Annotated in this window: 48 protein-coding genes; 19 read left to right on the forward strand and 29 right to left on the reverse strand. The window is 57.2% G+C overall.

Annotation, left to right across the window (positions count from 1 at the left end):
- Nucleotides 1–88: 88 nt before the first annotated feature.
- A complete protein-coding gene (locus tag J4E42_RS26615) occupies nucleotides 89–706 on the reverse strand; it encodes a TetR/AcrR family transcriptional regulator (protein WP_207286537.1) in 618 nt (205 codons plus the stop codon).
- 162 nt (nucleotides 707–868) lie between these two features.
- Between J4E42_RS26615 and J4E42_RS26620 the strand changes: the two genes are divergently transcribed.
- The gene (locus J4E42_RS26620; protein WP_008034574.1) at nucleotides 869–1,309 is read left to right on the forward strand and encodes a hotdog fold domain-containing protein; all 441 of its coding nucleotides are present in this window, start codon (nucleotides 869–871) and stop codon (nucleotides 1,307–1,309) included.
- 182 nt (nucleotides 1,310–1,491) lie between these two features.
- On the opposite strand, the gene J4E42_RS26625 is transcribed toward J4E42_RS26620, so the two are convergent.
- Nucleotides 1,492–2,184: a GNAT family N-acetyltransferase gene (locus J4E42_RS26625; protein ID WP_207286538.1), complete on the reverse strand. Its 693-nt coding sequence runs from the start codon at nucleotides 2,182–2,184 to the stop codon at nucleotides 1,492–1,494.
- Between the two features lie 350 nt (nucleotides 2,185–2,534).
- Between J4E42_RS26625 and J4E42_RS26630 the strand changes: the two genes are divergently transcribed.
- Nucleotides 2,535–5,918 carry an Ig-like domain-containing protein gene (locus J4E42_RS26630; protein ID WP_207286539.1) on the forward strand — a complete coding sequence of 1,128 codons (3,384 nt, stop codon included), beginning with the start codon at nucleotides 2,535–2,537 and terminating at the stop codon, nucleotides 5,916–5,918.
- Between the two features lie 473 nt (nucleotides 5,919–6,391).
- Here J4E42_RS26630 and J4E42_RS26635 read toward each other — a convergent pair whose 3' ends face one another.
- The 4 genes from J4E42_RS26635 to J4E42_RS26650 all read right to left on the reverse strand — a co-directional run bounded on the left by J4E42_RS26635 (nucleotide 6,392) and on the right by J4E42_RS26650 (nucleotide 11,625).
- Nucleotides 6,392–8,887, reverse strand: coding sequence for a TonB-dependent siderophore receptor (locus tag J4E42_RS26635; protein ID WP_207286540.1), 2,496 nt, complete (start codon nucleotides 8,885–8,887; stop codon nucleotides 6,392–6,394).
- Between the two features lie 546 nt (nucleotides 8,888–9,433).
- Nucleotides 9,434–10,363, reverse strand: a complete 930-nt coding sequence (locus J4E42_RS26640; RefSeq protein WP_207286564.1) for a FecR family protein — start codon at nucleotides 10,361–10,363, stop codon at nucleotides 9,434–9,436.
- Nucleotides 10,364–10,389: 26 nt separating this feature from the next.
- Nucleotides 10,390–10,935: a sigma-70 family RNA polymerase sigma factor gene (locus tag J4E42_RS26645; protein ID WP_207286541.1), complete on the reverse strand. Its 546-nt coding sequence runs from the start codon at nucleotides 10,933–10,935 to the stop codon at nucleotides 10,390–10,392.
- Nucleotides 10,936–11,055: 120 nt separating this feature from the next.
- The gene (locus J4E42_RS26650; protein ID WP_192417497.1) at nucleotides 11,056–11,625 is read right to left on the reverse strand and encodes a YceI family protein; all 570 of its coding nucleotides are present in this window, start codon (nucleotides 11,623–11,625) and stop codon (nucleotides 11,056–11,058) included.
- A 203-nt stretch (nucleotides 11,626–11,828) separates the two neighbouring features.
- On the opposite strand from J4E42_RS26650, the gene J4E42_RS26655 reads away from it, so the two are divergent.
- Nucleotides 11,829–12,587 carry an SDR family oxidoreductase gene (locus J4E42_RS26655; protein ID WP_207286542.1) on the forward strand — a complete coding sequence of 253 codons (759 nt, stop codon included), beginning with the start codon at nucleotides 11,829–11,831 and terminating at the stop codon, nucleotides 12,585–12,587.
- A 72-nt stretch (nucleotides 12,588–12,659) separates the two neighbouring features.
- Here the strand turns inward: J4E42_RS26655 and J4E42_RS26660 are convergent, their stop codons facing one another.
- The 6 genes from J4E42_RS26660 to J4E42_RS26685 form a co-directional block, all read right to left on the reverse strand.
- On the reverse strand, nucleotides 12,660–13,112 hold the full coding sequence (locus J4E42_RS26660) for an Ohr family peroxiredoxin (protein ID WP_008030852.1): 453 nt from the start codon (nucleotides 13,110–13,112) through the stop codon (nucleotides 12,660–12,662).
- A 69-nt stretch (nucleotides 13,113–13,181) separates the two neighbouring features.
- A complete protein-coding gene (locus J4E42_RS26665) occupies nucleotides 13,182–13,634 on the reverse strand; it encodes an Ohr family peroxiredoxin (protein ID WP_008030850.1) in 453 nt (150 codons plus the stop codon).
- Nucleotides 13,635–13,939: 305 nt separating this feature from the next.
- On the reverse strand, nucleotides 13,940–14,617 hold the full coding sequence (locus J4E42_RS26670) for a phosphoribosyltransferase (protein ID WP_207286543.1): 678 nt from the start codon (nucleotides 14,615–14,617) through the stop codon (nucleotides 13,940–13,942).
- A 214-nt stretch (nucleotides 14,618–14,831) separates the two neighbouring features.
- Nucleotides 14,832–15,479, reverse strand: a complete 648-nt coding sequence (locus J4E42_RS26675; protein ID WP_207286544.1) for a hypothetical protein — start codon at nucleotides 15,477–15,479, stop codon at nucleotides 14,832–14,834.
- A gap of 555 nt (nucleotides 15,480–16,034) precedes the next feature.
- Complete coding sequence (locus tag J4E42_RS26680; RefSeq protein WP_207286545.1) at nucleotides 16,035–17,393, reverse strand: MATE family efflux transporter; 1,359 nt, start codon at nucleotides 17,391–17,393, stop codon at nucleotides 16,035–16,037.
- Nucleotides 17,394–17,623: 230 nt separating this feature from the next.
- On the reverse strand, nucleotides 17,624–18,520 hold the full coding sequence (locus J4E42_RS26685; RefSeq protein ID WP_259331726.1) for a LysR family transcriptional regulator: 897 nt from the start codon (nucleotides 18,518–18,520) through the stop codon (nucleotides 17,624–17,626).
- Between the two features lie 110 nt (nucleotides 18,521–18,630).
- Here J4E42_RS26685 and J4E42_RS26690 point away from each other — a divergent pair, with 110 nt between their 5' ends.
- Both J4E42_RS26690 and J4E42_RS26695 read left to right on the forward strand, forming a co-directional pair.
- Nucleotides 18,631–19,740 carry an alkene reductase gene (locus J4E42_RS26690; RefSeq protein ID WP_207286546.1) on the forward strand — a complete coding sequence of 370 codons (1,110 nt, stop codon included), beginning with the start codon at nucleotides 18,631–18,633 and terminating at the stop codon, nucleotides 19,738–19,740.
- On the forward strand, nucleotides 19,737–20,747 hold the full coding sequence (locus J4E42_RS26695; RefSeq protein WP_207286547.1) for an NAD(P)-dependent alcohol dehydrogenase: 1,011 nt from the start codon (nucleotides 19,737–19,739) through the stop codon (nucleotides 20,745–20,747). The genes J4E42_RS26690 and J4E42_RS26695 overlap by 4 nt, the downstream gene beginning before the upstream one ends.
- A gap of 135 nt (nucleotides 20,748–20,882) precedes the next feature.
- On the opposite strand, the gene J4E42_RS26700 is transcribed toward J4E42_RS26695, so the two are convergent.
- Nucleotides 20,883–21,452, reverse strand: coding sequence for a DJ-1/PfpI family protein (locus J4E42_RS26700; protein WP_207286548.1), 570 nt, complete (start codon nucleotides 21,450–21,452; stop codon nucleotides 20,883–20,885).
- Nucleotides 21,453–21,875: 423 nt separating this feature from the next.
- Between J4E42_RS26700 and J4E42_RS26705 the strand changes: the two genes are divergently transcribed.
- The 3 genes from J4E42_RS26705 to J4E42_RS26715 all read left to right on the forward strand — a co-directional run bounded on the left by J4E42_RS26705 (nucleotide 21,876) and on the right by J4E42_RS26715 (nucleotide 24,599).
- Nucleotides 21,876–22,148 (forward strand): hypothetical protein, encoded by a 273-nt coding sequence (locus J4E42_RS26705; protein ID WP_192230206.1) that lies wholly within the window; start codon nucleotides 21,876–21,878, stop codon nucleotides 22,146–22,148.
- A 594-nt stretch (nucleotides 22,149–22,742) separates the two neighbouring features.
- Nucleotides 22,743–23,816 (forward strand): calcium/proton exchanger, encoded by a 1,074-nt coding sequence (cax, locus tag J4E42_RS26710; protein ID WP_207286549.1) that lies wholly within the window; start codon nucleotides 22,743–22,745, stop codon nucleotides 23,814–23,816.
- A 510-nt stretch (nucleotides 23,817–24,326) separates the two neighbouring features.
- Complete coding sequence (locus tag J4E42_RS26715) at nucleotides 24,327–24,599, forward strand: hypothetical protein (protein ID WP_008039577.1); 273 nt, start codon at nucleotides 24,327–24,329, stop codon at nucleotides 24,597–24,599.
- A gap of 71 nt (nucleotides 24,600–24,670) precedes the next feature.
- On the opposite strand, the gene J4E42_RS26720 is transcribed toward J4E42_RS26715, so the two are convergent.
- Nucleotides 24,671–24,946: a hypothetical protein gene (locus J4E42_RS26720; protein ID WP_008039575.1), complete on the reverse strand. Its 276-nt coding sequence runs from the start codon at nucleotides 24,944–24,946 to the stop codon at nucleotides 24,671–24,673.
- 914 nt (nucleotides 24,947–25,860) lie between these two features.
- Here J4E42_RS26720 and J4E42_RS26725 point away from each other — a divergent pair.
- Together J4E42_RS26725 and J4E42_RS26730 are read left to right on the forward strand one after the other, a co-directional pair.
- A complete protein-coding gene (locus tag J4E42_RS26725; protein ID WP_207286550.1) occupies nucleotides 25,861–27,054 on the forward strand; it encodes a Fic family protein in 1,194 nt (397 codons plus the stop codon).
- A gap of 182 nt (nucleotides 27,055–27,236) precedes the next feature.
- Complete coding sequence (locus J4E42_RS26730; RefSeq protein ID WP_207286551.1) at nucleotides 27,237–28,187, forward strand: helix-turn-helix transcriptional regulator; 951 nt, start codon at nucleotides 27,237–27,239, stop codon at nucleotides 28,185–28,187.
- 569 nt (nucleotides 28,188–28,756) lie between these two features.
- Here the strand turns inward: J4E42_RS26730 and J4E42_RS26735 are convergent.
- Nucleotides 28,757–29,251 carry a cupin domain-containing protein gene (locus tag J4E42_RS26735; RefSeq protein ID WP_207286552.1) on the reverse strand — a complete coding sequence of 165 codons (495 nt, stop codon included), beginning with the start codon at nucleotides 29,249–29,251 and terminating at the stop codon, nucleotides 28,757–28,759.
- A 340-nt stretch (nucleotides 29,252–29,591) separates the two neighbouring features.
- On the opposite strand from J4E42_RS26735, the gene J4E42_RS26740 reads away from it, so the two are divergent.
- The 3 genes from J4E42_RS26740 (at nucleotide 29,592) to J4E42_RS26750 (ending at nucleotide 32,688) form a co-directional block, all read left to right on the forward strand.
- Complete coding sequence (locus J4E42_RS26740; RefSeq protein ID WP_008039572.1) at nucleotides 29,592–30,032, forward strand: hypothetical protein; 441 nt, start codon at nucleotides 29,592–29,594, stop codon at nucleotides 30,030–30,032.
- 236 nt (nucleotides 30,033–30,268) lie between these two features.
- On the forward strand, nucleotides 30,269–31,774 hold the full coding sequence (locus tag J4E42_RS26745; protein ID WP_207286553.1) for a DUF3300 domain-containing protein: 1,506 nt from the start codon (nucleotides 30,269–30,271) through the stop codon (nucleotides 31,772–31,774).
- Nucleotides 31,775–31,800: 26 nt separating this feature from the next.
- Complete coding sequence (locus tag J4E42_RS26750; protein WP_207286554.1) at nucleotides 31,801–32,688, forward strand: DUF2950 domain-containing protein; 888 nt, start codon at nucleotides 31,801–31,803, stop codon at nucleotides 32,686–32,688.
- A gap of 125 nt (nucleotides 32,689–32,813) precedes the next feature.
- Here the strand turns inward: J4E42_RS26750 and J4E42_RS26755 are convergent, their stop codons facing one another.
- Nucleotides 32,814–33,026, reverse strand: coding sequence for a DUF1059 domain-containing protein (locus tag J4E42_RS26755; protein WP_008030813.1), 213 nt, complete (start codon nucleotides 33,024–33,026; stop codon nucleotides 32,814–32,816).
- 263 nt (nucleotides 33,027–33,289) lie between these two features.
- Between J4E42_RS26755 and J4E42_RS26760 the strand changes: the two genes are divergently transcribed.
- Nucleotides 33,290–34,267: a PDZ domain-containing protein gene (locus J4E42_RS26760; RefSeq protein ID WP_259331728.1), complete on the forward strand. Its 978-nt coding sequence runs from the start codon at nucleotides 33,290–33,292 to the stop codon at nucleotides 34,265–34,267.
- 31 nt (nucleotides 34,268–34,298) lie between these two features.
- Here the strand turns inward: J4E42_RS26760 and J4E42_RS26765 are convergent, their stop codons facing one another.
- Both J4E42_RS26765 and J4E42_RS26770 read right to left on the reverse strand, forming a co-directional pair.
- Complete coding sequence (locus tag J4E42_RS26765) at nucleotides 34,299–34,625, reverse strand: AzlD domain-containing protein (RefSeq protein ID WP_008030811.1); 327 nt, start codon at nucleotides 34,623–34,625, stop codon at nucleotides 34,299–34,301.
- Nucleotides 34,622–35,362, reverse strand: a complete 741-nt coding sequence (locus J4E42_RS26770; protein ID WP_207286556.1) for an AzlC family ABC transporter permease — start codon at nucleotides 35,360–35,362, stop codon at nucleotides 34,622–34,624. Before J4E42_RS26770 ends, J4E42_RS26765 begins: the two co-directional genes overlap by 4 nt.
- Nucleotides 35,363–35,560: 198 nt before the next feature.
- Here J4E42_RS26770 and J4E42_RS26775 point away from each other — a divergent pair, with 198 nt between their 5' ends.
- Nucleotides 35,561–36,514 (forward strand): LysR family transcriptional regulator, encoded by a 954-nt coding sequence (locus J4E42_RS26775; protein ID WP_008030806.1) that lies wholly within the window; start codon nucleotides 35,561–35,563, stop codon nucleotides 36,512–36,514.
- 72 nt (nucleotides 36,515–36,586) lie between these two features.
- Here J4E42_RS26775 and J4E42_RS26780 read toward each other — a convergent pair whose 3' ends face one another.
- The 3 genes from J4E42_RS26780 to J4E42_RS26790 all read right to left on the reverse strand — a co-directional run bounded on the left by J4E42_RS26780 (nucleotide 36,587) and on the right by J4E42_RS26790 (nucleotide 38,208).
- Nucleotides 36,587–37,060, reverse strand: a complete 474-nt coding sequence (locus tag J4E42_RS26780) for a DUF6130 family protein (RefSeq protein WP_207286557.1) — start codon at nucleotides 37,058–37,060, stop codon at nucleotides 36,587–36,589.
- 89 nt (nucleotides 37,061–37,149) lie between these two features.
- Nucleotides 37,150–37,476 (reverse strand): low molecular weight protein tyrosine phosphatase family protein, encoded by a 327-nt coding sequence (locus tag J4E42_RS26785; protein ID WP_008039559.1) that lies wholly within the window; start codon nucleotides 37,474–37,476, stop codon nucleotides 37,150–37,152.
- Nucleotides 37,477–37,518: 42 nt separating this feature from the next.
- Nucleotides 37,519–38,208 carry a helix-turn-helix domain-containing protein gene (locus J4E42_RS26790; protein ID WP_008030799.1) on the reverse strand — a complete coding sequence of 230 codons (690 nt, stop codon included), beginning with the start codon at nucleotides 38,206–38,208 and terminating at the stop codon, nucleotides 37,519–37,521.
- Between the two features lie 103 nt (nucleotides 38,209–38,311).
- On the opposite strand from J4E42_RS26790, the gene J4E42_RS26795 reads away from it, so the two are divergent.
- On the forward strand, nucleotides 38,312–39,253 hold the full coding sequence (locus J4E42_RS26795; protein WP_192496331.1) for a carbon-nitrogen hydrolase family protein: 942 nt from the start codon (nucleotides 38,312–38,314) through the stop codon (nucleotides 39,251–39,253).
- A 27-nt stretch (nucleotides 39,254–39,280) separates the two neighbouring features.
- Nucleotides 39,281–39,715 (forward strand): GFA family protein, encoded by a 435-nt coding sequence (locus J4E42_RS26800; RefSeq protein WP_207286558.1) that lies wholly within the window; start codon nucleotides 39,281–39,283, stop codon nucleotides 39,713–39,715.
- Between the two features lie 80 nt (nucleotides 39,716–39,795).
- Here J4E42_RS26800 and J4E42_RS26805 read toward each other — a convergent pair whose 3' ends face one another.
- Together J4E42_RS26805 and J4E42_RS26810 are read right to left on the reverse strand one after the other, a co-directional pair.
- Complete coding sequence (locus J4E42_RS26805) at nucleotides 39,796–40,311, reverse strand: hypothetical protein (RefSeq protein WP_008039555.1); 516 nt, start codon at nucleotides 40,309–40,311, stop codon at nucleotides 39,796–39,798.
- Nucleotides 40,312–40,444: 133 nt separating this feature from the next.
- Nucleotides 40,445–40,894: an anti-virulence regulator CigR family protein gene (locus tag J4E42_RS26810; RefSeq protein ID WP_008030792.1), complete on the reverse strand. Its 450-nt coding sequence runs from the start codon at nucleotides 40,892–40,894 to the stop codon at nucleotides 40,445–40,447.
- A gap of 223 nt (nucleotides 40,895–41,117) precedes the next feature.
- Between J4E42_RS26810 and J4E42_RS29580 the strand changes: the two genes are divergently transcribed.
- Entirely contained in the window at nucleotides 41,118–41,252 is a 135-nt protein-coding gene (locus J4E42_RS29580; protein WP_259331727.1) for a hypothetical protein, read from the forward strand.
- A 69-nt stretch (nucleotides 41,253–41,321) separates the two neighbouring features.
- Here J4E42_RS29580 and J4E42_RS26815 read toward each other — a convergent pair whose 3' ends face one another.
- Nucleotides 41,322–42,020 carry an ion channel gene (locus tag J4E42_RS26815; RefSeq protein ID WP_207286559.1) on the reverse strand — a complete coding sequence of 233 codons (699 nt, stop codon included), beginning with the start codon at nucleotides 42,018–42,020 and terminating at the stop codon, nucleotides 41,322–41,324.
- Nucleotides 42,021–42,384: 364 nt separating this feature from the next.
- Here J4E42_RS26815 and J4E42_RS26820 point away from each other — a divergent pair, with 364 nt between their 5' ends.
- A complete protein-coding gene (locus J4E42_RS26820) occupies nucleotides 42,385–43,443 on the forward strand; it encodes an alpha/beta fold hydrolase (RefSeq protein WP_207286565.1) in 1,059 nt (352 codons plus the stop codon).
- A 230-nt stretch (nucleotides 43,444–43,673) separates the two neighbouring features.
- Here the strand turns inward: J4E42_RS26820 and J4E42_RS26825 are convergent, their stop codons facing one another.
- From J4E42_RS26825 to J4E42_RS26845, 5 genes are all read right to left on the reverse strand, one after another.
- Complete coding sequence (locus J4E42_RS26825; protein WP_207286560.1) at nucleotides 43,674–44,144, reverse strand: NUDIX hydrolase; 471 nt, start codon at nucleotides 44,142–44,144, stop codon at nucleotides 43,674–43,676.
- A gap of 25 nt (nucleotides 44,145–44,169) precedes the next feature.
- A complete protein-coding gene (locus J4E42_RS26830; RefSeq protein ID WP_207286561.1) occupies nucleotides 44,170–44,820 on the reverse strand; it encodes a DUF7002 family protein in 651 nt (216 codons plus the stop codon).
- Complete coding sequence (locus tag J4E42_RS26835; RefSeq protein WP_207286562.1) at nucleotides 44,820–46,502, reverse strand: adenylosuccinate synthetase; 1,683 nt, start codon at nucleotides 46,500–46,502, stop codon at nucleotides 44,820–44,822. The genes J4E42_RS26830 and J4E42_RS26835 overlap by 1 nt, the downstream gene beginning before the upstream one ends.
- A 3-nt stretch (nucleotides 46,503–46,505) precedes the next feature.
- Nucleotides 46,506–47,045: an AAA family ATPase gene (locus J4E42_RS26840; protein ID WP_207286563.1), complete on the reverse strand. Its 540-nt coding sequence runs from the start codon at nucleotides 47,043–47,045 to the stop codon at nucleotides 46,506–46,508.
- 540 nt (nucleotides 47,046–47,585) lie between these two features.
- Nucleotides 47,586–47,951: a hypothetical protein gene (locus J4E42_RS26845; protein WP_207286566.1), complete on the reverse strand. Its 366-nt coding sequence runs from the start codon at nucleotides 47,949–47,951 to the stop codon at nucleotides 47,586–47,588.
- Nucleotides 47,952–48,035 lie beyond the last annotated feature (84 nt).

The following is a 48,035-nucleotide window of genomic DNA, read 5'->3' on the forward strand; positions in this document are numbered from 1 at the left end:
GCAGCAACGGATATGCCCCCATTCAAAACCTCCCGTTAGCGCATGCCCTCCGAACAGCATTGCGCAATCAGGCCAGGCTTTTGGCAGGTCAACCGCCGGAAATCGACCGCCACGCCGCCTGTGCAAGCTCGTCCCTGTACACCTTCGGACTGCCCTTCACCCGACCCGACAACCACGTCCTGCAATAGTTGTCTGCCTGACCAATAATCAGAGACAGCATCAATTCAGCCGGAAAACCTTTCAACTCATCGCCTCTGGCCGAATCCGACAGCCATTCCAGCAATCGCTTGTTGCGCATCTTGTTACGGGTAGCCAGTTCGTCCTTCAAAGGCCCCTTGGTGACAGCAAATCGCGCGTGGTACTGGAACCGCGCCCATTCGGGTTGGCTGTCGACCCAATCCACGTAACTGTGCACCAGCGCATGCACGCCCTCTTGCGTGGTTTTCGCCTCGCTCAAATAGCTGTCGCGCAGCCTGGCCTGATCATCCAGGGCAGTGAAAAACAACGCGGCCACCAACCCTTCCTTGTTCCCGAAGTGGTGATAAATCGCGCCCACGCTGGTGTCGCATTCGGCGCGGATCATTTCAATGGTCGTGGCCTCGATCCCCTGCTCGTTGAACAGGGCGAGGGCCTTTCGAAAAATATCGCGCTTGAGTTCGGCGCGTCTTCCGGGGTAGCAGCGCTCGAGTAAATCTGACGTTTCCATGCTCAACACAGTCCCAAAAAATCGATGGTGAAGGCAGATGACTGCCATCGGACACGTGGCGACAGGTTGACAGATTTCCCGCCGACAGAATACTGTTCCGTTACAGAACATTATTCTGTAACGGAACACCATTCTGTTTTAAACCCCTCAGCGAGGTTTCAAATGAGTCAGTTTCTCAGCATGTTCAACAGCGTGGGCCCGCAAGCATTCAGCAAAATGGCCTGTCAGGTTGCGCCCTACTTCAGCACCATCAACCCGCTGGTCACGGAGTTGCGCAAAGGCTGCGCGACGGTGCAGGTGCCGTTCGCCAAGGAAATCACCAACCACTTGGGCACCGTGCACGCGATCGCGATGTGCAATGCGGCTGAATTGGCGGCGGGAATGATGACCGACGTGTCGATTCCCGAAGGCGCACGCTGGATTCCAAAAGGCATGACGGTGGAGTACCTGGCGAAGGCAAAAACCGACGTGACGGCGGTGGCCGATGGGGGTTCCGTGGACTGGACCACGGAAGGCGACAAGCTCGTGCCGGTGGATATTCACGACGTCGAGGGGAAAAAGGTGTTCACGGCGCGGATCACCATGAACGTGAAGCTTTCTTAAACGCTGACCGATTTGCCTGAGTGGACGCAAAACAACTGTGGGAGCGGGCTTGCTCCGGGCGGCGTTCCGACGAAGAGGGAGTATCAGTCAACTTCATCTTTGCCTGATGCACCGCCTTCGTCGGAACGCCGCCCGGAGCAAGCCCGCTCCCACAATTGCTTGAGTTGTCTGGTGGGGCGCAGTCAGCGCGGCGACTCGCCCAACCGCTCGCGGACAAATTCATTGGCCTTGTGCGTCAATTGATCCAGATGCCGGTCACGCTGTTTTTCCGCATCGAGCATCGCCCGCTTGCCGTGCTTTTGCAGCAGGTACGTATGAATCTGCCGCACCTCCAGCGAGCTGTAGATCGACGCCACGTCGAGCAGCCCCATCAACCCGTCAGTGCGATGATCGCGGGTGTTCATCAACACCTGCGTACCGCGCGTGCCCAGCACCTGAAAGCCCATCGATTCAAACCACGGCACCTTGGCCACCGCGCAGGTCAGCTCGGCATGCGGGTAGCGGCCGACCATTTCCCGCAGCATCCGCCGCGCCACGCCCTGACGCCGATGGCCGGCCTGCACCGCCATGTATGCGACGCCGCACGCCTCGGGATCGTCCTTGATCGGCAGGTAAAGCAAGAAGCCGATGACCTGTTCCGGATCGTCCACATCGGTCGCGACCAGCAACTCCACCGCCACCCCTTTCGCCCCGTTCAGCGCCTCCAGATAGAGGTGAACCTCATAGCCGATCGCGTACTGGTAAACGTTGTACAACAGGTTGCTCGGCGGGATGGCGACCATGCTGATGTCGGTCAGGTTATCGACCACCATCTGCAGAATCTGGCTGGTGAGGTGCTCGGGGCACGGAGTTTTGAAATGGGTGATCTGGGGCATTGAGGCTCTGCTCTGACTCTGGCGGCGGACGCGCCTATCATAACGCGCCGACGAGACCGGGGTGGCGTGTCAGTTGGCAGTCATGCCGAGTGACTATGGAAATCAACTGTAGGAGCCGGCTTGCCGGCGATGAGGCCAACGACAACACCTCCTCACCGGACGGGGCAATGGGGAATAACACCCTCCCCAAGACTGAGGAATATCCCCCAACTGTTAACTCTCGTTAACACTTCCCACGCATATCACTGAACCTAACGCGATGATTTATCTGACAATCTCGTTAGTGGCTCAGCTTTTGCGTCGATTTTTGCGCATGTGCCGACACCACGACACGCCCCCAGAGAACCACCATGAAAAGCTCAGCTCCTGTGAACAAGTCGCCCGGCTTTTTCCGGACGCCGGGCATTACTCTGGTGATGCTGATGACTTTCAGCCTGTCTGCGGTGAATGCCGCTCCGCTCGATGATTTCGGGCCACCGCCTCCGACCGATCCGTCAGCCTTCCATAACCCGCCTGCCGACCCTAAGGCAGCCCTGGAAGCACTGAAAAACCTGCCCCCGGCCAATCAAGGTGCCCTGGCCTTGCCCAACGGCGTGTTCGGTGACCGAAACACGCCGCGTGCCGACAACGTACTGCCACCCGCCGCACAGACATCGTTCAACTACCCCACCAACGGCAAGCCCAGCCCCTTGTTCGGAGCCGAACCATTCACTCAACAACTGCTGCTGTTCGAAGAGTTCGGCTCGGAAACACTCGACCCGACTACCCCGCCGCAGACGCTGACATTCCCCGTGCCAACCCTCGGCCCGGCGCCCCAGCAGGATCCGAACAACGTCGCCCGCAGCGGCCCGTCGAGTGCAGCGCTCGAAGCCTTCCTGCGCCAGCCGGGGTTGTCCCCGTTTCCTTCGCAGTTTTCCAATGTACTGGACCGCAATCCGTGGAAAGCGCAGATCGAAGCCTTCCTCAACCGGCATCCGGTAGGCTCGCCGGCGGAGGGTCGGCCACCGGGAAAAGGCTGGTCGCATCAACGCTGGAACGAGTTCTTCCCGCAGGTTCAGTTCAAGACTGTTCAAGCCGGTGCCAGAACCAACCAGGGCCTGCGTGACGCCCAACAATTGCACCACTACAACAAGGGTGAATTCGCCCCCGGCGGGCTCTACTACCAAACCTCGGACATCCCGGCGACAGCGGGCACCACTCGCGGTATCGACGTGCGTTTTCATTCAAGAATGCCGGTGCAGAATCACAACTCGCTGTGGACATTCGACGGCACCGTGCCGGCCAAATTGCTGATGGTCCGTTACGGTCAAGCGTTGCTGATGCGCCATTACAACGCCCTGCCAATCGACCCCGCAGCCAACGCCGGTTTTGGCCTGCACACCATCAGTACCCACGAACACAATGGGCACTCGCCGGCTGAAAGCGATGGCTTTACCAATGCATTTTTCTTTCCGGGGCAGTTCTACGATTATCGCTGGCCGCTGCAACTGGCCGGCTACGACACGATCAACACCAAGGCGCAGGATCCGCGTGCAGCCTTCCCCTGCTCACCGGGCGAAAAACTCTTCGTCAACGATGTCAGTCCGGGCCTCAAGACCTGCGAAAACGGCAGCATAAAAATCCGTGGCGACTGGCGCGAGACCATGAGCACCCACTGGTTCCACGACCACATGCTCGATTTCACCGCGCAGAATGTCTACAAGGGCAATGCGGCAATGATGAATTACTACAGCGCTGTGGATCGCGGCAACGAAGCGATCGAGGACGGCGTAAACCTGCGTTTTCCCAGCGGTTCAGCAATGCCTTGGGGCAACCGCGACTACGACGTGAACCTGCTGATCTCCGATAAGGCCTGGGACGAGAACGGCCAGTTGTGGTTCAACCCATTCAACACCGACGGCTTTCTCGGGGATCAGATGCTGGTCAACTGGCAGTACCAGCCGAGCCTGAAAGTCCGCGCGCGCAGCTACCGTTTCCGCATTCTCAACGGCTCGGTGTCGCGCTATTTCAAGCTGGCGCTGGTACGAGAAATCAGCGGCAATGGCGGTGAATTTCCGGGGCCTGCCGGCTCTGGGGTTTCCTATAATCGGGTGCCGCTCCACCTGATTGCCAACGACGGCAATATCATGGAACACGCCGTGCCGTTCGACGGCAGCATGGACCTGGATGGTGACGGCGATAAGACGAATAACAATGCGATCCTGCCAACCATGGGCATCGCCGAACGTTTCGACATCATCGTCAACTTCTCGAAAAACGGGATCAAGGTTGGCGACAAACTGTACTTCGTCAACCTGCTGGTGCACGAAGACGGCAAGGGCCCGGAAGAACCCGCCCCCCTGGCTGACGTGCTGTCCGAGAAGTACAAGGCCGTCATCAAGCAAACCAGCAATGGCCCGAAATGGGACAGGGGCGACCCGCTGGTTGGCAAATTCCTGCAACTGTTGGTTCAGCCCTACAGTGGTCAGGACGTGGCCATGGACCCGGCAGCCTTTGTGCCTGGCGGCAAGACGATGATCCCGTTGCCCATCGATCGCGACAACCCGAATGACCAGGCCAGGCTCAACGTGGCGCGGCATCGGGAGTTCATTTTCGGTCGCTCCGATGGCACCGATGAAGCACCGTGGACGATCAAGACCGATGGCGGCCCCGGCTTTCCCATGGACCCGCGCCGCATCAGTGCCGCACCGCAACTGGCCAGCGGCCCCACGGACGCCGGGTTCTCCGGCGACGGCACCCTCGAAGTGTGGAAAATCAAGAACGGCGGCAATGGCTGGAACCACCCGGTGCATGTGCATTTCGAAGAAGGCGTCATTCTCAGTCGCGACGGCAAGGCACCGCCGGAATGGGAAAAATGGGCACGCAAGGACGTCTTTCGTATTGGCGAAGGCGTCGACAGTTCAGTGGATGTCGACGTGGCGCTTCACTTCCGCGAGTTCGCCGGCACCTACATGGAGCACTGCCACAACACTCAGCACGAGGACACGTCGATGCTGCTGCGCTGGGATTCCGAGCATCCGGGGCAGTTCCAGTTGATGCCAACGCCGATACCGGGTTGGGACGGCGTCACCTTCGTCAACTCCGTGGCACTGCCGACTTTCCGCACTGGCGTTGACGGCGATGATAATGAAGGCCCGAACAAAAAACCCGTGGCCAACAATGACAGCGCCACGAGCAGTAACGGCCTGCCAGTGACCATCAGCGTGCTCGCCAACGACACCGACCCGGACGGTAACCTGCCGCTCAAGGTTGTCGGCCTGACCCAGCCGGATTCGGGCCAGGGCTCCGTGAGCACCGACGGCATTCGAGTGTTCTATATGCCACCGACCATTGTTGCGGCGCCGTTCACTGCGGTGTTTACCTACGAAGCCAGTGACAACCTTGGCGCCGTCTCGGACAAACCGGCGACGGTGTCCGTGGCGGTCAGCGCTGCGGCGGCGGTGAATGAAACGTTGTTGGTCACCCGCGCTTCCGTCAACGTGCGCAGCAACAATCGCTATACCTGGGACGTGACCGGGACGACCTCGCGGGCGGCGGGCAACAGCATCACCGTCAGTGCGTCGACCACGGGCGGCCAGCTCAATCTGGGAACCGCGACGCTCACGCCGAACGGTACGGGGGCACGCTGGAGACTGTCCGTTACCACCACTGGCAACGGCCCGACACCGAGCCCGACCATCACCGTTCGCTCAGCGCTCGGGAAGACCGTTACAGCGCCAATTGCCGTGCATTAAAACGGCCACGCTTTGACGTCTGGTCAGCCACACCGCGTCGCCTGAATCGCCAGCAAGCCGGCTCCTACAGGTTCGGTGGTGTGTCAGGTGAATACAGATCCTTGTAGGAGCCAGCTTGCTGGCGATGGGGCTTGCGCGGTGAATCCGATACACCGCCATCGCTGGCAAGCCAGCTCCTACAGGTTCGGTGGTGTGTCAGGTGAATACAGATCCTTGTAGGAGCCGGCTTGCTGGCGATGGGGCTTGCGCGGTGTATCAGATACGCCGCCATCGCTGGCAAGCCAGCTCCTACAGGTTCGGTGGTGTGTCAGGTGAATACAGATCCTTGTAGGAGCCGGCTTGCTGGCGATGGGGCTTGCGCGGTGTATCAGATACACCGCCATCGCTGGCAAGCCAGCTCCTACAGGTTCGGTGGTGTGTAGGAGCCGGCTTGCTGGCGATTCAGGCGACGTGGTGTGTCAGCTCAGCGGGTGTTACCACTGATACGTCGCGCTCGCCTGAACGGTGCGCTGTGCGCCATACCAGCACCACGAATAGGAATAGCACGACGCCACGTACTCTTTGTTGGCCAGGTTGCTGGCGTTCACCGCCAGGCGCAGGTTGTCCTTGAGGCTGTTGATGTGCGGGATGTCGTAGTGCACTGCCGCATCCAGCAGCGTGTAACCCGGCACCTTCAGCGTGTTGGCAGTGTCGCCCCAGGAGGAACCGACGTAACGCGCCCCGCCGCCGACACCGAAGCCTTTGGCAACGCCGTCGTGGAAGGTGTAATCCGCCCAGACCGAGGCCGTATGACGCGGCACGCCATAGTTGGTGGTGCCTTTCGCCGGCACTGCCGGGCCGACGGCGATGTCGGTCAGCGGCGCGTAGCTCACGGTGCTGTTGGACTTGGTGATGCGGTTGTCCAGATAAGCGTACGCGGCGGTGATGTCCAGGTTGTCATTCAGGCTGGCCTTGCCTTCGAGTTCGAAACCACGGGAGCGCACTTCACCGCTCTGTTCCTGGCAACGCCCGGTGCCGCACAGGTGCGTCGGATCCGGATCAAGCGTCGGCACGTTGCTTTGGCGCAGGTCGAAGACCGACGCAGTGATAAAGCTGTTGCTGCCCGGTGGCTGGTACTTGATCCCCACTTCGTATTGCTGGCCCTCGGTCGGCTTGAACACCGAACCACCGTAGCCGGTGCCCGACTGCGGTTCGAAGGATTCGGCGTAGCTGATGTACGGCGACAGGCCGTTATCGAACAGATAGACCAGCCCCACGCGACCGGTGAACGCCTCGCTGTCCAGAGAGGTTTTGGTCTTGACGTTGTTGCGCAAGTTCATCGAGCTGTTGTTGTTGGTCGCCCAGTCGTAGCGCCCCCCCATCAGCAACACCCACTTGTCCCATTTGATCTGGTCTTGCAGGTACAAGCCCTTCTGCTGGTTACGCTGCGTCGCGTCGGTGGTGAACGCCGGTGTGACGACCGGAACACCATAGACCGGGTCAAAGATATCCAGCGTCGGCCCCGTGCCGAAACCGGACTTGGTATCCGTGCTGGTGTTCTGATAATCGCCACCCAACAGCACCGTGTGTTGCACCGGTCCGGTGTCGAATCTGGCCTGCACCTGGTTATCCAGGGTGTAGGCATCCAGGTCGACGTCTGTGGCAATGGTCGACCGGTTGGAAGTGCGGTAATCGGCGCGCAGGTTGCTGTTGTAGAGGCTGCGATAAACGCCTTCGCTGCGCAAGTAACGCGCGTTCTGACGCAAGGTCCAGACGTCGTTGAGGTGATGTTCGAACAAATAACCGATGGAGAAATACTCGCGGTCACTCTTCTCGAAATCCTTGTCGCCGTCATAGAAATCGACATCGATGTCACGCCCGGTCGGGCTGTGCAACACCGAGCCCCACGCCGGTGTCGAACCGTACGAAGCCGCCTTCGGGTCTTTCTGGAAATGCCCCAGCAGCGTCAGCGACGTGTCATCGCTCGGGCGCCAGGTGAATGCCGACGAAATGGACTGACGTTGGGTTTCGGTGTGTTCCAGTTGACCATCGGCCTCGTCGTACAGACCGGCCAGGCGATAGGAGTAAACGCCCTGGTCGTCGAGCGGGCCGCTCAAATCGAAGGTCGTGCGTTTCTTGTCGAAGGTGCCGTACTCGACGCCGATTTCATGGAACGGCGTATCCAGCGGCCGCTTGCTGACCATGTTCACCACACCGCTGGGGCTGGCCTGCCCGTACAGCACCGACGACGGCCCGCGCAAAACGTCCACGCGCTCGAGATCAAACGAGTCTTTTTGCGGCGAGGCATCGCGACTGCCCGGCATGCGCAAGCCGTCCAGATACACGGCCGGGGAAAAACCACGGATGGTCATCTGATCCAGTCGCGAGGCGGTAGAGCCACGGGTTTCGGGAATCACGCCGGCGGTGTAACGCAAGATCTGGTTGAGATTCTCCGCGCCCTGGGCCCGCATCTGGTCCTTGGTGACCACGGAAATCGACTGCGGTGTTTCGTTCAGCGCCGTATCGGTCTTGGTCGCCGACAGCGCGCGCGTCGCGACATAACCCGCCACCGGGCCGGTCGGACTTTCACTCGCATACGCGCCGTTGATGTTGGTGGCCTGCAACTCCAGAGAACCTTCGACCGCCTCGGGTGCAGGTTCGATGCGATAGCGCGAGGCCGATAGCGCGATGGCGTTGAGGCCGCTGCCCTGGAGCAATTGGGCAAGTGCGTCGCCGGTGCTGAATGGTCCGCTCAGGCCATTGCTGCGTTTACCGCGCGTCAAGGCCGGGTCGAAGGCCAACACCAGGTCCGCCTGCTCGGCCAGGCTGTTCAGCGCCTGACTCAAATCCCCGGCCGGGATCGAAAAACTGCGGACAGCACTGGTGTGTGAACCCGCGACCGGCGATTCGGCAGCCAGCAGCGGCGCCGCGACAAAAGCCATCGCCACTGAAAGCGCCAGTGGGTGCAACGGACGAGCAAAGCGAGACATGAGAAATCCTGCGAAATGGAAGGCGTTACTAACCATGACGGCCATGTCGGAAAAACAGACAATGAATGCGAGCGATTTGCATTAATATTTTTTGAAACCCCGAAACCCTGTAGGAGCGAGCCTGCTCGCGATGACGGTGGGTCAGACAAACCGTGTCGCCTGGATCGCCGGCAAGCCGGCTCCTACAGGTTGGGGTGAAACGGGATTGATGCCTTCCTCAACCTTGTAGGAGCTGGCTTGCCAGCGATGGCGGTGGGTCAGGCAGACCCTGTCGCCTGGATCGCCGGCAAGCCGGCTCCTACAGGTTGGGGTGAAACGGGATTGATGCCTTCCTCAACCTTGTAGGAGCTGGCTTGCCAGCGATGGCGGTGGGTCAGGCAGACCGTGTCGCCTGGATCGCCGGCAAGCCGACTCCTACAGGTTGGGGTGAAACGGTATTGATGCCTTCCTCAACCTTGTAGGAGCTGGCTTGCCAGCGATGGCGGTGGGTCAGACAGACCGTGTCGTCTGGATCGCCGGCAAGCCGGCTCCTACAGGGTTGGGGGGTTAGAGGGGTTTGATCACCACCAGCAGATCGGTGAAGTGCTCGACCTGGATCGGCAGGTTGTCCGCCAGTGTCGCGAGTGCAGCATCGGTGTCGTCGAGGCGGAACACGCCGGAGACGCGCAGCCCTTGCAGCGCCTGTTCATCGTAGCGCACCAGGCCCCGTCGGTAACCGGAGAGGGCCTGAAGCACTTCGCTCAAAGGGCGGTCATCGACTTTGAGCAGGCCCCGGGTCCAGGCATCCGGGTGGGCGTTGCCGATGGGTTGCGGTGCTTGCGCCCGGCCCTCTCTGAGGGTGGTTTGCTCGCCCGCCGCGACGTTCACCGCCTCGGTGCCGTTGGCTTTGGCGGCAACGACAGACTCCAGCACACTGACCATGGTCGAACCATCGGCTGCACGTTTCACCAGATAGCGCGTGCCCAGCGCCGTCGCCGTCCCCTGATCAGTGCGCACCACAAACGGACGCCGGGCGTCCTTGGCCACCTCGACCCACATCTCCCCTTCCAACAACTCGATGACGCGCTGCTGGCCGTCGAACTTCACGTCCAGCGCCGAATGACTGTTGAGCTGAACATGGCTGCCGTCCGAAAGCACCACCTCGCGCCGCTCGCCCACGCCGGTACGTTGATCGGCGAGCCAGACCGGCATGTTGTCCAGGCCGATCCAGCCACAGACCAACACACCCAGCAGCGCAATCGCCTGGGCGCCACGGCCCGACACTCTCGGGCCCGGCCGGGCAAAGGCATGCTTGAGGGCAACGCGTGCGGGGGAGGCAGGCAGCTCGTCAAAACCGCCCCACAAAGCTCGCATCCGCTCCAGGGCGAGCGCGTGGCGCGGGTCGGCTTCGCACCAGACATCGAAAGCCACACGTTCGGCGTCGGTAGCCAAATCGTCGTGCAACAACGTCAGCCAGTAAGCCGCCTCAAGGATCATCTGCTCGGAGGGTGGATGGATGTTCGTCACGACGGCTGTTCCGCCCCGTACAAGGTGTTGTAGCAATGGACGAGCGCACCGGCGACGTAGTTCTTGACCGTGCTGGCGGACACCTTCAGTTCAATCGCGATCTCGCTGTAGGTAAGGCCGTCGAGCCGGCTGAGCAGGAACGCCTCGCGGTTCTTGTCTGGCAACCCGGCGAGCATCACAGCGATTTTTTCCAGCGCCTCAAGCGCCCCATGGATCGATTCGGGGTCGGGCATGCCGGCGTCGTGCGCCTGGATCGCCAGCGCCTCGAGGTACGCCTGCTCGATCCGCCGGCGTCGGGCGCCATCAATCAACAAGCGCCCCGCCATGGTCGCCAGAAACGCCCGCGGCTCTTTGATGGTGTGAGGCTCGGCGAGGGTGAGCACGCGAATGAACGCGTCATGGGCCAGATCGGCCGCACGTTGCGAACAGCCGAGTTTTTTCCGTAGCCAGCCATGCAACCAGGAATGGTGATCGCTATAGAGGTCGGTGAAGGTCCGCCGACGACGGGCAACGTCGTCATCAGCCACGGAAAAATCGCGCATACGCAAAAATTTCTCAAATAAGAAAGATTACCAGTAGCGCGAACGATGACAGTAAAACCATGGCAGAGCAAGCGACGAAAAGTCGCTGTGATTCAGAACACTGCGCAGCACGCTGAACAGCTATTGCTCCGGCGCAACCATCCGGAACCTGATGTTGATATCGTCGGAAACCACCGTATCCCCCCACTCACCTTCACCGATTTTGAAGTCGCTCCGCTTGAGCGTCAGCTGGCCATCGAATATGCCGATCGCTTTCTGGGACTTCAGCAGGACCGGCACTTGCACCGTGCGCGTTATTTTCTTGAGGGTGAGATTGCCGGTAATCAAGTAACGGTTGTTGCTCAACGCTTTTACAGCGGTCGATTCAAATGTCGCCTTCGGATAAGTGGCCGTGTCGAACCACGCGGGCTTTTTCAGCTCTTCGTTGGCGTCACTGCTTCCGGCATCGATGCTGTCGAGTTCAATCGTGAGCACGGCGTGGGCTGCTGAGGGGTTCGCCGTGTCGAAATCCAGCGTGCCTTCGAACTTGCCGAACGTGCCGTAGACCCGTGAGCTGAACTGCTTGTAGGTGAAAGAGATCGTGCTGGCGGTCTCATTCACCTGCTTGTATTCGATGGCATTGGCGCACGGCAACACGCCGAGCGTGAGCGCGACAAGCACGGCGGCGGAACGCGGGAAACGAAGGTTCATGGGATTCTCCGGCAGGACGCCCTGGTGCAGTGAGGTGCTGCACACAAAGGCCAGCCATAGGTGGACTAAAGCAAAAAATCGCCGTTTGTGCCATGGGTGCACCGGCGGCCCGACCACCTGTCGCGCAACCCCGTTACGCGCCGGATGCCTGAGTCATGCAGGTGTTTAATGAGTGTTCCATTCACCGCAACGGGAGACGGGTCATGAAAATCGTCGTCATCGGAGGGACTGGACTGATCGGCAGTCAACTGTGCAAAAACCTGCGGGCACTGGGGCATGAAGCGCTGGCAGCGTCGCCGAGTACCGGCGTCAACGTCATCAGTGGCGAAGGACTGAAGGAAGCCTTGAAAGGCGCAGACGTGGTGGTGGACGTGGCGAACTCGCCCTCATTCGAGGATCACGCGGCGTTGCACTTTTTCGAAACGGCCGGGAAAAACCTGTTCGCGGCGGAGAAAATCGACGGCGTCAAACACCATGTTGCACTGTCGGTGGTCGGCACCGAGCGCATGCTCGAAAGTGGTTACTTCCGGGCGAAAATGGCTCAGGAAAAACTCATCAAACACTCGGGCATTCCCTACACGATCCTGCGCGCCACGCAGTTCTTCGAGTTCATCGGTGCCATTGCCTACTCGGGTCGCGAAGACGGCAACACCATCCACCTGACCCCTGCCGCACTGCAACCGATTGCCTCGCTCGATGTCGCCACGGCCCTGACGGATATCGCCTTGAAAGCGCCAGACAACCAGACCCTGGAAGTCGCCGGGCCGGATCGCAGGCCGATCGTTGAATTCGTGAGCCAATACCTGCAGCACATCAAAGACCCGCGCGAGGTCGTCCCGGATGACACGGTTCCTTACTTCGGTGCGCCCATCAACGATCAGTCACTGACGCCGGGAGCGAATCCGATCGTGGGCGCGACACGTTTTGAACAATGGCTGAAGAGCACATTGGCGCCCAATTGACGCTTATCGATGTTGCCCGGGCCGGCGGCCGGTTCGACTCGCCTGGCGAAGTCGAACCGGTCGTGCGGTGCATCACTCGGTGACGACGTTCAACGTCACGTCGATGTTGCCGCGGGTGGCTTTGGAGTACGGGCAGATCTCGTGGGCGCCATGCGCCAGTTTCGTTGCGACCTCGTTCGACAGGCCCGGTACGCGCAGGGTCAATCGCCCCTGGATGAAGTACGCCTGGCCGGTCTGGCCCAAATCAACTTCGATGTCTACCGCCGTGTCGGCCGGCAGTGTCACGTTCAGCTCCTTGGCCACCAGGCCGACGGCGGCGCTATAGCAGGCCGACCAGGCGCCGGAGAACAATTGCTCGGCGGTCGGGTGCGGCAGAATGTTCGAAAACTGGTGCGCCGGTTTTGCGCTGCCGGGCGAGGACAGCACGATGTCGAGGTTGCCGTTGTGGCCGCGCGACGTGTTGCCGGCTGCGCTAGGGGTGGTGTGGGTTTTGCCGGTGGCCAGGACTTTTTCGATCTTGCTCATGATGAATGCTCTCAATTGGGGATTTGTTTTTCGCGTGCGCTTTTATCGCACGCGATGCTTTGACAATAATTAAACGGTGAGGACGTTCAGTGCCACATCAATATTGCCGCGTGTTGCTTTCGAGTATGGGCAGATCTGATCAGCGGTGTGCGCCAGCGTGGTGGCGATGTCGTGTGGCAGGCCAGGTACGCGCAGAGTCAAACGAGCCTGAAGGAAGTAGGCCGGGCCGGTTTGCCCCAGATCGACTTCGATATCGACCGAAAAGTCCGCTGGCAGTACCACGTTCAAATCATTGGCCACCAGACCGACGGCAGCGGTGTAGCACGCCGACCATGCACCGGCGAACAGTTGCTCGGCAGCCGGGTGCGGCTGGGTGCCGGCAAACACATGAGCAGGTTTGGCGCTGCCGGGTGTCGACAGGGTGATGTCGAGGCTGCCGTTGTGGCCGCCGGAGGTGTTGCCGGCAGCGCTGGCGGTGGTGTGGGTTTTGCCGGTGGCCAGGACTTTTTCGATCTTGCTCATGGGGTGAATCCTCGATGTTGCGATAGGTTTGATTTAGTGTCGCATTCGATTGTGTCGCATACGATGTATGAATATTCACGCAGATGTGGGTGGGTGTCAATAGGTCGTTTGACGGTTCTGCGACGAACGGTGTAAACCGTGAGGCCGCCATCGCCGGCAAGCCGGCTCCTACAAGGATCGGGTTTGCACGCGGACATTGTAGGAGCCGGCTTGCCGGCGATGGCGCCCTCAAGATCAACGCAACTTCCAGCCAAAAAAAATGGGCCACCCTGCAACGGATGACCCATCTCTCAAACCCCAAATGTTTACGCCGCCCCACTCCCCTGCCGCTGCCACGCCCGCGTCAACAAACCGATGACCTCGGCATCCGCAGTCTGGGAAAAATCCACGTACCAATGCCCGATCGACATAAACCAATCAGCAGTGATCGGGCACACCAACTCGTCCACCTCACCGCGCAGCGCCTCCGCCGTTTCAACCGGCGCCACCGGCACCGCGACGACAACACGCGCCGGCGCCTGTGCGCGCACCGCGTGAATCGCCGCCCTCATCGAAGCGCCCGTCGCCAAGCCATCGTCAATCAGAATCACCACCTGATCCTTGAGCTGCACCGGCGCACGCGTTCCGCGATACACCTGCTCACGCCGCAGCAGTTCGCGGGTTTCCCGTGCAACCACGGCATCGAACGTCGTCTGATCAATCGGGTGTGCCCGCAGCGTATGCTCATTGAGGATTTGAATACCGCCGCTGGCAATCGCGCCCATCGCCAGCTCCTGATGGGTCGGAACGCCCAGTTTGCGCACCAGCATCAGGTCGAGGCGAACGTCCAGCGCGGTCGCCACTTCGTACGCCACCGGCACACCGCCACGGGGCAAGGCGAGGACGATGACATCGGGGCGATGCGCGTACTTGAGCAACGGCGCCACCAGCCGCCGACCGGCATCGGCGCGGTCTTGCAGAATGGTTGTCGATGAAGGACTCATGTGGAAAACCTCCCCAGGCGATCAAGCCTGTCGGTTTACATCACCGTCACTCTGGATTGTCAGTCCGAAGGTGGACGACAGCAAGCCCGCCGGCCTACACCGACGACTCGACTTTCTGGAGCAACTTTTGACGCAAAAAAAAAAGAGCCACCCTGTTACGGGTGGCCCTCTTTTTAAACCGGAGGTGTCCGGAAAGTTCAGCGAACGTTACAACTTAGCAAGCACTCGCAACAGCCCGCTGCGGCACCACATCGTCGTTCTGTTTTATCACTCGTTGAGTCAATGCCAGCATTGCCAGGAACCCCAGAGCAATCAACAGCGGATACGCCATCAACAGTTCAGAAAGTGAATACTTCCAGGCCAACGGGCGTCCGACACCCAGCAGGGCCGCATACATCCAGGACACCGCCGACAGCGAGCCGCAGAACAGCGCCAGCATCCGAGCGCTAAACTCGAGCTTGAGCAGCGATCCGGCCTTCTGCATAGCCGGCAACACCAGGCGATGCAACAAGATGCCGTTGTACGTCAGCAACATGACAATGATCACTTTGGCTTGAAGTTTCGGGTTCATGAAGTACTCGACTCCCTTCTCCAGGTAATCAATACCCACAATTGCAATACCGGTGACCCACAAAGCAATCAATGCAACAACGACAGACGTCTGGAGACTTTCCAGATGCGCATTATCGTGCTCCGACAACACCTTGCCCTTCAACAAGTTCTTAACCATGGCTATATCACTGGTCAACACCAAACCAATGGCAACACAACAGGCGACCAAGTGAGCATAAACAACACCCAACCGCACAAATTCCATACACTCTTTGTTTTCGACCAGACTCATAATTGTATTTATAGACACGGTACTTCTCCAACTGATTATACAGTGCGAATCATTAGTTCAGCGGGGCTCTAATCACGTGACAAGCCCTACGAGATCCGACTGATAAAAGACAAGCCAAATCAGTGATTTGGCGCGGCTGAACCGATTAATTTGCCCGGCAAATCAAGTTCGGTTATTTGTTGGCTCCTGAATTTCAGGTAAAAAAATCCTCATTTGCATTCAATGCATATGAGGTTCGGGATCCACTTCTCTTTCTGCAGCTGCAGGGGCAGGTCATGGCGACGTGCTGAAGTATCAGAGGGCATTAAAGCAAAAATGTTCATTTTTCGTGCAAACCACCGACAAACGGTTAGTTCAGAAGAAACAACTCGCCTCGATGGATAATACCCAACTTCCCTGAAAGCCACGTGATAACTGGCCTGGTAAATTACTTGAAGCCTTAGATTCGTCTATTGGATCCATTAGTTGTTACCTCACTAACGATATCTGCAATAGAGACCAACTCGCATTCAGCGCCACTCCAACTAAAACAGTCATACTTATTAGGGTCAAGATTGAAATAAAGGATCCAATCTACACCAGGCGTTCAATCTTCTGATGTTGCCACACTAGTTTGTAATACAGCGTTTGCAACATCAGCATCCCCAAATACGCCACCGGAAACGCCATCCACACACCCTGCAACCCGAACTGCCCGTCCAGCACATACGCCATCGGCAACTGCACGCCAAGCACGCACACAATCGAAATCGCCATCGGCACCAACACCGTGCCGCTGGCCCGCATGATCCCGCCGACAATCGCCTGAAAGCCAAACACCAACAGGCTCCAGAGCATGATGTGCAACAAGTGCTCGGCCTTCGCCCGAGTCAAATCGTCCGTCAGAAACAACCCCAGCAACCAGTGCGACAACAGGTAACCCAACACCACCAACCCACCGGTCAGGCACACGTTGATCAACAACCCGGTGCGCAGAATCGGCCCCATCCGCTCAATGCGCCCTGCCCCAATCGCCTGCGCCCCAAGAATTGACGCCGTGATCGCAATCGACAACGCCGGAAACTGCACATAATTGACGATCTGCGTCACCGCCCCATACGCGGCTGTCGCCTGCGAACCGTGCTGATTCACCAACGCCAGAATCACCAACTCCGACACCGACAACACCACCATCTGCAACCCGGTCGGCAAGCCGATGCGCAACACCTTGCCGAGAATCACCCGATCCAGGCGCATCGCCGCAAACATCTCCCGATCCGGCGCCAACGGATGCCCCCGCCGAATCAACCGCCACGCCAACCACCCCATCGCCGACAAATTCCCCACCAACCCCGCATACGCCGCACTCTGAATCCCCAACATCGGCAACCCGAACCAACCGCGAATCAATGCGGGCGTCAGGGCCAACCCGATACACGTCGACACCACCAATGCGATCAGCGGCGACACCGTATCGCTCACCCCGCGCAGGAGCTGGGTGAAGAGCACGTAGACCAGCAGCGACGGCATGATCCACATCATCACGTGGGCGTAGGACACGGCGTCATCCAATACGTCGGCCGGAGTGCCCAAGCCTTGCAAGGCTTGCCTTGCGAATACGCTGCCCAGCACCGCCGCTGTCAGGCCGATGATTGCGCCCAGCAGCAACGTGGTAGCGGCGATGGTTTTCACCAGATGCGGTTCCCGTGCACCCCAGGCTTGGCCGATGAGCACGCTCGCACCTGCGCCGAGGCCAATGACCAGCGCGATGAAGAAGAACACGATGGGGAACATGCCGGAGACGGCAGCCAGGGCTTGGGTGCCGAGCATTTGGCCGATGTAGATGCTGTTGACGGTGCCCGACATGGATTGGAGGAAATTGGAGAGGACCATGGGGGTGAGGAAAAGGAGGTAGGTTTTCCAGAGGGGGTTTGGGGTGGTCGGGGTTTGCATTGAGGGTCCGTCTCGGGTGGGGGCTGGCATCCAGGAAATTCTACGCTAGGGGGCTGACCGTAACGTGTGCCCATTTTCGAAAGACTGGGTAGCATGATTAATGTCTGCTTTCGGCTGTGGATTCAACCGGTCGACGCAACAGATGGGGTAAATCGTCCAGCGCTGCGCCCCATTGGCTGAGTGATCACTTCCTCGATAAAGAACCCTTAAGAGCTCTCCAAACGTTGATGCTAAGAAGGCAGAACCATGCCCCGCTCAAACAGGACAGTACTGGCAAATTCCGTGAACGCTCTAACTGCGCGGGGAATATGCCGCCTGCTCGGAAATACAAAATAGACACCTGCCTCATGGCTATAGCCGGGCAAAACTTCCTTCAGCACTCCTTGTTCTAGAGGGGCGAGTGTGGTCAGGGATGGCACCAGCGCTATACCCAGGTTTGCCAGCGCAGCGCCTAGCTGTGCCTGATGAGTGTTCACCTGAAAACGGCTGCTGACGGGCACTTCGATCATGCCGTCTGGACCACGCAATCGCCATGTGACCGGAGTGCTTCCGATCGCGGGCCGCGTGATGCATTCATGTTGGGTCAGATCTTGCGGACTGATCGGTGTTCCATGTGTGGACAGGTAGTCAGGGCTGGCAACCATACGCCACTCAATCCAACCGATTTCCTTTGCCACCAGCATTGGCTCCACCATTTTGCCGGACCTGACAGCGACATCAATGCCGTCAGCCAGTAAGTCGGCGCGAGCATCGCTAAGCACAAACTCCACTCGCACGGCGGGATGCTTGGCCATGAAGTCCGCAATCAATTCCATGGGAAACCAGTTTAAGAAGTCCACGCCGGCTGCCACGCGAACCCGGCCGCTCGGCTTTTTGCTGCTATCTGCCAGATCCTGGGCAGACTGGTTCAGTGCGTCGATCTGCTCTGCACACTGTGCAAAAAAGGCCTGGCCGGCATCTGTCAATGCCAAACGGCGCGTTGAACGCTGCAGTAAGCGTACGCCGACGCTGCGTTCCAGTGCTTGCAGACGACGGCTGCCAGTGCTGGGCGGAATACCCAACCGTCGCCCTGCCTCTGCAAAGCTGCCCGCACGTACCACGTGAACGAATAGGGCAATGTCATTCAAGTCCAAGATCAATCATCCCAAAAATGCACGAGTACATGTCATTGCTTCATCTTTTCCCATAATAACTCCCGACCTAACATTGCGGGCACCTTTTACACAGGAAGCCTGTAATGACCCTCTCTTTGCATCACCCGGCGCAGCTTGGCGAACTGTATTTAAAGAATCGCATCATCATGGCGCCGATGACACGCAGCCGGGCAACTGAAGCCAACACTCCCAACGCTTTAATGGCCGAGTATTACTCCCAGCGCGCATCCGCAGGGCTGATCATCGTTGAAGGCACCTCGCCTTCACCGAACGGCCTGGGTTACGCGCGGATGCCAGCCTTGTTCAATGGTGCCCACGTACAAGACTGGAAGCAGGTCACCGCCGCAGTGCATGCCAAGGGTGGCAAGATCGTACTTCAGCTAATGCACGCCGGTCGTGTTGCGCATGTTGCCAATTTGCCCATCGGCGCAGAAGTGCTTGGCCCCGGCGCGGAGCGCGCACCGGGTGACATTCATACTGACGCACATGGCATGCAGGCCACCTCCACGCCACGCGCGATGAGTGCCACCGATATTCAGATGGCCGTCGCCGAATTTGCGCGCGCAGCGAGCCTCGCCATTGAAGCCGGTTTTGACGGTGTGGAGCTGCATGCCGGCGGCGGTTATCTGCTTGATTCCTTTTTCAACGCAACCATCAATCAACGCAATGATGCATACGGCGGAAGTTCATCCGCGCGTAACCGTTTCATTCTGGAAGTCGTTCAGGCAGTGGTGGCTGCAATCGGCGCGACGCGTGTAGGCATCCGCTTCATGCCCCACAGTGGAGCGAATGGTGCATTCAACTATGCGGAAATGGACGCGCAATATGTCGAACTCTGTCGGCAACTCTCCAGCGTCGGCCTCATGTACCTGCACCTGGTGAACTTCGAGTCGATGGGGCTGCCGCCGCTGCCGGTCAGCCTACGTGACGCCATGCGCGACGCTTTCAAGGGCCCGCTCGTATTGGCAGGTGGTTTTGACCAGGCCAATGCGGCAGGCGCGCTGGAAAGAGACGAGGCCGAGTTTCTTGCCTTTGGTCGGCCATTTCTGGCCAATCCTGATCTGGTAAATCGTTTGCAGGCCGGCGCTCATTTGAATTCCGCCGACTTCGCGACGTTTTATTCCAGCGGATCGCAAGGCTATACCGACTACCCGACCCTGGCTGAACAAAACGCATTGAAGGTTGAAGCATGAAGACGTCCCAAACCTATCGGCTGACAGCGCCAAGCCTGGAATCGCTGCAACTGTTTACCGAGACCGTGCCTGCCATCGGCTCATACGAAGTATTGGTCCGGATGCGCGCCGCATCACTTAACTACAAGGACAATTTCTACCTGGCTGGCGCACAGGGTATTCAGCTGCCTCGCCCAACCGTACCGCTATCGGACGGCGCTGGCGAAGTCGTAGCGGTTGGTGAGCATGTAAATCGGTTCGCAGTGGGCGATAGCGTGGCGGGTAACTTTGTGCAGGACTGGCTGTATGGCCCCCTCGGCGATCACGCCGCAAATTCGAGCACGACGCTTGGTCACGGGATTGACGGCACGCTGACGCAATACCGTGTCTTCAACCAGGAAGGGTTGGTGGCATTACCCCGGAATTTGTCTTACGAAGAGGGCGCCACGTTACCTTGCGCTGCGGTGACAGCCTGGAATGCCGTGCGAGAGGTACGCCCTTCGCAAACAGTGCTCATTCTGGGCACCGGCGGCGTAGCCCTGTTCGCGCTGCAGTTTGCCAGTGCGCTGGGCGCCCGAACTATTGTCACGTCCTCCAGCGATGCCAAGCTGGCGCGAGCAGCTGCAGCCGGGGCGGATCACCTGATTAACTATCAAAGCGATCCGGACTGGCACAAAAAAGCACGCGAGCTGACCGGTGGGAAAGGTGTTGATCACGTCATCGAGACCGTTGGTCCTGACACGCTGGAGCGCTCCATACTCGCGACTCGACGTGACGGTACGGTGCATTTGGTTGGCCTGATCAATCCGATTGGGAAGATTGACCCCATGCTAATTCTTGGCTGTACGGTCACTGTACGCGGCGTGCGTGTCGGTTCGCGGCAATTGTTCGAGGAGATGAATACCTTCATCGAACGCAAAGGAATCCATCCGCTTATTGGACACCGCTTTGACTTTGGCAATGCCAGGGATGCCTTCGCCCAGCAACTCAAAGGGCCAGAGTTTGGAAAGATCGTAATCACCTTCTGACGTGGAGATGCTCGGCCGGACGCCGTCGCTCACGCGGCTGCTTCTGGCCGATTGTTGTCGTTCACGAACGACTGCTTTCGGCTGTGGATTCAACCGGTCGACGCAACAGATTGGCTGTTTTGCAGGACGAAGCAGTCACCGATGTTCCGCTGCCAACATTGACCTGAATTGAGAAGTGATCTCTGAAGATAGCCCGGCAGCTTCGAACACTGCGCAGGTGAAGCTAACGGGTGCAGGGCCTGGAGCAGTTATAATGCGGTCTGCAACCACCGCCACTGCACTGCATCGATAAAGCGTGCGCCCCTCATAACCTACGGCATTCTGCTGTAAGAAGTCAGCGCTGTTCGATGTATGAGGAACCGTGTCGAGAAGCCCGGCCCTCGCAAGTGCCAGCGTTCCCCCACAGATACCGGCAATTGTCGCTCCGCTTGAACGACTAGCATGAAGAAACTCTCGAATATCCGGTGCTTCTGCACGCTCCCAGACCATTCCTCCAATGACGACAACAACGTCCGGTTTCCAGTCCAGACATTGTTGCAAGCTGCTATCGACAGTTACAGCCAATCCACCCTGCGAGAGGAACTGCCCCGTAGCAGAAGCGAAAAACCTGACGTCGATCCCGTAAAACGGAGACGCAGTTCCAGCAATGAAAGCATATTCCCAGTCCGCAAAACCGGGTGTCAGTATCAATCCCACGCGTGCCATCAGTCAGAATCCTCCATGAATGCCAATAACATATGGCGACAACACACATACATCAAGGGCTGCTATGGGTCGATAGCAGTCGCCCACGGAAGGCGCGTAATGGTCCTAGGACGCTATTAAAATTCCGATACAAACCTCGGAATGCGTCACCTTCCCCGCCGTTCTGATGAAGCCTATAGTCCGACCCGTCGCCCAAAATGGCGATTCGGGTTTGGCGACCTGATCGGTCGGATGCAAAAGCGCTGTGCTTTAATGCAGTCGCTTTTGCATGCCCGCAAAGCTGTCTTTATGGCAGCTGTGCGCGGGAGACCTTCGGGTCTGCCGGTTACTCGTTCCCGGTTCGCCAACCTGCGCGCAACTGCCACCCTATTCGTTTGGCGACGATCTGTTGGCGGTCTCATTTAACTGAACGAGATCTCACCCATGGAAAGATACATGCCCCTCACCGGAATCGACCTGGTTCCGGCCTCCCTGCTCATCGACACCGAAGCCCCACTCGACGTATTGCAAGCCGCCGCTGACTACCGAATTCGCGCAGTTACACAGGTGCTGGAAAACATCGCCTTTCGCGCCGAGATTGGTTGCGACACGGTGGTGTTGTCGGATTTCTCCAAACTGCTGGCCATTCCGTTGCGCGATGGTTGTGACTTGATGGATGTGATTGGTCGGCGATTGCGGGCGCAGGCGAAGGAGTGAATGGAAACGGGCGCTGAGGGCGCCCGTTTTTTTTAGACTACAATAAAAGAGATCTGACACCTTTTATTCTCGTGCCACCGAACAGACTGCGTATACCTGCCGAGAGTTGGTTTAGCGCAACTTATACCCTGTAGCTGGGCACGGCATAAAATCACAAATATCGTCAGGCGCCGCGCACCATTCGAAAGTGCTCAACCGTCCATTGCTTTTGAATTTCCAATGGGAGAGCGTGGGGGGCACATACGCGCTCCTCTAACTTGGTCGCGTACTTTTCGGCGGATTTCTGGTCTGAGAACCTTATGTTCATACCGTAGGCATGAACTACCCAAAAGGGCGTAGGCTGCCTGGCGACTAACTCGATCGGCAGTACCATAGAATTGTCTCCGACACTCGGGAACGACACTTAAAAGTTTAGTTGAAAGCTCAAAAAAACTTACTGTTGCGCGCAAGCCTATGCCTTCGTGTTCTACTGATTCGCCATATTGTTGAAAGCAAATTCGCCTAAGCGTCTGTTTTGACGCAGAAGCAGCAACGAACCATCCTTATCAGGTTTCAAGCAACGGATTTGTTCACACAAATTCAAGGGGCGCCGCGATGCTCACCTGGATGCTGCTCTTCGTTCCGATAGCTATTGTGTTGGAGTTCGCCGCCCCGGCGCATCATCTAGTGGTGTTCCTGGCGGCATCGCTTGCGATCATTCCGTTGGCGGGTTGGTTAGGCAGGGCAACCGAACACCTGGCGGAACGATCCGGTGAAGGTGTGGGCGGACTTCTGAACGCAACGTTTGGCAATGCCACCGAGCTGATCATTGCGCTCAGCGCGATGCGGGCAGGTCTGTACGATGTGGTGAAGGCGTCCATTGCGGGTTCTATCGTTGGCAATATCCTGCTGGTCCTGGGGGCGGCCATGCTCGCTGGCGGGCTGCGTCATCAAGAACAACGGTTCAACGCTACGGCCGCCCGCTCGCAGGCGACCCTGCTGACATTAGCGGCCATTGCGCTGGTGATTCCTGCGGCCTACAACGCCGTTATCGCAGCTCGGGCGCCGAAGGGTCTTCAATCTTTGAGCCTTTATATATCCCTGGTCCTGCTTGTGGTTTACGCCCTGTTCCTCGTGTATTCGCTTGTCACTCACAAAAACTCCTTTTCCGGCGATCCCAACCTTAAACACGACTCGGACCAGGCGCGCCTCTGGTCGAAGGGCAAGGCGTTGTTGGTCTTGACGGTAGCGACCGTGTTGATCGCCTGGGTCAGTGAGATCCTGGTGGCCGCAATCGACCCCTCGGCCCGTCAGCTCGGCCTCAGCAATTTATTCATGGGTGTTTTCGTCATTGCGATACTGGGTAACGCGGCGGAACATTCCTCTGCTATTTCAGCCGCCATGCAAAACCGCATGGATCTCACGCTAGCCATCGCCATTGGCTCTAGTGTGCAAGTGGCGTTGTTTGTTGCGCCCGTCCTGGTACTGGCGAGCTACTTCATCAACGCTACTGCCATGGACCTTGCGTTCTCCAATGGCTTGGTACTAAGTCTGTTGCTCGCAGTGCTGATCACCGGTCAGGTAGCGGGCGACGGACGCTCAGACTGGCTCAAGGGGGTGCAATTGCTCACCGTGTATCTGATCCTGGGCCTTGCTTATTTTTTTACGCCGGATACTCCGGTTTCCTGAGGCAGGAGTTTGGCGCTGGCATTTGTTTTGCCAATTCGAGTAATTGTACTTCTGCCTCATGAGGAACCGCAGCTGAGAGCCAAGTTCGAACTGAACACATCTCAAAGTGAGCAGTTACTGTCGGCTTTCTGCCACTGCCCACCAGCCGCCAAGGGTCGATAGCAGTCGCCCACGGAAGGCGCGTAATGGTCCTAGGACGCTATTAAAATTCCGATACAAACCTCGGAATCCCTCACCTTCCCCGCCACTCTGATGAAGCCTATAGTCCAACCCGTCGCCCAAAATGGCGATTCGGGTTTGGCGACCTGATCGGTCGGATGCAAAAGCGCTGTGCTTTAATGCAGTCGCTTTTGCATGCCCGCAAAGCTGTCTTTATGGCAGCTGTGCGCGGGAGACCTTCGGGTCTGCCGGTTTTCCGATCCCGGTTCGCCAACCTGCGTACAGCTGTCACCCATTCGTTTGGCGACGATTGAGGGGCAGTCAAACTTTGCCTTGATCGGAGTTTCACCCATGGAAAGATACATGCCCCTCACCGGAATCGACCTGGTCCCGGCCTCCCTGCTCATCGACACCGAAGCCCCACTCGACGTATTGCAAGCTGCAGCTGATTACCGAATTCGCGCAGTTACACAGGTGCTGGAAAACATCGCCTTTCGCGCCGAGATTGGTTGCGACACGGTGGTGTTGTCGGATTTCTCCAAACTGCTGGCCATTCCGTTGCGCGATGGTTGTGACTTGATGGATGTGATTGGTAGACGATTGCGGGCGCAGGCGAAGGTGTGAATGAAAACGGGCGCTACAAGCGCCCGTTTTTTTGTCTCTGGATCTGACCACCCGTGTTGCCCAACCGCTGGTTATTTCTTCCTGCAAACTTCAACGTCGTCCTGAGTCCTTAACGCCGTGTCGATTCCTAATCTGTATCTGCAGTAGTCGATAATCCACTTCCGCTCCTCCTCCGTAAGGCGCTCTACTCTTCTGATCTCCCCATCATTGGCGTGGATGTTGTAGAACTTCATCCGAACAGTCGGGTGTTTCTTGATAAACAGGATGGTCTCGATGTCACCATCTTCAAGCGCTTCGTAGTACCCGATGTAGAGAACGGCAAGCACTAAAAGCACCGCTGCAATCAAAAAGGCTTGGACCGCAAACGGTGAGCAAACTGCCGTTATTGCCGGTGCTCGTACGCCCGTCGCCCCGACAGAGCCTCCCATAGCATAACGAGCCCTACTACGACGGTTAAAATGAAAAACATGACTTTTTGCAGCAGATACAAAACAAAGCGCTCTGGTTGTTCGTCGAATACAAGGTGTTCGTTAATCGTGTTTCGACGAGGCCCTGTCAATGCGTCTAATTGCCAAGTGGTCAGAGCGTCATATAGTTCCAGAGCCAACACCAAAGCAACGAGTAGTAATAACAGTGCACCGATGAAACGGTAAATGCGGGTGCGATATCCTGAGATCACAGAAGCTCCATCTTTCTAATCAGCTGATAACGTGGCGGCGGTTCATAGTGGTACCTGAGGGCGGCCATACGACAGGTCAGATATTCCTCGGGGCAAAAAACATTCACGAAGTAGACATTGCGCTTCTCGCTAGACGCCAAAGAAGACAGTCTATTCAACCGTGAACTGGTCCAGCAACAGCATAGTCCCCATGACTGGCACTACCCATCCCGCGCACAGGCCGACTCAGTTGCCGGGGCTTGCTCGCGATGGTCTTGAACGTAGCCGCGGGGTTCCTGGAGTAACGCGGGGTTCTTTGGTCCATCGCGAGCAAGCTCGCTCCTACAGTTTGTGCAGCTGCCTGATATGGCTGCGAATGCGCACCCGTTTTTCGGCAGTTGCGAACTACACGTCAACACGGCGAAGGATCCATTTGTGAGCCAGTCGGCCGAAGCGATTTCCACAAAAAATATGTGAAATAAAATGTGAAGATAATTTTCGCTAAAGCTCCAATAAAACCTCTACAGCCCAATAAATTAGCGCTTGTTCATCAAGTCAGTATGTGAAATAAAATGTGCAGACTTTGATACGGTAAAAACCGCTATGTCCCTGATCACATCAAAAACCTGGCTCGACCCCATTCTCCCTGACACGTTGCCTCCATCGATCATTGCGCTCGCGGACGCGCTGCCCAGAAAGACGCAATTTCTAGCGGGCCGCTTGCCGTCCGAAACCGCTGCACGCCTCGGCCGTCTCCTGCAAATCACCAATACGTACTATTCGAACCTGATCGAAGGGCAATACACCGAGCCTGCCGAGATGCAGAGAGCGCAAGCGGCGCCGGTCAAAGACCGCAAGCAGCTCAAAAACCTCGCGGTTGAACAGATGGCGGTGCAAGCGTTGCTCGAACGGGCGTTGCGCCAGCGTGCGCCGTTCGACTGGGGTGACATGTTTGCGCCCGAGCTTGTGAGCACGACACACAAACGGCTTTTTCGCGGCGCCAGTGACGCGGAGCGCACGTTGTCAGATGGCTCGGTCATGCACCCCGGCATCCTGCGATCGATCACAGGTCAGAACGTTGTCGTTGGCAATCATGACGCTCCGGACGCTCGCGCTGTAGACGGAATGTTGCAGCACCTTCAGGCAGGATTCGGGCGGCAGACGGATTCCCGTCGCCAGCTGATTGCTGCGCTTGCCTACCACCATCGCCTTGCCTGGATTCATCCCTTCGCGGACGGGAATGGTCGCGTTGCCCGGTTGGTCACTCATCTTCAATTGGTGAGTCTGGGACTGCGACCAACGTTGTGGTCGCTGTCTCGTGGGCTGGCAAGGCAACACCAGAATTACTACGCCGCTCTGACCATGGCCGACCGCCCAAGAGAGGGTGATCTGGACGGACGAGGTCAATTGTCTCAGCGACGCTATTTCGAGTTCATCGAGTTCATGCTGCAGGTTTGTCACGATCAGGTCGATTACATGACCGCAGCGGTAGACCCGTCCCAAATTCGCGAGCGTGTCATACGCGCGTTTCACAACAACGAGAAACTTCTACAACAAGGTATTCGCCCGGAAAGCGCGCCAGCGATGATCGCGCTAATCACTCAAGGAAGCTTGCCGCGCAACGAATTCAAGACCTTCACCGGCCTTACCCCACGCCCGGCAATCGATGAGCTGTCGCGGCTGATCAAAGTTGGCTTGGTGGAAAGCCAAACGCCCAAATCCCGAATTGTCACACCCGGTCTGCCTGCCTGGTTTGCCCAGGATATTTTTCCGGATTTGCATCGACGGTTTCAATAATCCACACGCCCTTCAAAGCCAGCGTTGTGAACGCACATCTATAGATCCACTGGGCACGCGCCCCACCAGATCGCCATCCCCAAAAAATATTTAGTAAATTTTTTTTGCATTCAGTAAATTCTGCTAAGGTACAGCTATTCGTAATCGGATTCCATTGCTGCCAAGCCGGAGGATACTCAAGAATGAACAGCGAAATGTTTGTGCAATTGGCGCTCGAAGCGCTGTCCTGTAGTCAGAAAGAGTTAGCCAAACGCTTCGGCGTATCTCCAACGCAGATCAGCAAGTGGAAGAAAGATGAGCACATGTCTCTTGATATGGAAGAAAAATTTCGTTCACTCCTAAATATTGGTGATAAAAACCCCGCGTTTGTCTTGTGGTCCGGATCAATCGAAAATGCGGTGAAATGGGAAACTCTGATTCATTATCTCGCCGAAAACGCGCTGCAAGAAGCCGAAACAGGGTATACAACTGCGCCACTGCTGGATGAAAATGGGTTATTGTGCTTCGAAACTTTTTCCGCACTAAGAGAAATTGGGGTTACTCTTCCAAAAGAGTTCCCTAAGGATCTGGATTTAGATTACGACGACACTGACAACGAAGACCTCTGGGATAAAATCAGCGAAAACCCGTACGTAGCAACGATTTATAAAATCTACAAGTCTTTAAATGATATTTATGGATTCTATGCCGCATATATAGCAGATCTAATCTATGACGATGAGCTAGATTTATTTGACAGCCCTGCTTACGATATTGAAAGCTGCCTTTTATCACTGGCTACAAGTAAAACCGAGGACATTCCACTTCCGACTCCAAATTTTAGTCAATTTAAATATCGAATCACGGAAGAGTACAAAGAATGGATAACTACCGTAAAAGAAAAAGCATTTCGTGCGGGCATACCTTTAAGGGCAGAGCTTCTTGGTCTGGCATACAACTCTGCTGGCGAGCTAGGGCATGAAGCAGAAGCGGAAAGCCTCGGCTTTAACTCATCCCGGGTGCACCCGGACATATACATGAACGAACTTCTTATCGGAATGAGATTAATTCATCAAGCTCTGCCCGTTATAATGAAAAAACTCGGCATTGAGAATGAATTCGAACTCGACACATCAGAACTCCACCTCAATTAACGCCTATCACAGTTTTTATCTTAATATCGTGCACTCCTTTGTCGTGCAACGAGTTCGTAGAGCCCTCAAGACTGGGAAAACACCGGCTTGGCAGCTTTATGTGTGGCAAGCGGCTGGGTACAGGGGGCGTGCATCGCGCTAGACTGGACACGAAAAGGGGACAGATTCATTTATAAACAATCCGTCCTCTTTTCTGTGAGCCATCTCTATCCCCATTTCTCCGAATACGAACCCACCGCGAGCTCTTCCGCCAATCTGCTTTTCTGTTCAAACCTCGCTAGATCGGTTTCACCATCAACCACACCCGCGCAACCCGAAAACCCTCCGCATTGCCCCGCAACCAAGTCCACAACGGTACCAACCCTGCCAAAAAGCTACGCCCCAGCGGGAAGTACCGGGCGGTGTTTCCCGAGGGCAAAGGTGTCGCGTGGGATAAGGCGCAGAGTTACAACGCCGAACGGCAAATCAAAACGACCACCGTTGCACAGTGAATCGAGCAGCATTTGCACTGATCGCACAGGCTTGCTGGATGCAGGAGAAGGCGCAAATACGATACCTACAGACCTTTCTCACTTCGACGCCTTACGAGGATCATTCTGGCTATCAACATACTCAAGGCCCAGCGGACCCGTTCCGTAAACTTGTGAAATGTACTCTCCTGATTTAGCCCAGTGAAAGTGTGGCGTATTGGCCGGAAGTATCACTACGCTGCCTGGGCCATAAGCCACCAGCTTGGCCGGATCGAAAGCAGTACCGAAGCCAATATAGAAAACACCGGACATGACGGTATAGATACGATCCTCAGGGTGTGTATGGGGCATTAATTTTGTGCCATTCGGCACTTTGACTCTGACAACGTAGGGTGCTGGCTTACTCGGGTCGCCGGCCAGCACAGTCAGTTTCACTTCTTTCGGGAATGCTGGAAAGCTGCGCCACTCAACGTCTTCATTATGTAAAGCACCGACCTTATCAAGCGGCAATGGTTGTGCCTGGACGAACGGCATTGTGGCGCTGGTGACAATAAGTGCAGCCAGACAAGCAGTTTTCATAATGTACTTAATCATGAAAGGCACCTTGATTACGCAGTAAAAAATTTAATGTCGTCACCTGCGCCAATAGTAAGTTCGGTGGGCAATTCGAGGCGAGTCGTGTGCGGCTTACTGTATTTGTCACTGGTGGCAATGAGAATGGTGTTGTCGCGCATTACAGTTGATACGCAATGTAATCAATGCGCTGCCACGTTCCGGCTGCCGGGGCTGCACCCATCATCACACTCACCAGAGGTAGGCTTCTCGCCCTATCAATGCCGTCAATGGTCACCATCACTTCAATGAAGTTCTCTTAAAAAATCCGCGGCGTAACATCTGCTCCATACCAACCAACAACACCCCGGAGCACACGATCATGAAACGCCAAACCATTCTCAGCATCGCTTTCTCGGTTTTTGCAGTTAACGCTTTCGCCGCTACCTCGACTCACCCGGTTGTCGCTGAAGGCGGCTCGGATCGTCTGATTGAAAGTCGTGTGGCTGAAGGTGGTTCGGATCGTTTGATCGAGAATCGTGTGGCCGAAGGTGGTTCGGATCGTTTGATCGAGAATCGTGTGGCCGAAGGTGGTTCGGATCGTTTGATCGAAAACCGTGTTGCTGAAGGTGGCTCCGACCGCCTGATCGAAAACCGCGTTGCCGAAGGTGGCTCGGATCGCCTGATCGAAAACCGCGTTGCTGAAGGCGGCTCCGACCGTCTGATCGAAAACCGCGTTGCTGAAGGCGGCTCCGACCGCCTGATCGAAAACCGCGTTGCTGAAGGTGGCTCCGACCGCCTGATCGAAAGCCGCGCTGTATAAACAAATCGCGTCACCGCAATACCCAAAAAGCCCGGCCTGATCAGCCGGGCTTTTTCGTGCGGGCGCAAAACACAGTCAGTCACACAGGTCTGCAACCCAAAAACCACCACACAAAACTCATGGCGAAAAATATCTTAGCTACTACCCTTAGCCTGAGGCATTGAGGCTACCTGCTTTCACTTTCCCGACATTGATCCAGTCGTTTCAAACCTGCCTGGCCACATGGAGGCCGCGCGATGAGCATTCCGTTGTTTTTCGCGATGTCAGCCGTACTGTTTCTGAGCAGCCCTGCCCTTCACGCGCAGCCAGTGGAGGCGGCTGCAAGCGCTGCCGAGCCGGCGCCCGTCGCGGCGGCGGTCAAAGACGCGGTGTTTACCGAAGAGCAGTTGGATCAAATGTTGGCGCCCATTGCGCTTTACCCGGACCCGTTGCTGGCTCAGGTGCTGATGGCCACCACTTACCCTGGGGAAGTCACCGAGGCGGTGACCTGGTCCAAGGCGCACCCCGATGCCAAGGGTGATGATGCGGTCAAACAAGTGGCTAGCCAGCCGTGGGATCCGAGCGTGCAGGCGTTGGTGGCTTTTCCGCAGGTCCTTGCAACGCTGGGACAGGATCCCGTTTGGGTACAACGCCTGGGTGATGCGTTCCTGGCGCAGCCCGACGATGTCATGGAGGGTGTGCAACGCTTGCGTCATCAGGCGCAAGCAGCCGGCAACCTGCAGAGCAACCAGTATCAAAACGTGACGGTTCAGGCCGCGGCGCCACCCGCACCCGCACCAGCCCCCTCAGCGCCAGCGCCGGCTCAGCTCCCTGCCAACAACACCACCATTATCATTGAGCCCTCCGATCCGCAGGTGGTGTACGTCCCTACCTACAACCCGACAACAACCTACGGCACCTGGGCCTACCCGGCTTCACCGCCTGTTTACTACCCTCCGCCGCCCGCCTATTACCCCGGTTCGGCATTGATGGCCGGGCTGGCATTTGGGACCGGCGTCGCGATCGTCGCGTCCTTGTGGGGTGAATGTGACTGGGGCAATAACGATGTCGACATCGACATCGACCGCTACAACAACATCAACCGTAATAACCAGATCACCAATAACAATTGGCAGCACAACTCCATTCATCGCGATGGCGTGCCCTATCGCGACAACAGGAGCCGCCAACAGTACGGCCGCCAACTGGATGGTGCCAACCAGCGTGATGCCTATCGCGGGGACAATGCCCAGCGCGCCCAGGCCCGTGAAAAAGCCCGAAGCTCCATGGACAGGCACGGTATCGAGCGACCTGCGACCAGTAACCGCGAAGCCCGTGATCGAGCGAGTGCCGCCCAGACTGCGGGCCTCAATCGCAAGCAAGCCGGTACAGACAGACCGAAGGTGGCTGACAGGAGCCAAGGCGCAGACAGACCGAAGGCAGCTGACAGGGGCCAAGGCACAGCCCGAAACACTCGCGAGAGTCAGCAGCCCAGAAGACAGACCACCGACGCCAATCAGCGTGCCCAGACGCGCCAAACGGCGCCACAACGGGCACCACAACGACCCGCCGCCAGTCAGGGCGGCGCCCGCAACAACGCATTCGCCGGCGCCCGCGCACCGTCCCAAACCAGCGCGCAGGTCAATCGTGGACGAGCCAGCCAGGCATCCGCGCAACGTCCCAGTGCGGCGCGATCAGCTGGCCATCAGGTCAGTCGGCCATCCAGTCCGCCTGCGCGTCAAAGGGGGGGGGGCCGTCGTTGAAACACTATCCTCGAATGAATACGCTCATGGGCCTGCCCGCTCAGGCCTTGGTGATCGCTGCCGGCTTGGCATGGTCGTGCGTTGTCACGGCACAGCAGGTATTTCCCACGCCAGAAAAAGCCGCTCAAGCGTTCGTCGACGCTTTGGGCACGGAACACGCCGATCAGGCACGCCTGACAGAGTTGCTGGGCACTGAATGGCGCAGTTTCATCCCGCGCGAAGGCGTGGAACGCAGTGATGTGGATGCGTTCATCAAGCAATACCACGAGCAACATGCCATTGAAAAAGCCAGCGACCGCAAGGCGATCCTGTCGGTGGGCAGTGACCACTGGACATTGCCGATCCCCATGACAAAAGTGGAGAAAGGTTGGCGCTTTGACATTAAGGCCGGCAGCGCAGAAATCCGCGTCCGTCGTATTGGCCGCAACGAACTGGCCGCGTTGCAATCGGCGCTGACGTACCACGACGCCCAGATGGACTATGCGTCAGAGGACCGTGACGGTGACGGCGCCCTTGAGTATGCGCAGAAGTTTTTCAGCACCGCCGGCAAGCACGACGGGCTCTATTGGCAGGACGACGACAGCGGTCAGATCAGCCCGCTCGGCCCCTTGTTCGGCCAACGTATTGCCGACGAAGACTGGCACGGTTATCACTTTCGCATCCTTGAAGGCCAGGGCCCTTCGGCACCGGGTGGCGCCTACAGTTACCTTATCGGAGACAAGATGAGTCGCGGTTTTGCACTGATCGCCTGGCCGACGAAATATAAAGACACCGGGGTGATGAGTTTCATGATCAGTCATGAAGGCCAAGTGTTCGAGAAAGACTTGGGACCTGACGGTTACAAACTGGCGCAGTCGATGAAACGGTTTGATCCAGATGACAGTTGGAAGGAGGTGGAAGATCAGAAGCAGTAGTATTTATCCGCCCCGCCGGCCTGTTACCGGGTAGTACGTTTTGATCCCCCGGGACCTTTGAGGGCGCCCATAGAAAAACGGGACAGACGACAATTCTCAACTAATCGTAGCCTGTCCCTTTTTTGCTAAACCGAGCGCGGTGCTTCAACGGGAGGGGTGCCGTCGTGAAACATCGTTTTCAGTTGAGCACGCAGTTCCGGTGAATCGGTGTGTTTGTGAACACTGACCGCATGCTGTGCGGCAGCCTCGAGCAGTTCGTTTTCAGAGTCTGCGCAGAGCGCGACCGAGCATTTGGTATCGCTTGGAAACTCGCGGCAGTCGATGTATTTACGCGCCATGATCTTCTCCTCTCGTGAACGATCACTCGACGTATGTCGCATCGAGTGTGCTGACGTTTGAAGTATAGGCCCGCCAAAAGGCGCGACCCGATGTCGAGCGTCCGCAGCCCTGGCGTCAAAAAAACACGGTAGCGCTGTGCTATCAGCTTGGTTTACTTTGCCGCGACAACGCTGAATTTCTGGCACTTGCCGTAAGAATCTCTGGGGAAAAGACAATGGACACACGCCTTAAGAACGTGGGACGAATCTTGGGCGTGACGGCGATGATGTCATCACTGAGCGGTTGCATCGTTGATCAACTGGACCCGTTTTACTATATGTACGGCGCTGCCGTGCAGGCATCGGGAGGATACGACGACGTGCCTGCCGGTACGACGCAGGCTCCATTAGCGGCAGATCAAAACGCCAACATGCAGCGCCTCATCGACCGCGAGACGCCCGACCGCTATCGCTCGCGTAGCTGCGAGTACATTGAGATGTCCCTTATCGAAGCGGCGGGCTATATGACCAGCTCCAATGCGCTGGTCAAACAGCTTGCGGAGGCCCGTAAAGTCGCGGCCAGCCCGGCCTGGCAGGAGAAAGGCTGCAAAACCGCCAATTTCCCGGGGGGCAAAATCGGCATCGCCATGGAAACCGTCGACGCACAGAAAGCGTCGCTGTATTCCATGCCGACCAGCGGCGTAGTGGTCTACAACGTTGGCGCCGGCAGCCCGGCGCAGCAGGGCGGAATACTGACTAATGATTTAATCGTGGCGGTCAATGAGCAGCCTGTCGCCGACTCCGTAGAGTTCCGTTTGCAGTTGGCCAAGGCGCCCATAGGCTCCACGGTCAACCTCAAGGTCTGGCGTTACCAGGCGTTTCAGACTCTGCCCGTGGTGGTCGGGCCCGGAGGTACGCCCGTATCGATGTTACCGGTGAGCACATCGGCGGCGCAAAACACTGCGCCCTCCTCCCACCTGCAAGGCATGAACCTCGGCGAGGTGAATTCTTCTTATGCCAAGGCTGCGGGCTTGCCGTCGGCACAGGGTGCCTGGGTGATCGACACGGTCAAAGGCAGCGCGGCGGACAAAGCCGGCATCAAGCCATTGGATGTCATTGTCGAAATCGGCGGCCAGGAAGTCGCCAGTGCCCAAGACGTCGCTGATATCTCATCGCGCATGCGCGTCGGCTACAAGGCGACCGTGAGCGTCTGGCGCAACCAGGCGAAACGCGACGTGAAAATGGTCCTGAAAACTGACTGAACCTCAGGGTGTTGCGTTTCGTCCAGGAGCGCTACAGCCCGATAAACTTGAATAACCACACCCCTCCCATCCCGACCGCCAGTGTCAGGACTGTATTGCGAGTCTGCCAGGCGACCCAGGCCGCGATAATGGCGGCGGGTATCTGCGGGTTGTTCAACACGAACTCACTCTGCCCGTTGGGGTACACCACCGCTGGCAGCACAAGGGCCGCCAGCACACTCGCCGGTACGTAAAGCAAGGCCCGACTCAGCAATGCCGGGATGCGCAGCCGGCCATACAGTTCGACAAAGGAAAGGCGCATGGCGAAGGTTCCCAGGCCGACCGCCAGGAACATCCCCCACAAGGCTAAATCATTCATGGTGCCTCCCTCTCGACGTCATGGATCCGCGCCTCGCTCAATGGGCGCTTGCGAACCGTCTCGATCAACAGTCCCGCCATGACCCCGCCGATGGAAGCGGTGACCAGCCCGAGGTTGTAGGGCATGTTGATCGCCAACACCGCGAGCACTCCTCCGACCACCGCGGCCCCCAGGCTCGCCGCGTTACGTATGCCGGGCACCAGAAGCGCCAGAAAGGAAAGCGGTATGGCAAAGCTCAACGACCAGGTTTCGGGGATGCTTGCGCCCAGGTAGACGCCCGCCAATACCGACAATTGCCAGGACAGCCACATGGCCACGGCGGTACCTGCATAGTAGTGATGTGCGAATGCCCCCAGCTCGCCCGAAGACAGCTTGAGACTGCACAGCGCGTAGGACTGGTCAGAAAGCATGTAGGACAAAGGCCACGTCCAGCGCTTGGGCAAGTGGTGCATGTAAGGCGCCAGTGACGCGCTGTACATGATGAAGCGCAAGTTGATGACCAGCGCAGTGACGACAATTGCCAGCGGCACAACCCCCGTATGCAGCAGTTGCAGTGCAACCATCTGCGCGGAACCCGAGTAGAACAGCAGCGTCATGCCCATGGTCGTGCCGGGCGACATGCCCATGTTGATCGCCATGACCCCCGTCAGCAGGCCGAAAGGAACGACACCGGGGCTCAATGGAATGAGCGCCCGGACACCTTGCATGAACGCTTCCCTCGCTGTTCGATACGGCATTTCGACTCCTTGGTCTGGTGTTCGCGCTGGCGGTTCGATGGGCCGTGACGCCAGCCATTCCGCTGCGCGATACAGGGTAAGCTGGGGCCATTATCTTTGCCTGGCCCATGGTCCGCAGCCCATCGTGCGGTAGAGTGTGGACCCGGAGCCCGATGGGCAGAACCGACTTTTTTTTCGAGAAAACAGGTAGTTTTTGTTATGGCTAAAAGCTCCCAGCCTGATCAGGCCCTGCTCTCAATGCCGTCCTTCAAGGCCATGAGATCCTTCGTGGCCGCTGCCAAATACCGGAACTTCACCCGGGCCGCCGAGGCATTGTGCGTCACCCAGGCGGCGATCAGCCGTCAGATTCGCGAGCTGGAACTCTATTTGGGCACCGAGTTGTTCACGCGCACCGGGAGGGAAGTCAGGCTGACAGCCTCGGGCACAGCGCTCTTCGATGCTGCGCAGCTGTCCCTGCTCAACATTTTTCAAGCAACCGAAAGAATCCGTCGGGAAAAAAGCGACAAGCGCACCCTGACACTTTGCTGCTCGCCCGCCCTGTCGGCGCTTTGGTTATCCCACAGGCTCAAAGACTTCTTCAGCGCCAATCCCGATGTCGACCTGAATGTCATCACCACCCAGCATTTTCTGGTGATGGAGCCCGGAATCATTCCGGACATTTTCATCACCCAGACCAGTGACCTGCGCCCCGGCTATCTGCGAATCCCCTTGTTTCACGAAGTCGTCTATCCCGTGTGCACGCCTGGTTATCTGGAAGCGCATCCAGAACTGAGCACTTTGGAGGGCATGCGCAACAGCGTGCTGCTGGACCTCAACCCTTATGGCCGTTCCCAGTTGACGGAACAGGTCGACTGGAATGTGTGGTTCGCTTTCCAGTCCCATGACCTGAAGATCCCGGCCTCGGAAAACCCGCACTATTTCAGCAGCAACGACTACAGCCTTCTGGTGCAAATGGCGCTGGACAATCAAGGTGTCGCCCTGGGCTGGGATCATCTGGTGAGGCATCTGGTACAGCAGGGGCGCCTGGTTCGGCCGGTGACGGAAGAGCTGACACTCAGGGAGGCGGTTCAGTATTTGATGATTAATGAGAAGAAGGCGGATGATCCTGCGTGCGGGCGTTTGAAGGACTGGCTGGTTGCTCAGTTCAAGTGAGTGGTTTACGAAGATGGCAGCTGAATAGCCGCCCCTGAAAAACACCAGACGATGAAACACCCGCTGAACGCTTCAGCCACCAGCGTCCATGTGGGAGACGTTCGATGATTTCTTCTCGGGAACGGTAAAACTCACTGTCGTACCGGTGAGGATCTTGTGCGTCGGGTCGGCCACTTCCAGAAGAACCTTGTGTGCACCGGGCGTCAGTCCAACCAGGATAATCGGGCCGTCACTGGTATGCGCCCACGTACCTTTCCAGTCATCGACCGTCACATGGAGGTGGCTGAGACGAGGTGAGACTTCACCCGCTGCCTTGCCAAATACCGGCATGATCCTGGCGTGCTCTGTTCGATACTGGATGATGACAACGCCGCGGGCCAACGGCTCGGCAAGCGGTGGATAGGCAATGAGTTTTGGCAGCGCCTCGGATTCCAGCGGGAGTATTGCCGGTGGGTGATCGGTATCTGCTTCTCCTTCACCGAATGCGGCCATGCAAAAAAAGCCCCCCAAGGCCAGGACACACAGATTTCTGAGCGCGACGGACATGGCGTTTTACTCCCGCGTGATGTTACTCAAGGCTAGTCCATTGCAGAGAATGCATTGCAGGGCTGACGGGGCGTCTTTTGCCGCTCACTTCAGGAAGGCAAATACCGCGCAACCCTCTCATCCAATAGCTTGATCAGCGCCGGTTCCATGTACTGAAAAATATCCGGTATGTCCAAACAAACGACGCGTTTGTCCGCCAGTTCCGAACCAAATCGAGCCATCAGTTTGTTGCGATGAATGGGCTCCATGACAACGATCAGATCAGCCCACTGCAGCAGTTCCAGGCTGACCGGAACATACGCATCGTTGCTGATGCCCGCCGACGCGGTTTTCACGCCGGGCCAGTCAGCAAAATGCCGTTCGGCCGTGGGGCTGCGCAGGCGGTTTTGGCTGCAGATGAAAAGTACGTTCAACATCGTATGACTCCCGACAGTTAACGCGCCTGAGACTCAGGCGAATTACCGGGTCACTGCCGCACTCCGGGTGCCCGCGAACGCACTCGTGCCAAGCCAGCGCCACAGGCTTTTCGCGTCTTGTACGGCGCCATCCACACGCAGCTCTCGCGACTGAAGAACGTCCCCCGGCGTGCGGTCGCCCGTCCATACCTCGGTCAATGCGCGCACGCTGGAGTCCACGACGAGGGTCAGTTCGCGGCCAGGGTCGTCGCGGCACAGGTCGGCTACACCCTCTTCAACCACGAGCCACCACGCTTGTTCGCCTGGCCGTGCGTCGCGGAACGTGAAGTGGATGACCACCGGTCGGGGCGGGAACGTTTCGATGCGCACGAACCGGCGCACGTCCCACATCAGCAAACCCGCGTCGAGTTCATCATCGCGCAGGCGGCTGCCGATCCAGCGCGCACCCCAATGACCCAGCGCCATGATGATGGGGCGCAATTCCTTGCCCGCCTCGGTCAGGCTGTACTCCCAGACTTTGCCCGTGGCTGTGCGGTGCACGACGCCGATTTCTTCCAGATGGCGCAGCCGCTGTGTCAGCAGGTTGGTGGACATCCGGGGGACGCCGCGGTGCAGTTCGTTGAAGCGCTTGCTGCCGCACAACAGTTCGCGCACAACCAAAGGTGTCCAGCGCTCACACAGTGCTTCGGCACCGCGTGCGACCGTGCAGAACTGACCGTAGCTTTCGTCCATTGCCTGGGCTCCGCAATTACAACGCTTCAGATTCTGAACTAGTCCCGCCGCTTCGCCACGCGCACGCTCAAGCCTTCGAAGCCAAGAACCAAAGGTGAACGCCATGACCAAGGTTGCCATTATTCAGCGCCCGCCCGTGCTGCTCGATCGCGGCGCAACGATCGCCCGGGCCGTGCAATCGGTCGCCGAAGCTGCGGCGGCGGGAGCTTCGCTGATCGTTTTGCCCGAATCGTTCATTCCAGGTTATCCGTCGTGGATCTGGCGGCTGGCGGCGGGAAAGGACGGGGCTGTCATGGGCCAGTTGCACACGCAGTTGCTGGCCAACGCCGTTGATATTACGAACGGTGACCTGAGCCCTTTGTGCGAGGCCGCGAGGGCTCACGCCGTGACGATCGTGTGCGGCATCAATGAATGCGACCGGTGCAATGGCGGCGGCACGCTCTATAACAGCGTAGTCGTTATCGGCGCGAACGGCGCAGTGCTCAACCGACACCGCAAGCTGATGCCGACGAATCCCGAGCGCATGGTGCATGGCTTTGGTGATGCCTGCGGCCTGCGTACGGTCGAGACACCGGTCGGTCGCGTGGGGGCGCTCATCTGCTGGGAAAACTACATGCCGCTGGCACGTTATTCACTCTATGCTCAAGGAGTGGAAATCTACGTCGCCCCCACGTACGACACGGGCGATGGCTGGATCAGCACGATGCGTCACATTGCACTCGAAGGACGCTGTTGGGTGCTCGGCAGTGGCACCGCACTGCGCGGCAGCGACATCCCCGAAGACTTTCCGGCGCGTGCGCAACTGTTTCCCGATCCGCAGGAATGGATCAACGACGGCGACTCGGTGGTGGTCAATCCGCAAGGCCGGATCGTCGCCGGTCCATTGCACCGGGAGGCCGGCATTTTGTATGCGGACATCGACGTCGCACAGGTGGCGCCAGCGCGGCGAGCGCTCGACGTCACCGGGCATTACGCGCGCCCTGACATTTTCGAATTGCAGGTGCGGCGCACACCGGCGACTGCGGTGCGCTATATCGACGGGTGAAGGCAAACCATTGATGGGAGTTATGCAATGAACAGTGAACGGTCTTACAAGGGCAGTTGTTTTTGCGGCGCAGTCGAGCTCACAGTCAGTGGAGAGCCGGTCGGGATGGGTTATTGCCATTGCGAATCGTGTCGGCATTGGTCAGCAGGACCGGTCAACGCCTTCACGCTGTGGAAACCCGAGGCGGTGCAGGTGACTCGCGGAGCTGACAACATCGGCACCTACAACAAGACACCGCAGAGTTACCGCAAGTGGTGCAAGACGTGTGGCGGGCATCTCTTTACTGAACACCCGGGCATGGGGCTCGTCGACGTGTATGCCGCGATCATTCCGGATCTCGCGTACTCGCCAGGCGTTCACGTGCACTATCAGGAGAGCGTGCTGCGCATCAAGGATGGGTTGCCCAAGCTGAAGGATGTTCCCAACGAACTGGGAGGATCGGGTATCAGCGTGGACGAATAGCGCTGACACCGGAGTAAAAAAAACGGGCGCCTTGTCGGGCGCCCGTTTTGTTCAGGGTTGCGTGCTGCGAGTGACGCTGATCAGTGCGATTTCTTTGAAATCGACGTCCCGGCTTTGCTCAACCCTTTCGCGTTGTGATCCCCGGGTGTCGAGGCCGAGATTGCGGAGGCTTTGGCCACGCCGCGAGTGTCTTTGGAATGGGCGATGCCAGACGTCGTTGTGCCATGACCGCGCTCACCATTGCGGTCACTGCCGTAGTGGTTTCCGCTTTCGCCACGGTCGCGAACAGCCCTTCCGGCATGATCGCTGCTCAGTCCATTGCCATGGCCGTTGCTGTTGGCGTTGCCGTGATCGGAACCGCCGTGACCGCCACCTGTGCCGCCGCCGTGGCCACCGCCATTACCGCCGCCATTACCACCACCGTTTCCGCCGCCGTTGCCGCCGCCGTTACCACCACCACCGCCATTACCGCCTCCGTTGCCGTCCTTCGCATAGGCGGAGTTCATGACAGAGAGGTCAGCAGGGAGTAATGGGGCGGCTGCAAGCATGAGGGCGCATGACATGACAGCAACGAAACTCTTGTTTTTTAAAAGCATGATTGCTTCCGTAAGGTGGTTGATATCGCATGCATTAGGACGCAATTGCCCGGCGACAGTTCAACTCCTGCGACGGACGGAGTGCGGTGCGCTCACCACCTGGTAAAAGCACCGCAACCGCAGGGTTCAAATATCAGTCAAAGGCCCCGTTGAGGACTTCATAGATGATCCCGGTTGCCAGTGCGACCAGTATCAAATCGGTGCCTGCTTGCTGCCATTCGTATCCATCATAATGGGGCAGCCTGCCAATCAGGCGTCCATCCAGCTTTTTCGCAATGCCGGGTGGAAGCGGCTTTCCTCGAGCGAGGTTTTTCTGAATACCGGGTGGCAACGCAGGGCCGGGGCTCCAGTAGTCCCTGTATTCGCCAACGATCCCGAGAATGCTTCCCTGATTGATACTGGGGCCATGACTCCAATCGCCGCCTCCGGCGTTTTTGCCTTTGCCGCCTTGATTGCCATGGACTTGATTGTTTTGCGGTTTTCCCTGGCCCTTTCCATTACCAGGATCAGCCAATGCGGTCGCTGAGCCGCAAACCAGCGCAAGGCATGTAATCGCGGCAACCAATGAGCGTGATCTGTGCATGAGTCGTTCCCTCAGAGTGGCGGGTTGTCTCTCTGAAATTTAGACGCTATTGACGATGTGAGTTCCAGTTCCGCTTATTTATGGCCCCACCCGATGCATCTGCGCCTTGCCAGCAGCCCGTTTTGTCTGCGCTTGCGTGCTGCGGATTTTGGTAACTCGTAGCACACTAGCCAGTGTGGCAATGCAGAGCGCCAAGTAGCCAGGCGTTTTCAGGAGGTGAACAATGAGCAAACAACCTCAACCCCGCAGCCGCTCCAACCCTCAGCCCAGATCCCGCCCGGTGGTGCCCAACCTGCCCAACAAAACCGGCAACAAGTCCGGGGGCTTGCGTGGCAACTACCCGTCGAAGAAGTCGTAGTGGAAAGCGATCAACAGCGAACATAACCTCCCGACTGACGGCATCGGTTCGGCCACGGCAAATCGAGAGTCACTTGGTCTGATTCGACGGATACAGACCGGCAAGCCGCGCTATCACAACACCCACATAAAAGACGCCTGAAAACTCTTCGACCATCACAAGTGAGCGGGCATGGTTGGTCAACGGGAGAACATCACCGTAACCGGTGGTTGTGAGCGTCGTGAGGCTGAAATAGATCAGTTTGAAGAACGTGCCGGGCTGTCCAAAGTCGAGGTGGCTTGGGCCGAATGAGCCAGCGCTGGATATCTCGAGCAAGGCATAGACGAAGGACCAGACGAACGCCAGCAGGATGTAACCCGCAAGCGCACCATGCAGCTTGTCGGCCGTAATCGGCCCGCGCTGGAGAATATAGCGAAGCACTCCGATGAACGAGACTGCAAGAGATGTCGCATAAGCTATCCCGGCAAGATTAAGAATCGCGATACTGCCAACCCACAACGCCGTCCATTGCAGGCCAACCCCAAGCAACGCCAGGCCCAGTTTGAGGATGAACCCCCAACGAGTCTGCCGGGTGGCGAAAGCGCCCACGAGCAGCACGGTTGAAAACAGAATGCCGAGCAACGTGCGGGCAAATATGCCCTCCTCAAGAAAGGGAAACAGGAGGATCAATCCTAGTAAGAGCAGCAACAGATAGGTGCAGGGCCCTCGCCCTATGACCATCTGACCCAAATCCTCATCGGATTCGGTTTTATTTTGCGGATCTGTCATAGCGGTTTCCCATAGACCGAAACAACGTTCGATACCTGGCGCTACAGGTTTTAAATCTGGCCTGGTTTTAGAAGTGTCGGCAGTGGAATTCTAGTCGCGAATGCATGTAAGAGGATTCAGCCGGACAACTATGGGTCGATTTCTACCCTGATCGGCTGACGGCAATCGGCCAAAAGTTAGCGTTCAGTCTTCTGACTAAAGACCGAGAACAGCGTTAATGATGAAAGTCGTGCGCGACGGTTCGAATGTGGGCTTTAATGTCCGTGCTTATAGGCAACCCCATGAGCTTCGACTCCGTACGATGGATGCGCCTGACGGCGGGTTCCGGTTGCCATGTACTTGTCCATTCAAGGAAGAAACGACATTGAAAATAGCTTTTAGCGCCCTGTTATTGACCTGCCTGACAACTATCGCGCTCGCTGGCGAGAACCCTGTCGGCTTCCGCTCTTCCACACTGGCGGATGCGCACAATGACCGCACACTGGAAATGGTTGTCTGGTACCCCAGTGCAACGACCGCCGCCACGCAATTGATTGGCGATGATGTGGTTTTCGTCGGGGCCTCTGCCGTTCGTGACGCGCCGCCCGCTGCTGGCAAGCATCCATTATTGGTGCTCTCCCACGGGTACAGAGGCAACTGGAGCAACCAGATCTGGCTTGCCAGCGCTCTGGCTCACAGGGGTTACATCGTCGCCGCAATCAATCACCCTGGCAGCACCACTCATGACCGTAGCCCTCAAGCAGCAGCGCAGTTATGGCAGCGGCCCGTTGATGTGAGCCGAGCCATTGATGGGGTCACGGCTCAACCGGAAAAATTCGGCCTGGTCGCCAATGACCGAATTGCAGTAGTGGGCCATTCACTCGGCGGCTGGACCGCCCTGGAAATCGCCGGTGCCCGCTTCGATCCAGACCGCTTCGCCCATGACTGCAAAGCCCACCCGCAGTTAGCAAGTTGCAGCGTCTACGGAAAGATGAATCCCGCCAGCACCTCAGAATCAAAGACCGCGTTGGCCGCCGATTTGCGCGATGAACGCGTCACGGCGGTGGTCACATTGGACCTGGGCCTTTCACGGGGCATGACCGATGAAAGCCTGGCCGGGCTGCCGGTACCAACGCTGGTGATCGCTGCCGGCGTACCGTCGCACGATCTTCCCGCTGAGTTGGAGTCTGCCAACCTGGCCAAACGCCTGCCTCCGGCGTCAAGCCGTTACGTCAAAATCAGCGACGCAAGCCATTTCAGCTTCTTGTCAGTGTGCAAACCTGGCGCAGAAGCGATGCTCGAAGAAGAAGTGCCAGGCGATGGCATCATTTGCCGGGATGGCGATGGCAATGGCGCTCGCCCGCGGGATTTGATCCAACAGCAGGTTACTTCGCTGATAGCAGAGTTTCTTCAGTCATCTATCGACAAAGAAAACAGTTTGTAAAATCGTGGCATAAGAACCGTCGTAGCTCGACAAAAAAAACGCTGGGGCAGGTACAGCGCCCGCGCAATTTGTCGGATCGGTTGGCCTGGGGTGATCGTTTTGGGTCGGAGTGGTCGGTCGCGAGCTGCTGCTATCGGCCAGAACCAGCCATTCAACGTGTCTGATACGTCAAGGACGACATTGATGAGATCAGTATTCGCGGGAGATGGCACAACGAAAATGATTGATCCCTAGCCAGGATGATCAGGTGTCATGAGCAAGGCTCGGGCAAACAAAATCGGCAGATCCGGCGGCAGAATCTCTTCGGTGTTAGCCATTAATTCATTTTCTGACCACCACCTTATTTCACATACAACGTCTCGCTCCTGATTGCTCCAACTCGCAGTCGAACAATGCTCGTTGCCTACACGTACCACATAGTAATTTTCGACCGCGAGCACATGCTCCCCATCCGGCATTTGCCAGATGAACTCCTTTCGTGTGATACAGCGACCAACGGACTGAACGTCGAGGCCAGTCTCCTCGTAAAGCTCACGCACTGCCGCCGCCTCAAAAGACTCATCACCTCGCAGCGCGCCACCAGGTGTGGCCCAGTAGCTTCTCCCCTCCAATACGCCGGTTTTGTAGTGGATCTTGAAAAGCAACAGTCGGTGAGAGGAACTGACCAGCAAAATCCGTGAAGCTGAACGTCGTCGCGGCATAACTCCCCCGTTGGGTAGATGAGCGCTAGCCAATGACTTCCAACACTTCACGGCCCCTCATACGCCGAACTTCCACCACATAATCAGCGATGTTAGGGACGGAGTAATCGACAACCAGCTCCACAACATTTTTGACCGGTTTGCCCGAAGGCTTCACAGGATAATCTGCGATTCTACGAAAGATCTCCGTATCACGACGATGCGGAATAGGCCATGTGTTACCCGAGTTCATGTGGCACAGCCATATTTTTTCAGCATAGGCAGGGATGAATTTCGCCGAATTCAACGTCAGAACATCGTGTTCGAGCGTGCGGTAATCACGAGCGCCGAGCAGACGATGCAGTCTTTCCTCCTCGACCCAGAAGAAAACCTTGTCGTTGATCAGTTCATACCACTGCCGGGCCGTTGTCCCATCCGTTAGAGCCTGTAACAACCGCCCCTCTGGCATAGGTTTTTGATCACGAAGCACTATGTTGGTGGGGTGGCCTGCCCTCACATCCATTTTCTGATCACGGTGTTCACTTTCGAACCGAGCGCGCTCGCCATCAGCTACGTCAAGATGATCAAGGACTGCAGTCGTGCTCATCAGTCCACGTTGTTGAATACTGTCCCACGTCCCGCGCTCAGCCATATGGTAGACACGAGGGTAAAGCTCAATGAGCTTTTCCAAATTCATCAGACTCTCCTACCAGAGCGTGCAGTCCAATTGCGTCGATCGATCAGCGAGCGTAAATCACTGGCATCTGGATCTCTGGAAAACCTGGTGTTTATCAGCGATACAGGGGCTTGAGAGACGCGCTCCAACTCCTCCACAAACTTGATAGTTTCTGGGTCAAGCTGCTCGAACCTACGAGCTTTACTGTTAGTCGACTTGAGGTAATCCGCAAAGGTGAGGACGATGTCGGTAGGCGCATTTAGAGCGCACGCTTTTCGGAACTGATCCCACTCGAACCACCCGACTCGTCTATTGCGGCGGGTGGTGGACGTCTTCTCAGCTGCGTTTAAAACCTCAGCTTCAAGACCCGCAAATTCGGCAATTTTGTCGAAGGTGGTAGAAAGCTTTAGCGTTCCAGATGTGTGGCCCTTGTCTCCATCCGGATCTCCAACACGGATTGGCATCGGTCGGATGACCATAAGGATTTTACGGATCCTGCTGGGTGATATTCCTGCCTCAGCGAGGCACCCTGCAACGTTGGTGTCCCTAGAGGTCACATGCGGGTAATCACCATGAAAAATACTCAACCCGCTACCTTGGGTTCCTTCTAACAGAATGGAGTGACCGTTGCGGTAGGCTTCCTCCAATCTGTCTGATGTGGAGCCGTGAAAATTTCCAGGAGTGCCAACATACGGACGCAACGCATCCACGTCCCGTGCAAGCCTAATCGTTGCTCTACCTCTACTGAGAATACGCCGTGCGGCCGCAGCTCCACTTCCGCTCCCGGTAGACGCGATGGTTGAAACCAGATGCGCCTTCTCCGCCTCAATGTCTTCATCTTCAATGATGGTGGCTTGAGGGTCGATGAACAAGCGGTCTACGCCGATACCGCACTCCTCGATTTCCTGTAGAAGTCCTGGCAATCGAATAGTCATGCCAGGGCCTAGAAGCAGTCGAGCGGACACGTCGCGGGACCCTGACGGCAGATGATGATAAGTGTAGGGGCCTGCGGAACTGGCCACGGTGTGTCCAGCATTTGGGCCCCCTACGCGAACCATGACATCGTATTCTCGAGCCAGGTAGGAAACGATATTGCCTTTACCCTCGCTCCCGTACTGCCCACCAATGAGAACATCGACGCATCTAATTTCGGGTGGAGTGAAAAGATGTAAGCGAGCGGCTACCCGTACCAACGTGTCCTTTGAGTCCGAGCGCTCGGTGTATATCCTAACGTCCGAATCTTCCTTAAGAGAGTTAATCTCCTCCGGATCCCTCAGTTGATTGACCTCGTCATAAGCCGCAGGATTGGTTCTGCCTTCAACTCTTTTCTCGTAACGCTCATGAAGGGTTTTGTCACTTGCGTACAGGTGGACATGCACCAGGTTTGCACCGAAGGTCTCTCGAAACTGCAAAACCTGTTTCAGCGTAGCAAGATGATCTACGACCAATGGCCGATCATCTTTCTGATTTGCGCAAATTTCCCTTGTTTCAACGAGCATCCACTGCGCACGCTGGTTATCGTCTAACTCTCTTCGGCGATCGATCAAAGCGGGCTGATCCATGCTGAGATTCCACTCAGCATCTTGGGAGGCCCGGCGGTCGCGAACCACAACGAAGTTGAACTCTTTTTCCAGCAAATGGGCCAACTCACTTTTACCGCTACAAGTTTTTCCACTGATCACTACGATCTGCCGAGTCTCCATGCGCTACCTCTCCCAGAGTTTTATTATTTGACCTGCGATTTCAAGGACAGTAAGTGTTCCGGTATCGAAAACTTTGTCAGCCATACTTCCTAGCGAACGAGCACTCAGCTCATTGGGATGTCGCACATTTGCTTGATATTCCGCGAGATGATTTGGGCCACGCTCAGCGTATCTCTGCTGCAGAACGGACTCAGGCGCGTCTATATGTACATGCATCACCGCCCCCGCATAGTGGAGCTTGAAAAGCTCCACCTGTCTCGACTTGCGTACGGCGTCCAGCAACCAATTATCGACATCCGGCCGGGCGTTGATCGCCGGTTTGGCGACTGAGTTGATGACCCACGAAAAATCAGTAGACCTATCCAGACTGTCGCCGAGCTCCTGAAGCTTGTGACGGTCTGGTAATTCGCCTTGGCCAACCAACTGCGCTCGCAAAAAAGAACTACTACTGATTGAAAAAAAACCAAAGTGCTCTTGTAGAACTGCGGAAACAGACGTTTTGCCGCTGGCCATGGGGCCACTTAACAGAAGTAGTCGCTTCACGTTTATGACGAATCCCTGTCTGGAATATTCGATATCACACGAAGCGTAGCTTGGTTATACAAAGTGATACATTTTTTACCGAGCTACTGCACCACAACCATTCTCTTAAGTTCATTGCTCAGGAATGCGAATTCTTGCCACCTCTATTTCTGATGACGCTTCAGAAGCTCATCAGATATCAAGATCGATTGGAGACCCCGGATAAAGGTTGAATCGGCCCTATATTGTAGACCTCATTCGAAGGACTCCTTTTGGCCGATTGCGATCCTTCGCGATAGGCAGCAATCAGCCAGAAGCGGCCAGTTACTCCCATCCGGTCAAAAGGGGCAGGATTTATTCTGATCTCGCTCTGCTTAAAATGGTCGACATCTATGTGCCGATGATCTCGATCATTTGCGTCATTGCTGCTCCAAAATCGGGGTTCTGGGCAACGCTGCTAGTTTCTCCGCTGCTCATCGCGGCAGGGTATGGCTTGTACGCCTGACAAACGGTTCAAGTCGTTTGATGAAGCTCGGCACGCTTTAGAAGCTCTTCTAACCGCTACGCGACAAGCTCGACATAGCTGGACTCCCCACCGCCAGTCGAGCCCGACAACCAACCCCATACGAAGGCCAAAGTGGTACGCCCTGCGTGATCAACGCCTACCGTGCCACGAGACCAGCCGGCCAGAATCTCACCGTCCGTAGTCAAACACTGAAAAAGAAGCTCAATGGTATCGGGGCCAGTCACGCGCCCGACTTGATTACCTATGCGGATCCGGCCGCCTTGGTAAGTGCTCCAAATGGCATTTTCCTCGACATGGTAATGAAATACTGTGCCTGCACCGGATAGCCCTTGGGTGTTGTCCGCTACCGTAAATCGGCGATTGTTCAATCGTTCGCTGATTTGAGAAAAGGGGATTTCCATAGATGTCGCGTCCTTTAGTCGAAATGTTCCAGTCCAGTCTTCGATTATCCTGAGCCATCTTGTCGCGACTGATGAAAGCATCGA

It is taken from the genome of Pseudomonas sp. FW300-N2A2 (genome assembly GCF_017351735.1).
Lineage (GTDB): Bacteria > Pseudomonadota > Gammaproteobacteria > Pseudomonadales > Pseudomonadaceae > Aquipseudomonas > Aquipseudomonas migulae.

What these genes read in the sequence shown, in the direction of transcription:
- J4E42_RS26760 (WP_259331728.1), top strand. Translation starts at nt 33,290, where the DNA reads ATGATGTCATCACTGAGCGGTTGCATCGTTGATCAACTGGACCCGTTT.
- J4E42_RS26800 (WP_207286558.1), top strand. Translation starts at nt 39,281, where the DNA reads ATGAACAGTGAACGGTCTTACAAGGGCAGTTGTTTTTGCGGCGCAGTC.
- J4E42_RS26835 (WP_207286562.1), bottom strand. Translation starts at nt 46,502, where the DNA reads ATGGAGACTCGGCAGATCGTAGTGATCAGTGGAAAAACTTGTAGCGGT.
- J4E42_RS26805 (WP_008039555.1), bottom strand. Translation starts at nt 40,311, where the DNA reads ATGCTTTTAAAAAACAAGAGTTTCGTTGCTGTCATGTCATGCGCCCTC.
- J4E42_RS26625 (WP_207286538.1), bottom strand. Translation starts at nt 2,184, where the DNA reads ATGCCCCAGATCACCCATTTCAAAACTCCGTGCCCCGAGCACCTCACC.
- J4E42_RS26780 (WP_207286557.1), bottom strand. Translation starts at nt 37,060, where the DNA reads ATGTCCGTCGCGCTCAGAAATCTGTGTGTCCTGGCCTTGGGGGGCTTT.
- J4E42_RS26635 (WP_207286540.1), bottom strand. Translation starts at nt 8,887, where the DNA reads ATGTCTCGCTTTGCTCGTCCGTTGCACCCACTGGCGCTTTCAGTGGCG.
- cax (WP_207286549.1), top strand. Translation starts at nt 22,743, where the DNA reads ATGCTCACCTGGATGCTGCTCTTCGTTCCGATAGCTATTGTGTTGGAG.
- J4E42_RS26770 (WP_207286556.1), bottom strand. Translation starts at nt 35,362, where the DNA reads ATGCCGTATCGAACAGCGAGGGAAGCGTTCATGCAAGGTGTCCGGGCG.
- J4E42_RS26660 (WP_008030852.1), bottom strand. Translation starts at nt 13,112, where the DNA reads ATGAGCAAGATCGAAAAAGTCCTGGCCACCGGCAAAACCCACACCACC.
- J4E42_RS26640 (WP_207286564.1), bottom strand. Translation starts at nt 10,363, where the DNA reads ATGATCCTTGAGGCGGCTTACTGGCTGACGTTGTTGCACGACGATTTG.
- J4E42_RS26790 (WP_008030799.1), bottom strand. Translation starts at nt 38,208, where the DNA reads ATGGACGAAAGCTACGGTCAGTTCTGCACGGTCGCACGCGGTGCCGAA.
- J4E42_RS26735 (WP_207286552.1), bottom strand. Translation starts at nt 29,251, where the DNA reads ATGATTAAGTACATTATGAAAACTGCTTGTCTGGCTGCACTTATTGTC.
- J4E42_RS29580 (WP_259331727.1), top strand. Translation starts at nt 41,118, where the DNA reads ATGAGCAAACAACCTCAACCCCGCAGCCGCTCCAACCCTCAGCCCAGA.
- J4E42_RS26665 (WP_008030850.1), bottom strand. Translation starts at nt 13,634, where the DNA reads ATGAGCAAGATCGAAAAAGTCCTGGCCACCGGCAAAACCCACACCACC.
- J4E42_RS26650 (WP_192417497.1), bottom strand. Translation starts at nt 11,625, where the DNA reads ATGAACCTTCGTTTCCCGCGTTCCGCCGCCGTGCTTGTCGCGCTCACG.
- J4E42_RS26795 (WP_192496331.1), top strand. Translation starts at nt 38,312, where the DNA reads ATGACCAAGGTTGCCATTATTCAGCGCCCGCCCGTGCTGCTCGATCGC.
- J4E42_RS26690 (WP_207286546.1), top strand. Translation starts at nt 18,631, where the DNA reads ATGACCCTCTCTTTGCATCACCCGGCGCAGCTTGGCGAACTGTATTTA.
- J4E42_RS26680 (WP_207286545.1), bottom strand. Translation starts at nt 17,393, where the DNA reads ATGCAAACCCCGACCACCCCAAACCCCCTCTGGAAAACCTACCTCCTT.
- J4E42_RS26705 (WP_192230206.1), top strand. Translation starts at nt 21,876, where the DNA reads ATGGAAAGATACATGCCCCTCACCGGAATCGACCTGGTTCCGGCCTCC.
- J4E42_RS26825 (WP_207286560.1), bottom strand. Translation starts at nt 44,144, where the DNA reads ATGCCGCGACGACGTTCAGCTTCACGGATTTTGCTGGTCAGTTCCTCT.
- J4E42_RS26620 (WP_008034574.1), top strand. Translation starts at nt 869, where the DNA reads ATGAGTCAGTTTCTCAGCATGTTCAACAGCGTGGGCCCGCAAGCATTC.
- J4E42_RS26725 (WP_207286550.1), top strand. Translation starts at nt 25,861, where the DNA reads ATGTCCCTGATCACATCAAAAACCTGGCTCGACCCCATTCTCCCTGAC.
- J4E42_RS26785 (WP_008039559.1), bottom strand. Translation starts at nt 37,476, where the DNA reads ATGTTGAACGTACTTTTCATCTGCAGCCAAAACCGCCTGCGCAGCCCC.
- J4E42_RS26755 (WP_008030813.1), bottom strand. Translation starts at nt 33,026, where the DNA reads ATGGCGCGTAAATACATCGACTGCCGCGAGTTTCCAAGCGATACCAAA.
- J4E42_RS26730 (WP_207286551.1), top strand. Translation starts at nt 27,237, where the DNA reads ATGAACAGCGAAATGTTTGTGCAATTGGCGCTCGAAGCGCTGTCCTGT.
- J4E42_RS26745 (WP_207286553.1), top strand. Translation starts at nt 30,269, where the DNA reads ATGAGCATTCCGTTGTTTTTCGCGATGTCAGCCGTACTGTTTCTGAGC.
- J4E42_RS26655 (WP_207286542.1), top strand. Translation starts at nt 11,829, where the DNA reads ATGAAAATCGTCGTCATCGGAGGGACTGGACTGATCGGCAGTCAACTG.
- J4E42_RS26740 (WP_008039572.1), top strand. Translation starts at nt 29,592, where the DNA reads ATGAAACGCCAAACCATTCTCAGCATCGCTTTCTCGGTTTTTGCAGTT.
- J4E42_RS26810 (WP_008030792.1), bottom strand. Translation starts at nt 40,894, where the DNA reads ATGCACAGATCACGCTCATTGGTTGCCGCGATTACATGCCTTGCGCTG.
- J4E42_RS26750 (WP_207286554.1), top strand. Translation starts at nt 31,801, where the DNA reads ATGGGCCTGCCCGCTCAGGCCTTGGTGATCGCTGCCGGCTTGGCATGG.
- J4E42_RS26845 (WP_207286566.1), bottom strand. Translation starts at nt 47,951, where the DNA reads ATGGAAATCCCCTTTTCTCAAATCAGCGAACGATTGAACAATCGCCGA.
- J4E42_RS26645 (WP_207286541.1), bottom strand. Translation starts at nt 10,935, where the DNA reads ATGCGCGATTTTTCCGTGGCTGATGACGACGTTGCCCGTCGTCGGCGG.
- J4E42_RS26775 (WP_008030806.1), top strand. Translation starts at nt 35,561, where the DNA reads ATGGCTAAAAGCTCCCAGCCTGATCAGGCCCTGCTCTCAATGCCGTCC.
- J4E42_RS26630 (WP_207286539.1), top strand. Translation starts at nt 2,535, where the DNA reads ATGAAAAGCTCAGCTCCTGTGAACAAGTCGCCCGGCTTTTTCCGGACG.
- J4E42_RS26715 (WP_008039577.1), top strand. Translation starts at nt 24,327, where the DNA reads ATGGAAAGATACATGCCCCTCACCGGAATCGACCTGGTCCCGGCCTCC.
- J4E42_RS26815 (WP_207286559.1), bottom strand. Translation starts at nt 42,020, where the DNA reads ATGACAGATCCGCAAAATAAAACCGAATCCGATGAGGATTTGGGTCAG.
- J4E42_RS26700 (WP_207286548.1), bottom strand. Translation starts at nt 21,452, where the DNA reads ATGGCACGCGTGGGATTGATACTGACACCCGGTTTTGCGGACTGGGAA.
- J4E42_RS26615 (WP_207286537.1), bottom strand. Translation starts at nt 706, where the DNA reads ATGGAAACGTCAGATTTACTCGAGCGCTGCTACCCCGGAAGACGCGCC.
- J4E42_RS26765 (WP_008030811.1), bottom strand. Translation starts at nt 34,625, where the DNA reads ATGAATGATTTAGCCTTGTGGGGGATGTTCCTGGCGGTCGGCCTGGGA.
- J4E42_RS26695 (WP_207286547.1), top strand. Translation starts at nt 19,737, where the DNA reads ATGAAGACGTCCCAAACCTATCGGCTGACAGCGCCAAGCCTGGAATCG.
- J4E42_RS26830 (WP_207286561.1), bottom strand. Translation starts at nt 44,820, where the DNA reads ATGAATTTGGAAAAGCTCATTGAGCTTTACCCTCGTGTCTACCATATG.
- J4E42_RS26670 (WP_207286543.1), bottom strand. Translation starts at nt 14,617, where the DNA reads ATGAGTCCTTCATCGACAACCATTCTGCAAGACCGCGCCGATGCCGGT.